Source organism: Nioella aestuarii, assembly GCF_050896395.1.
Classification (GTDB): Bacteria; Pseudomonadota; Alphaproteobacteria; order Rhodobacterales; family Rhodobacteraceae; genus Nioella; species Nioella aestuarii.
Genome location: NZ_JBPBBA010000027.1, coordinates 1 through 56183, shown reverse-complemented (window position 1 = coordinate 56183; position 56183 = coordinate 1). Strand labels below are relative to the sequence as shown.

At 61.2% G+C, this 56183-nt stretch carries 54 protein-coding genes and 2 tRNA genes; 26 read left to right on the top strand and 30 right to left on the bottom strand.

Going from position 1 to position 56183, the window contains the following annotated elements:
- Positions 1-358 precede the first annotated feature (358 nt).
- Positions 359-811: an Lrp/AsnC family transcriptional regulator gene (locus tag ACROHD_RS14840; RefSeq protein ID WP_432678951.1), complete on the bottom strand. Its 453-nt coding sequence runs from the start codon at positions 809-811 to the stop codon at positions 359-361.
- A gap of 73 nt (positions 812-884) precedes the next feature.
- Here ACROHD_RS14840 and ACROHD_RS14835 point away from each other — a divergent pair, with 73 nt between their 5' ends.
- Positions 885-1481, top strand: a complete 597-nt coding sequence (locus ACROHD_RS14835) for a LysE family translocator (protein WP_432678950.1) — start codon at positions 885-887, stop codon at positions 1479-1481.
- Positions 1482-1484: 3 nt separating this feature from the next.
- Here ACROHD_RS14835 and ACROHD_RS14830 read toward each other — a convergent pair whose 3' ends face one another.
- Together ACROHD_RS14830 and ACROHD_RS14825 are read right to left on the bottom strand one after the other, a co-directional pair.
- Positions 1485-2936, bottom strand: a complete 1452-nt coding sequence (locus ACROHD_RS14830; RefSeq protein ID WP_432678948.1) for a tetratricopeptide repeat protein — start codon at positions 2934-2936, stop codon at positions 1485-1487.
- 63 nt (positions 2937-2999) lie between these two features.
- Entirely contained in the window at positions 3000-5426 is a 2427-nt protein-coding gene (locus ACROHD_RS14825) for an ATP-dependent helicase (RefSeq protein WP_432678947.1), read from the bottom strand.
- 241 nt (positions 5427-5667) lie between these two features.
- Here ACROHD_RS14825 and ACROHD_RS14820 point away from each other — a divergent pair, with 241 nt between their 5' ends.
- The 9 genes from ACROHD_RS14820 to ACROHD_RS14780 all read left to right on the top strand — a co-directional run bounded on the left by ACROHD_RS14820 (position 5668) and on the right by ACROHD_RS14780 (position 15340).
- Positions 5668-6813, top strand: a complete 1146-nt coding sequence (locus ACROHD_RS14820) for an alpha-hydroxy acid oxidase (protein WP_432678945.1) — start codon at positions 5668-5670, stop codon at positions 6811-6813.
- Positions 6814-7062: 249 nt separating this feature from the next.
- The gene (locus ACROHD_RS14815; protein ID WP_432678943.1) at positions 7063-10500 is read left to right on the top strand and encodes a pyruvate carboxylase; all 3438 of its coding nucleotides are present in this window, start codon (positions 7063-7065) and stop codon (positions 10498-10500) included.
- Between the two features lie 158 nt (positions 10501-10658).
- Positions 10659-11321, top strand: coding sequence for a hypothetical protein (locus ACROHD_RS14810; protein ID WP_432678942.1), 663 nt, complete (start codon positions 10659-10661; stop codon positions 11319-11321).
- A 152-nt stretch (positions 11322-11473) separates the two neighbouring features.
- Complete coding sequence (locus ACROHD_RS14805) at positions 11474-12109, top strand: DUF924 family protein (RefSeq protein WP_432678941.1); 636 nt, start codon at positions 11474-11476, stop codon at positions 12107-12109.
- Between the two features lie 78 nt (positions 12110-12187).
- Entirely contained in the window at positions 12188-12982 is a 795-nt protein-coding gene (locus ACROHD_RS14800) for a phosphodiesterase (protein WP_432678940.1), read from the top strand.
- 15 nt (positions 12983-12997) lie between these two features.
- Positions 12998-13384 (top strand): MAPEG family protein, encoded by a 387-nt coding sequence (locus ACROHD_RS14795; RefSeq protein ID WP_432678938.1) that lies wholly within the window; start codon positions 12998-13000, stop codon positions 13382-13384.
- A gap of 85 nt (positions 13385-13469) precedes the next feature.
- Positions 13470-14414 carry an AEC family transporter gene (locus tag ACROHD_RS14790; RefSeq protein WP_432678936.1) on the top strand — a complete coding sequence of 315 codons (945 nt, stop codon included), beginning with the start codon at positions 13470-13472 and terminating at the stop codon, positions 14412-14414.
- A gap of 60 nt (positions 14415-14474) precedes the next feature.
- On the top strand, positions 14475-15206 hold the full coding sequence (locus ACROHD_RS14785; protein ID WP_432678935.1) for a TerC family protein: 732 nt from the start codon (positions 14475-14477) through the stop codon (positions 15204-15206).
- A gap of 59 nt (positions 15207-15265) precedes the next feature.
- A tRNA-Gly gene (locus tag ACROHD_RS14780) sits at positions 15266-15340 on the top strand.
- A gap of 48 nt (positions 15341-15388) precedes the next feature.
- Here the strand turns inward: ACROHD_RS14780 and ACROHD_RS14775 are convergent.
- A complete protein-coding gene (locus tag ACROHD_RS14775; protein WP_432678933.1) occupies positions 15389-16231 on the bottom strand; it encodes a tetratricopeptide repeat protein in 843 nt (280 codons plus the stop codon).
- Between the two features lie 197 nt (positions 16232-16428).
- On the opposite strand from ACROHD_RS14775, the gene ACROHD_RS14770 reads away from it, so the two are divergent.
- The 4 genes from ACROHD_RS14770 to ACROHD_RS14755 all read left to right on the top strand — a co-directional run bounded on the left by ACROHD_RS14770 (position 16429) and on the right by ACROHD_RS14755 (position 19660).
- A complete protein-coding gene (locus tag ACROHD_RS14770; protein ID WP_432678932.1) occupies positions 16429-17379 on the top strand; it encodes a hypothetical protein in 951 nt (316 codons plus the stop codon).
- 108 nt (positions 17380-17487) lie between these two features.
- Complete coding sequence (hisB, locus tag ACROHD_RS14765; protein ID WP_432678930.1) at positions 17488-18075, top strand: imidazoleglycerol-phosphate dehydratase HisB; 588 nt, start codon at positions 17488-17490, stop codon at positions 18073-18075.
- Between the two features lie 3 nt (positions 18076-18078).
- The gene (gene hisH / locus ACROHD_RS14760) at positions 18079-18717 is read left to right on the top strand and encodes an imidazole glycerol phosphate synthase subunit HisH (RefSeq protein ID WP_432678929.1); all 639 of its coding nucleotides are present in this window, start codon (positions 18079-18081) and stop codon (positions 18715-18717) included.
- 4 nt (positions 18718-18721) lie between these two features.
- Complete coding sequence (locus ACROHD_RS14755) at positions 18722-19660, top strand: glutaminase (RefSeq protein WP_432678927.1); 939 nt, start codon at positions 18722-18724, stop codon at positions 19658-19660.
- A 3-nt stretch (positions 19661-19663) separates the two neighbouring features.
- Here the strand turns inward: ACROHD_RS14755 and ACROHD_RS14750 are convergent, their stop codons facing one another.
- Positions 19664-20053, bottom strand: a complete 390-nt coding sequence (locus ACROHD_RS14750; RefSeq protein ID WP_432678925.1) for a DUF2147 domain-containing protein — start codon at positions 20051-20053, stop codon at positions 19664-19666.
- 142 nt (positions 20054-20195) lie between these two features.
- On the opposite strand from ACROHD_RS14750, the gene hisA reads away from it, so the two are divergent.
- The 3 genes from hisA to ACROHD_RS14735 all read left to right on the top strand — a co-directional run bounded on the left by hisA (position 20196) and on the right by ACROHD_RS14735 (position 22060).
- The gene (hisA, locus tag ACROHD_RS14745; RefSeq protein WP_432678923.1) at positions 20196-20918 is read left to right on the top strand and encodes a 1-(5-phosphoribosyl)-5-[(5-phosphoribosylamino)methylideneamino]imidazole-4-carboxamide isomerase; all 723 of its coding nucleotides are present in this window, start codon (positions 20196-20198) and stop codon (positions 20916-20918) included.
- A gap of 72 nt (positions 20919-20990) precedes the next feature.
- Positions 20991-21752 (top strand): imidazole glycerol phosphate synthase subunit HisF, encoded by a 762-nt coding sequence (gene hisF, locus ACROHD_RS14740; RefSeq protein WP_432678922.1) that lies wholly within the window; start codon positions 20991-20993, stop codon positions 21750-21752.
- Positions 21749-22060, top strand: a complete 312-nt coding sequence (locus ACROHD_RS14735; RefSeq protein ID WP_432678920.1) for a phosphoribosyl-ATP diphosphatase — start codon at positions 21749-21751, stop codon at positions 22058-22060. The genes hisF and ACROHD_RS14735 overlap by 4 nt, the downstream gene beginning before the upstream one ends.
- 99 nt (positions 22061-22159) lie before the next feature.
- On the opposite strand, the gene ACROHD_RS14730 is transcribed toward ACROHD_RS14735, so the two are convergent.
- The 4 genes from ACROHD_RS14730 to rlmB form a co-directional block, all read right to left on the bottom strand.
- Complete coding sequence (locus ACROHD_RS14730) at positions 22160-22633, bottom strand: CoA-binding protein (RefSeq protein ID WP_432678918.1); 474 nt, start codon at positions 22631-22633, stop codon at positions 22160-22162.
- Between the two features lie 178 nt (positions 22634-22811).
- Positions 22812-23264, bottom strand: coding sequence for a YHS domain-containing (seleno)protein (locus tag ACROHD_RS14725; protein ID WP_432678917.1), 453 nt, complete (start codon positions 23262-23264; stop codon positions 22812-22814).
- A gap of 80 nt (positions 23265-23344) precedes the next feature.
- Positions 23345-23641: a hypothetical protein gene (locus ACROHD_RS14720; protein WP_432678915.1), complete on the bottom strand. Its 297-nt coding sequence runs from the start codon at positions 23639-23641 to the stop codon at positions 23345-23347.
- Positions 23642-24427: a 23S rRNA (guanosine(2251)-2'-O)-methyltransferase RlmB gene (gene rlmB / locus ACROHD_RS14715; protein ID WP_432678914.1), complete on the bottom strand. Its 786-nt coding sequence runs from the start codon at positions 24425-24427 to the stop codon at positions 23642-23644.
- A gap of 144 nt (positions 24428-24571) precedes the next feature.
- On the opposite strand from rlmB, the gene ACROHD_RS14710 reads away from it, so the two are divergent.
- The 4 genes from ACROHD_RS14710 (at position 24572) to ACROHD_RS14695 (ending at position 28294) form a co-directional block, all read left to right on the top strand.
- A tRNA-Tyr gene (locus ACROHD_RS14710) sits at positions 24572-24655 on the top strand.
- A 200-nt stretch (positions 24656-24855) separates the two neighbouring features.
- Positions 24856-25953: a Hint domain-containing protein gene (locus tag ACROHD_RS14705; protein WP_432678912.1), complete on the top strand. Its 1098-nt coding sequence runs from the start codon at positions 24856-24858 to the stop codon at positions 25951-25953.
- A gap of 92 nt (positions 25954-26045) precedes the next feature.
- A complete protein-coding gene (locus tag ACROHD_RS14700) occupies positions 26046-27038 on the top strand; it encodes a GT-B fold glycosyltransferase domain-containing protein (RefSeq protein ID WP_432678911.1) in 993 nt (330 codons plus the stop codon).
- Positions 27039-27121: 83 nt separating this feature from the next.
- Positions 27122-28294, top strand: coding sequence for a beta/gamma crystallin-related protein (locus tag ACROHD_RS14695; RefSeq protein WP_432678910.1), 1173 nt, complete (start codon positions 27122-27124; stop codon positions 28292-28294).
- 52 nt (positions 28295-28346) lie between these two features.
- Here the strand turns inward: ACROHD_RS14695 and ACROHD_RS14690 are convergent, their stop codons facing one another.
- The 6 genes from ACROHD_RS14690 to ACROHD_RS14665 form a co-directional block, all read right to left on the bottom strand.
- The gene (locus ACROHD_RS14690) at positions 28347-28496 is read right to left on the bottom strand and encodes a hypothetical protein (protein ID WP_432678909.1); all 150 of its coding nucleotides are present in this window, start codon (positions 28494-28496) and stop codon (positions 28347-28349) included.
- 47 nt (positions 28497-28543) lie between these two features.
- A complete protein-coding gene (locus ACROHD_RS14685; protein WP_432678908.1) occupies positions 28544-29632 on the bottom strand; it encodes a helix-turn-helix domain-containing protein in 1089 nt (362 codons plus the stop codon).
- Positions 29633-29751: 119 nt separating this feature from the next.
- Entirely contained in the window at positions 29752-30582 is an 831-nt protein-coding gene (locus tag ACROHD_RS14680; RefSeq protein WP_432678907.1) for an SAM-dependent methyltransferase, read from the bottom strand.
- Between the two features lie 6 nt (positions 30583-30588).
- The gene (gene clpX, locus ACROHD_RS14675; RefSeq protein WP_432678906.1) at positions 30589-31854 is read right to left on the bottom strand and encodes an ATP-dependent Clp protease ATP-binding subunit ClpX; all 1266 of its coding nucleotides are present in this window, start codon (positions 31852-31854) and stop codon (positions 30589-30591) included.
- A 177-nt stretch (positions 31855-32031) separates the two neighbouring features.
- Positions 32032-32655 carry an ATP-dependent Clp protease proteolytic subunit gene (locus tag ACROHD_RS14670; protein ID WP_432678905.1) on the bottom strand — a complete coding sequence of 208 codons (624 nt, stop codon included), beginning with the start codon at positions 32653-32655 and terminating at the stop codon, positions 32032-32034.
- Positions 32656-32781: 126 nt separating this feature from the next.
- Positions 32782-35097: a toll/interleukin-1 receptor domain-containing protein gene (locus tag ACROHD_RS14665; protein WP_432678903.1), complete on the bottom strand. Its 2316-nt coding sequence runs from the start codon at positions 35095-35097 to the stop codon at positions 32782-32784.
- 528 nt (positions 35098-35625) lie between these two features.
- On the opposite strand from ACROHD_RS14665, the gene ACROHD_RS14660 reads away from it, so the two are divergent.
- On the top strand, positions 35626-36285 hold the full coding sequence (locus ACROHD_RS14660; protein WP_432678901.1) for an NUDIX hydrolase: 660 nt from the start codon (positions 35626-35628) through the stop codon (positions 36283-36285).
- Positions 36286-36479: 194 nt separating this feature from the next.
- Entirely contained in the window at positions 36480-36923 is a 444-nt protein-coding gene (locus ACROHD_RS14655; protein ID WP_432678900.1) for an Rrf2 family transcriptional regulator, read from the top strand.
- Here the strand turns inward: ACROHD_RS14655 and ACROHD_RS14650 are convergent, their stop codons facing one another.
- The 10 genes from ACROHD_RS14650 to ACROHD_RS14605 form a co-directional block, all read right to left on the bottom strand.
- Complete coding sequence (locus tag ACROHD_RS14650) at positions 36924-38663, bottom strand: SulP family inorganic anion transporter (RefSeq protein ID WP_432678899.1); 1740 nt, start codon at positions 38661-38663, stop codon at positions 36924-36926.
- A gap of 107 nt (positions 38664-38770) precedes the next feature.
- Positions 38771-40444: a bifunctional protein tyrosine phosphatase family protein/NAD(P)/FAD-dependent oxidoreductase gene (locus tag ACROHD_RS14645; RefSeq protein ID WP_432678898.1), complete on the bottom strand. Its 1674-nt coding sequence runs from the start codon at positions 40442-40444 to the stop codon at positions 38771-38773.
- Between the two features lie 26 nt (positions 40445-40470).
- Positions 40471-41355, bottom strand: a complete 885-nt coding sequence (locus ACROHD_RS14640) for an MBL fold metallo-hydrolase (RefSeq protein WP_432678897.1) — start codon at positions 41353-41355, stop codon at positions 40471-40473.
- A gap of 34 nt (positions 41356-41389) precedes the next feature.
- Positions 41390-41827 (bottom strand): DUF6691 family protein, encoded by a 438-nt coding sequence (locus tag ACROHD_RS14635; RefSeq protein ID WP_432678896.1) that lies wholly within the window; start codon positions 41825-41827, stop codon positions 41390-41392.
- A 4-nt stretch (positions 41828-41831) separates the two neighbouring features.
- Entirely contained in the window at positions 41832-42263 is a 432-nt protein-coding gene (locus tag ACROHD_RS14630; protein ID WP_432678894.1) for a YeeE/YedE family protein, read from the bottom strand.
- A 191-nt stretch (positions 42264-42454) separates the two neighbouring features.
- A complete protein-coding gene (locus ACROHD_RS14625) occupies positions 42455-43366 on the bottom strand; it encodes a Hint domain-containing protein (RefSeq protein ID WP_432678893.1) in 912 nt (303 codons plus the stop codon).
- Positions 43367-43582: 216 nt separating this feature from the next.
- Positions 43583-45169 (bottom strand): Hint domain-containing protein, encoded by a 1587-nt coding sequence (locus ACROHD_RS14620; protein ID WP_432678891.1) that lies wholly within the window; start codon positions 45167-45169, stop codon positions 43583-43585.
- Positions 45170-45344: 175 nt separating this feature from the next.
- Positions 45345-46292 carry a Hint domain-containing protein gene (locus tag ACROHD_RS14615; protein ID WP_432678890.1) on the bottom strand — a complete coding sequence of 316 codons (948 nt, stop codon included), beginning with the start codon at positions 46290-46292 and terminating at the stop codon, positions 45345-45347.
- Between the two features lie 237 nt (positions 46293-46529).
- Complete coding sequence (locus ACROHD_RS14610) at positions 46530-46904, bottom strand: Hint domain-containing protein (RefSeq protein WP_432678889.1); 375 nt, start codon at positions 46902-46904, stop codon at positions 46530-46532.
- A 30-nt stretch (positions 46905-46934) separates the two neighbouring features.
- Positions 46935-47600 carry a Crp/Fnr family transcriptional regulator gene (locus tag ACROHD_RS14605; protein WP_432678887.1) on the bottom strand — a complete coding sequence of 222 codons (666 nt, stop codon included), beginning with the start codon at positions 47598-47600 and terminating at the stop codon, positions 46935-46937.
- 142 nt (positions 47601-47742) lie between these two features.
- Between ACROHD_RS14605 and ACROHD_RS14600 the strand changes: the two genes are divergently transcribed.
- Genes ACROHD_RS14600 through ACROHD_RS14590 form a run of 3 tightly spaced genes read left to right on the top strand, consistent with a single transcriptional unit; the run spans position 47743 to position 52070 of the window.
- The gene (locus ACROHD_RS14600; RefSeq protein WP_432678886.1) at positions 47743-48477 is read left to right on the top strand and encodes an ABC transporter ATP-binding protein; all 735 of its coding nucleotides are present in this window, start codon (positions 47743-47745) and stop codon (positions 48475-48477) included.
- On the top strand, positions 48471-50837 hold the full coding sequence (locus ACROHD_RS14595) for an ABC transporter permease (RefSeq protein WP_432678885.1): 2367 nt from the start codon (positions 48471-48473) through the stop codon (positions 50835-50837). The genes ACROHD_RS14600 and ACROHD_RS14595 overlap by 7 nt, the downstream gene beginning before the upstream one ends.
- A gap of 6 nt (positions 50838-50843) precedes the next feature.
- On the top strand, positions 50844-52070 hold the full coding sequence (locus ACROHD_RS14590) for an efflux RND transporter periplasmic adaptor subunit (RefSeq protein ID WP_432678883.1): 1227 nt from the start codon (positions 50844-50846) through the stop codon (positions 52068-52070).
- Here the strand turns inward: ACROHD_RS14590 and ACROHD_RS14585 are convergent.
- From ACROHD_RS14585 to ACROHD_RS14565, 5 genes are all read right to left on the bottom strand, one after another.
- Positions 52020-52448: a DUF4345 domain-containing protein gene (locus tag ACROHD_RS14585; protein ID WP_432678882.1), complete on the bottom strand. Its 429-nt coding sequence runs from the start codon at positions 52446-52448 to the stop codon at positions 52020-52022. The genes ACROHD_RS14590 and ACROHD_RS14585 overlap by 51 nt on opposite strands.
- A 99-nt stretch (positions 52449-52547) precedes the next feature.
- Complete coding sequence (locus ACROHD_RS14580) at positions 52548-53552, bottom strand: AraC family transcriptional regulator (RefSeq protein ID WP_432678881.1); 1005 nt, start codon at positions 53550-53552, stop codon at positions 52548-52550.
- A 61-nt stretch (positions 53553-53613) separates the two neighbouring features.
- Complete coding sequence (locus tag ACROHD_RS14575; RefSeq protein WP_432678880.1) at positions 53614-54354, bottom strand: enoyl-CoA hydratase/isomerase family protein; 741 nt, start codon at positions 54352-54354, stop codon at positions 53614-53616.
- Positions 54355-54370: 16 nt separating this feature from the next.
- The gene (locus ACROHD_RS14570) at positions 54371-55462 is read right to left on the bottom strand and encodes a CaiB/BaiF CoA transferase family protein (RefSeq protein ID WP_432678879.1); all 1092 of its coding nucleotides are present in this window, start codon (positions 55460-55462) and stop codon (positions 54371-54373) included.
- A 12-nt stretch (positions 55463-55474) separates the two neighbouring features.
- Entirely contained in the window at positions 55475-56053 is a 579-nt protein-coding gene (locus ACROHD_RS14565) for a helix-turn-helix domain-containing protein (RefSeq protein ID WP_432678878.1), read from the bottom strand.
- Between the last annotated feature and the right edge of the window lie 130 nt (positions 56054-56183).

Here is a 56183-nt window from a genome sequence, read left to right as displayed (position 1 = left end):
CGAAATACCGCTCCTGACGGGGCAACAGTTACGGACCGTCCTCCTCCCTTAGGTCCGTAGATTGGCGGCGGCACCTCTCCTCCTCCCTGGTGTCGTCGCCCGATATTCCGCCCCGACAGGGGCAACAGTTACGGACCGCCCTCCTCCCTTAGGTCCGTAGATTTGCGGTGGCACCTCTCCTCCTCCCTGGTGCCGCCGCATCACACAACACCGGGCCGGGCGGATTTCTCCTCCCTTTCCAATCGGCCCCACATATCGGCGCTCCTCCTCCTCCCTTTAAGGACGCTGAGATCTGGCGGTGACACCCTTCCTCCTCCCTGGGTGTCACCGCTTTTTCATTTTCAGAGCTTTCAGGAAATCAGGCGCGGTCGTCCTTTGGTGAGGACATGACCACATGGGTCGTAATCGTCGCCACTTGCGGAATGTCGCCCAACACATCGGTGTGGAACCGTTTGTAGGCCACCAGATCAGCAGCCTCGACGCGCAGCAGATATTCCACGTTGCCGGTGATGTTGTGACATTCACGGACTTCAGGACTGCGGGAAATGGCGCGTTCGAACGCCTCCTGCGCACGCTTGGAATGTTCACCAAGACCGACCGTCAGATAGGCGGTGAACCCCACCCCCATCTTCACCGGGTCGAGCACAGCGCGATAGCCGGTGATCACCCCCGCCGCTTCCAACGCCTGCACCCGCCGCAGACAAGCCGAGGGCGACAGGGCCACGCGGGCGGCGAGTTCCAGATTGCTGATCCGCCCGTCGCGGGACAGTTCGCGCAATATTTGCCGGTCTTTTTCATCAATCTTCGTCATTCCTTGCGCATTTTGTCGTGAAGCATGTCACTTTGCAATTACATTGCGCCACATTCAGCCTAGCGTCAGCGCCATGACACAAGATTTGATCCTTGCCCTCATGGGCTATGCGCTCGCCACCTCGATCACGCCGGGACCGAACAACCTGATGCTGATGGCCTCGGGTGCGAATTTCGGCCTGTCCCGCACCCTGCCTCATATGGCAGGCGTCAGCCTAGGCCACGGGTTCATGACGTTCATTCTGGGCCTTGGGCTGGTGCAGGTCTTCGAGAGCTTTCCCACGGTTCGGATCGTGCTGACGGTGCTGTGTTCGGCTTACCTTCTTTGGCTGGCTTGGAAGATTGCCAATGCCGCGCCCCCGAAAGAGGGCGGAGAGGTGGGGACACCCCTGACCTTCCTGCAAGCCGCCGCGTTCCAATGGGTGAATCCAAAGGCCATTTTCATGTCGATCACCGCGCAAACCAACTACGCCCCCGAAGGCGCAGGCTGGACCGGGGCGCTGATGGTCGCTGTCATCTTTGCCTGCATCAACCTGCCCTCGGTCGGGGTCTGGGCCTGGATGGGCGTGCAGGTAAAGCGCTTTCTTGGCACGGGCGCGCGGCTGCGGGCGTTCAATATTGTGATGGCCTTGCTGCTGGTCGCGTCGCTGGTGCCGATCTTGATGCACTGACCCTCAATCCGGTTCAATCACATCCATGGCGAGGTTGTAGACATATTCGTCACCCACGGTCAGGCGGCGGGCAATCCAAGTGTTAAGGCCCGGATCGATCCAGAAAATTGCCTGATAGGGCAGCTCGTTCGTGACGCCGAGAATCGTGGCACGGGCCTCCATATCAATATCGACCCGATATGTCTGGAACAGGCCAAGCGGCACATGGATCAGTTCTGATGACACGTCGATGTTGAACGCGAACTCTCCGAGCTCGGCCAGGTCGACCCCTGGAACGCAGCCGAGCACTGAATATTGAAATCCTCGCCCGAGACTGCAATCCACCACAAAGCGTCCGCTGCCCTCGGCATGATTTCCGGCGACAAGCGGCCAGGCATCTGAAGGCGCGCCCGTGTCGAATCGGGGTTCAACCAGCGGCCCGTCCGGTCCAAATGGCAGGGCGGCGAAGGGAAACAAGCCCCGATAGCGTGGTGCGGGTCGGCCGTTGTCCTCCATCTGGACAAGTTCATCCTCGATGACGGCATCGGGAAACAGGTTTTGATCGTCGACGACGGTCTGGGACACGCGAACCAGAGCGGCCGCAAACGGACGCGGGCGGGATGTGCCCGTGAACCATCCGATCAGGTCGCCAATTGCCGCCTCCATCTCATCGCGATCATCCACATGGGCGCGAATGGCGAAATAGCGGATCTCTCGATTCTCCGGGGGCGGGGACCAGTGCAATGGCGGCAGATCGTGCTGCTCGAAGCTGGCCGCATATTCGTGCAACCAGCTTTCAAGAATGGTCTCGTTCGGATCCAGCGTGTAAATGATCCTCGCGTGATAGGCCGCTTCTTCCAAAAGACCCGCATCCCGGAATGTCCGAAAGGCCCGTAAGTGACCGTAGGCGTAAAACGGATCGTCACGCGCCGCTTCCCGATACGCCCATCCGGCGGCTTCGGGATTGCCGAGTTCCTCCTGCACTCGCCCCAGCAATTCCCACGCAAAGAAGTAGTTCGGGCCGAGGCTGACGGAGCGTTCCAACGCCTCGACAGCCTCTTCGTTCCGCCCGGATTGCGACAGCACAAAGCCCAGCCGATAATGGCCCCAGGTGCTGTCCGGCCTGACCCCGATGAGCCGCCTTAGATCGGCTTCAGCGGCGTCCCACCGTTCGAGGTGGCCGTATGTGACGCTCCGGCGACCGAGCGCCGTTTCGCTTTCCGGGGCAAGCGCAAGCGCCTGATCGTACCAACCGAGGGCCTGCTCATAGGCTTGATTGGCCTCATAAGCGCGCCCAACACTCACAAGGGCCGAGACGCGGTCCTCTGCGGTGTCCAGCAGACGTTCACAGGCTGCGACCCGCTCGTCCAAGGGCGTTGCACCAAGGCGGCACAGCTCTGCGTCATCGGCCTGCGCTGCGGTGGCTGCGGCGATCAAAAGGGCGCGAAAGCTGGACGTATCGTCATGGCAGATCATCCCATGTCCCCACCCCGATTGCACTGGTGGGACCGGTCCATTCTGCCTCACATCAACGGAATCTCAAAACGGCACGTCATCCGCCTGATCGGCGGCCACAAGGAACCGGCCCACAACGCGCTTGATACCCGCCTTGTCAAAGGCAATCTCCAGCTTGTCACCTTCCACGCCTTCCACCCGGCCGTAGCCGAATTTCTGATGGAATACGCGCTCGCCTATGGTGAAGGCGGAATCCGCAGATGCATCGATGGTGAAGGTCCGGGCCTCGCGCGGCTGGCTCATCCCTCGTGCGCCGGAATTTGCATGGAGCCGCTTCCAGCCGGGGCTATTGTAGACATCGGCCCTGACAGCCCGTTCCTCCAGCCCCGATCGGCCATAGTCCTGCGCGCCGCCCATGCCGCCCATGCCGCCCTGATGGCCATAAAGCCCCGGCGGGGTCAGCACTTCAACATGCTCTTCAGGCAGTTCGTCAATGAAACGGCTTGGCAGTTGCGATTGCCACTGACCATAGACGCGGCGGTTGCCCGCGAAGGAAATCGTGCAGATCTCCTCGGCCCTCGTGATGCCCACATAGGCCAGCCGCCGCTCCTCTTCGAGGCCCTTCAGCCCCTCTTCATCCATCGCCCGCTGCGAAGGGAACAGCCCGTCCTCCCATCCTGGCAGGAAGACGGCGGGAAATTCCAACCCTTTCGCAGCATGGAGTGTCATCAGCGTGACCTTCTCCTCGGTCTCGTCGCTTTCGTTGTCCATGATGAGCGAGACATGTTCGAGGAAACCTTGCAGGTTCTCGAAGCTTTCCAGAGCCTTCACCAGTTCCTTGAGGTTCTCAAGCCGCCCCGGCGCCTCGGGGGTTTTGTCCATCTGCCACATCTCGATATAGCCGGACTCCTCTAGGATCATCTCGGCCAGCTCGACATGGTTCAGGGTGCCCTGAGGAACGTCATCTTCTACAAGATCATCCACCGGCCCGACGGCACGCATCGGCCCCAACATCAACCCGCGCCACCGCTCGATCCCCTCAACAAAGCGTTGCAGTTCCTTGGCGCCCTTGCCGGTCAACCCCTTGGCTGCAAGCAGCACTTTGGCCCCTTCCAGAAGGGACACGCCATTGGTGCGCGCAGTCATTTGAATCTTTTGCTGCGCCTTATCGCCCAGGCCCCGCTTGGGGGTGTTGACGACCCGTTCAAAGGCCAGGTCATCCTCGGGGCTGACGACCAGCCGGAAATAGGCCATGGCATCCCGGATCTCCATCCGCTCGTAGAAGCGCGGGCCGCCGATCACGCGGTAAGGCAGGCCGATGGTCAGGAACCGGTCTTCGAAGGCGCGCATCTGGTGGCTGGCGCGGACAAGGATCGCCATACCGTTGGGGCTGATGGGGCTCATGCCGCGGGTGCCGCGTTGCATCGCCTCGATTTCCTCACCGACCCAACGGGCCTCCTCATCGCCATCCCAATGGCCAATGAGACGGACCTTCTCGCCCTCTGCAGCCTCGGTCCACAACTCCTTGCCAAGCCGCCCTTTGTTCCCAGCAATCACGCCGGAAGCCGCCGCGAGAATATGTGGGGTCGACCGGTAATTCTGTTCCAGCCGGATCACCTTGGCACCGGGAAAATCCTTGTCAAAACGCAGGATGTTGCCCACCTCGGCCCCGCGCCAGCCATAGATCGACTGGTCGTCATCACCCACACAGCAGATGTTCTTGTGCGCCTGCGCCAAAAGCCGCAGCCAGAGATACTGGGCGACGTTGGTGTCCTGATATTCGTCCACAAGGATGTAGCGGAACCAGCGTTGGTATTGCTGGAGGATGTCATCATGCGTCTGGAAGATCGTGACCATATGCAGCAGCAGATCACCGAAATCACAGGCGTTGAGGGATTTCAGCCGTTGCTGGTAGGCGGCGTAAAGCTCCACACCCCGGTTGTTGAAAGCCCCCGCCTCAGCCACTGGAACCTTTTCAGGCGTCCAGGCACGGTTCTTCCACTTGTCGATGACGGCCGCAAGCGCGCGGGCGGGCCAGCGTTTCTCATCAATATTCTCTGCGATGATCAGCTGTTTCATCAGCCGGACCTGATCGTCGGTATCGAGTATCGTGAAGTTAGATTTCAGCCCCACCAGTTCCGCATGGCGGCGCAGAAGTTTCACGCAGATCGCGTGGAATGTGCCGAGCCAGGGCATCCCTTCTGCCGGTTGGCCAAGCAGATGGCCCAAACGGTTCTTCATCTCGCGCGCAGCCTTGTTGGTAAAGGTGACGGCGAGGATCTCGTTCGGGCGCGCCTTGCCGGTGGATAGAAGATGCGCAATCCGGGCCGTGAGCGCACGGGTTTTTCCGGTGCCTGCCCCTGCCAGCATCAGAACTGGCCCATCTAGCGTTTCCACGGCCTCTCGCTGCGGCGGGTTCAACCCGTCGAGATAGGGCGCAGGCCGCGCGGCCATGGCGCGTTGCGAAAGGGAGGCGGCCGAGAAGGCCTCTTCATCGTCGAAAATATCCATGCGCGCGAGCCTAGACCAAGCCTTGGCCGAGTTAAAGTATTGTTCACGGTCCGTTCGCAAGCGTTTTCTGACTGGTCTTGCGCCGACTTGCGTCGTCGCGGCGAACGCGCGCTCTTCGCCCGCCCCTTGCGAGGCAGCCTCATCGCACGCTTGGGGGCCAGCTCCCAAACCCCCGGGGTATTTTTCCAAGAAGAAGGGGAACGGGCTGGACAGGAGGCCCGTGCACGGGTTTGGTCGGGGCATGGATCTGGACCAGCGATATCCGGCAATCTCCGACCTCAGGGCGCGGGCGCGGCGGCGCGTGCCGCATTTCGTGTGGGAGTTTTTTGATTCCGCCACCGGAACGGAATCGGTTCTGGGCAGGAACCGCAGGGCACTGGATCAGGTGCTGTTCCACCCTGCGATCCTTGAGGGCGAGTTCACGCCCGATCTGTCCTGTTCGCTTATGGGACTGGACTACGCCGTGCCCTTCGGGATCGCCCCTGTGGGCATGTCCGGGGTGATCTGGCCCGATGCGGAGCGGCGGCTGGCGCGGTTCGCTTCTGCCTCCGGGATACCGTACGGGTTGTCGACCGTTGCCAGTCAGCCGCCGGAAGCCGTTGGACCGGAAGCCGGCGCAATGGGGTGGTTCCAGCTATATCCCCCCCGATCGCCAGAGGTGCTGAAGGATATGCTGGCGCGCGCCTGGGGCGCCGGATTTCACACGCTGGTGTTGACCGCCGACGTGCCTGTTGCCTCGCGGCGGGAACGACAGACGCGCGGTGGACTGACCAATCCCCCCCGACTGACGCCACGGCTTTTGGCGCAAGTGATGCGACGACCGGCCTGGGCAATGGGAATGCTAAAAACGGGAATGCCGCGTATGCGGACCCTGGACCGATATGCGGAACAGAAGACCAGCCTGCCCCAGACCGCGCATGTGGGCTATCTCATCCGGATCATGCCCGACTGGGACTATCTGGGGAGGCTGCGGGAGCTGTGGCAAGGCAAGCTGGTGGTCAAGGGCGTGATGGATGCCGGACCTGTCGCGCAGCTGGAGGCGGCGGGCGTAGACGCAATCTGGGTCTCGAACCACGCGGGCCGACAGTTCGACGGGGTGCGTGCCAGCATCGACGCGCTGCCCGAAATTCGCGCAGCAACCCGACTGCCCCTGATCTTCGACAGCGGCATCGAGGGCGGGCTCGACATCATACGGGCGCTGGCGTTAGGGGCTGATTTCGTGATGCTGGGGCGGGCCTGGCACTATGCGCTGGCCGCCTTGGGGGACGCCGGGCCACCGCATTTGCATGATCTGCTGATCAAAGACATGACGTCTTGCATGGGGCAAATCGGAGCGCGGAGTTTGGCGGACCTGAGCGGACGGTTGGCGTGCCAACAAGGCGCGTGAATCTGTTCAGCGCTAACAGCTCTGCCACATCCCGCAACAAGTGGTTTCCCGTACCGGATTCGCAATTTTCATTGCTGCGCATCCCGGTTAAGGCCAGATTGCAGCAGTATGACACACACCCTCAACCCTCTGATATTACAAAAACTGTTAGCGCTACCGCCGCTCATGCAACATTTGCGCAACATTTATGTTGGCACCGCAGCAATTTCTGCCTAACGTCCGCGCAATCCAGAACAGAGGGGAATGTTCATGGCCGAATTCAAGAAGATCCTGATTGCCAATCGGGGTGAAATCGCGATCCGTGTCATGCGTGCCGCCAATGAACTTGGCAAGCGTACCGTCGCGGTCTACGCCGAGGAAGACAAGCTCAGCCTGCACCGGTTCAAGGCGGATGAAGCCTATAAGATCGGCGAGGGCCTGGGGCCTGTCGCGGCCTATCTCAGCATCGACGAGATCATTCGCGTCGCCAAGGAATGCGGTGCTGACGCGATCCATCCGGGCTATGGGCTTCTGTCGGAGAACCCTCAATTCGTGGATGCCTGCGCTGCAAATGGCATCACGTTCATCGGCCCCAAAGCAGAGACCATGCGCGCGCTCGGTGACAAGGCCAGCGCCCGCCGCGTGGCGATCGCGGCAGGTGTGCCGGTCATCCCCGCGACCGAAGTCCTCGGCGACGACATGGACGCGATCCGCGCCGAGGCGGCGGAGATCGGCTATCCCCTGATGCTGAAAGCCTCCTGGGGCGGGGGTGGGCGCGGGATGCGCCCGATCCACGGGCCCGATGAACTGGAGGAAAAGGTCCGCGAGGGCCGGCGCGAAGCCGAGGCGGCCTTTGGCAATGGTGAAGGGTATCTTGAGAAGATGATCACCCGGGCGCGCCACGTGGAGGTACAGATCCTCGGCGACAAGCACGGGTCGATCTATCACCTCTATGAGCGCGATTGCTCGGTCCAGCGGCGTAACCAGAAAGTGGTGGAGCGCGCCCCTGCCCCCTATCTGAGCCAGACGCAACGTGAAGAGATCTGCCTTCTTGGCAAGAAGATCTGTGAGCACGTGAATTACGAATGCGCGGGCACCGTCGAATTCCTGATGGATATGGATTCCGGCAAGTTCTACTTCATCGAAGTGAACCCCCGCGTGCAGGTGGAGCATACCGTCACCGAAGAAGTGACCGGCATCGACATCGTGCGCGCACAGATCCTGATTGCCGAGGGCAAGTCGCTGGTCGAAGCCACCGGCACAGCCAGCCAGTATGATGTGAAGCTCGACGGTCATGCGATCCAGTGCCGGGTGACGACCGAGGACCCGACCAACAACTTCATCCCCGACTATGGCCGCATCACCGCCTATCGCGGTGCCACTGGCATGGGCATTCGTCTGGATGGCGGCACCGCCTATTCGGGCGCCGTGATCACGCGCTACTACGACTCTCTGTTGGAGAAAGTGACCGCATGGGCCCCGACACCCGAGGCCGCGATTGCACGGATGGACCGGGCGCTGCGAGAGTTCCGCATCAGGGGCGTCAGCACGAACATTGCGTTTGTGGAAAACTTGCTCAAGCACCCAACTTTCCTGAATTACCAGTACACGACCAAGTTCATCGACGAGACGCCGGAGCTCTTTGACTTCACACCAAAGCGCGACCGTGCAACCCGTATCCTGACCTATATCGCGGATATCACCGTGAACGGGCACCCGGAGACCGAAGGCCGCGCCAAGCCCAAGGCCGATCTGAAGCCCGCCAAGGCCCCTGCCCCGCGTGGCGAGGCCCTGCCCGGCACCAAAACGCTGCTCGATGAAAAGGGTCCGCAGGCGGTGGCCGACTGGATGGCGGCGCAGAAGCAGCTTCTGATCACGGACACCACCATGCGCGACGGACACCAGTCGCTGCTGGCCACGCGGATGCGGTCCATTGACATGATCAAGGCGGCTCCGGCCTATGCGTCGAATCTGCCGGGTCTTTTCAGCATAGAATGCTGGGGCGGCGCGACCTTCGACGTGGCCTATCGCTTCCTGCAGGAATGCCCGTGGCAGCGCCTGCGCGACCTGCGCAAGGCCATGCCCAACATCATGACGCAGATGCTGCTGCGCGCCTCGAACGGGGTGGGTTATACCAACTATCCAGACAACGTGGTGCAGTCGTTTGTTGCTCAGGCCGCCGAAACCGGCGTTGATGTCTTCCGCGTGTTCGACAGCCTCAACTGGGTCGAGAACATGCGCGTGGCGATGGACGCAGTGGTCGAAAGCGGCAAGGTCTGCGAAGGCACGATCTGCTACACCGGCGACATCCTGAACCCGGATCGGGCGAAGTACGATCTGGAATACTACGTCAACATGGGCAAGGACCTGCGTGATGCGGGCGCGCATATCCTGGGGCTCAAGGACATGGCCGGGCTGCTGAAACCGGCCTCTGCCAAGATCCTGATCAAGGCGCTGAAGGAAGAGGTTGGCCTGCCGATCCACTTCCACACCCATGACACGGCGGGTATTGCTTCTGCCACCATCCTTGCTGCATCGGATGCGGGCGTCGATGCGGTCGACTGCGCGATGGACAGCTTCAGCGGCAACACCTCTCAGGCGACGCTTGGCACCGTGGTCGAGGCGCTGAAACATACCGAGCGGGACACCGGGCTGGACATCAAGGCAATCCGCGAGATCAGCGATTACTTCGAAGCGGTCCGTGGTCAGTACGCGGCGTTCGAAAGCGGCCTTCAGGCACCAGCCTCCGAGGTTTATCTGCACGAGATGCCGGGTGGCCAGTTCACCAACCTCAAGGCGCAGGCGCGGTCGCTCGGCCTTGAAGAACGCTGGCACGAAGTGGCGCAGATGTATGCCGACGTGAACCAGATGTTCGGCGATATCGTCAAGGTCACGCCCTCGTCCAAAGTCGTGGGTGACATGGCGCTGATGATGGTCAGCCAGGGCCTGACCCGAGAGCAGGTCGAGGATCCCAAGACCGATGTGGCCTTCCCCGACAGCGTCATCGACATGATGCGCGGCAATCTTGGCCAACCGCCGGGTGGGTTCCCCGCGACGATCCTGAAGAAGGCGCTGAAGGCCGAAAAGCCCAACACAGAACGCCCGGGCAAACACCTGCCCCCGGTCGATCTGGAAGCCGCACGCGCCGAGGTCATCGCCAAGGTGGGTGAGCCCGTGGATAACGAGGACCTCAACGGATACCTCATGTATCCCAAGGTTTTCACCGACTACCGCGAACGCCACGCGACTTACGGCCCGGTGCGGACCCTGCCCACCAGGACCTTCTTCTATGGCATGGAGCCCGGCGAGCAGATCGAGGCCGAGATCGACCCGGGCAAGACGCTGGTTGTTCAGTTGCAGGCCGTGGGCGAGACGAATGAGGATGGCGAGGTCAAGGTCTTCTTCGAACTAAACGGCCAGCCCCGTACTGTTCGTGTGCCCAATCGCAAGGCACAAGCCACGACTGCCAAACGTCCGAAGGCGGAACTTGGCAACCCGAACCACGTTGGGGCCCCGATGCCCGGCGTGGTGGCAACGGTGGCCGTGCAGGCGGGCCAGGCGGTCAAGCAAGGCGATCTGCTGCTGACCATCGAGGCGATGAAGATGGAAACCGGCATCCATGCCGATCGGGACGCAGTGGTCGCGGCGGTGCATGTGACCCCCGGCGGACAGATCGACGCCAAGGATCTGCTGGTTGAGCTGACGTAACAGCATGGGGCACCCTATCATCAGGGTGCCCCAACTCTGTCCAATTTTATCCATTTTCTATTGGCATTAATCCCGTCATTCGAGTGGTGACGAGGAAAAAAATAGTGACTTGTAAAAGTGATTTTTGGGTGTGTGAAAGCGGCGCCGTGACCGTTGATATGACCGTCCTGGCCGCGGGTGTTGTCGGTCTTGGGATTGCGACGGCCAGCGTTGTCAGCAGTGGCGTCGAAAGCCTGTCTGGCGATATCAACGCAGAACTGACCTCTAACAACTGGAACATGTTCAGCAACGGCCGAGTGTCGCTTGGTTCTTTCGATTTCACCGGCGGTAACGCTGCGGGGTGGTTCGGCGGATCGGTCAGAGACATGGGGGGTGAACTGGGCGAACTGATGGTTCTTGGCCCCGGCGAAGCCGCTAGCTATCTGGTCGAGATTTCTGACGGCGCATTGAATGCGGTCATGTCGTTTGACCTTGTGGCGGGCGACAGCCTCGACGATTCCGCGCAATGGGGCACGGACACTGCAACGATCTCGTTGAACGGCGTTCCGGTTGCTATTGCTCTGGCCAGCGGCAATTCCATGACCTTCGATATTCCGCAGCTCGACGGCACAACGGTAGAAGCGACAGTGGAAGTCGCAGAGGTCGCTCTTGGCGGCAGTGGCAGATGGACTGACTCGGTCGCCTCGGTCGTCGTGACAGTCGCCGAGCCGACATCGGATATTCAGTTCGAATTGCAGTCGAATGCCAACCAGGGAATTCGCGACGAGTTCTGGGGCCTCGACAATTTCGATGCGTCCTCGACCGGTGGCCCTGGTTTCTGAGCGGCTGAAAAGACTAGCGCGCCACCGCCGCAACAGCCTGCCCTCAAATGGGGCACCCGACGCAGTGTGAACGAGGTGTTTCCGAATTTTGTTTGGGCACATCCCTCAGTCATGCAAAGCTCCCCCCGTCACACCCCCGAAGGAGCGCGCGCATGTTTTCACCCGACCAAGTCCTTGACCTGTGGTTTCCAGATACGGGCCACCAGAACGATCCGGAAACCCACAGCGCTTTCTGGAACGAACGGATGCAGGGTGGCATGGACGAGGTCATTATCCGCGACTTCGCTGATCTAACGCTGGCCACAGCACGCGGCGAGCTGGATCACTGGGCCGAGACCCCGCGCGGGCGACTTGCCCTTCTGATCGCGCTTGATCAGTTTCCAAGGTCACTTTGGCGCGACACCCCTGCGGCCTTCGCACAGGACATCAAGGCAGCGCGTCTGGCCCTCGACGGCATAGCCAACGGCGACTTCGATGCGCTTGCCCCTTGGGAACAGGCGTTTTTTGTTATCTCCATTTCCCACTGTGAAGGCCCTGATCACCTGCAACGCATAGACCTGCTGGATGAGCTGGTCGAAAAGATCATCCAGAAGATGCCAGATGCGATTGCCGGAATGGGCGATGGATTCCGCGCCCAGAACAAGAGGGTGCGCGGCGTGCTGGAACGCTTTGGCCGACACCCTCACCGCAATCCGATCCTTGGTCGCCCGTCAACCCCTGAGGAAGAAGCCTATATCGCCACGGGCGATTTTCCCCATATGCGAAAGGCCGGAAACGACATGGAGTGACGCCACGAAAGGCGCATTTGCGCTTGCACGTCGCGGAACGGTTCGGTGCTATCGCTGTATCTGATAGCGGAGCCTGCCATGGCCAAGATCCTCGTTATGACTGACCTGCACATCACGCCAGAGGGGCAGACCATCATCGGCCTGGACCCCGGCGCGCGGCTGGAGGCGGGTCTGGCCCATGCAGGAAAGGCCCACCCCGATGCTGACCGGCTGGTATTGATGGGCGATCTGACCCACCACGGCACGGCAGAGGAATATGCACGCCTGAAATCGGCGCTGAGCGACTTGCCCTGGCCCGTTACGCTGATGATCGGCAACCACGACACCCGCGCCGGGTTTCTTGCGTGTTTTCCAGAGGCGCCGACGGACACGAATTGCTTTGTGCAAAGCTGCGTCGAGTTGGACGATGTCAGGCTTATCTGCCTCGACACCCACCAAACCGACCCTGACGTCGAGCATTCGGGTACGCTGTGCCCGGCACGGCTGACCTGGCTGGAAGAGGCCCTGAGCAACTCCGAAAAGCCGTGCCTTGTGTTTCTGCATCATCCGCCCTTTGACACAGGCTTTACCGGTATGGATCGGATCGGCCTGACCAATGCCCCCGACCTGCGGCGCGTGCTGACCCGACACGCGCAAGTGGCGCATGTTTTTGCCGGGCATATCCACCGCACGATCACCGCCAGCATCGGCGGCCTGCCCATCACCGTGTTCAAAAGCCCCTGCCATCAAATGCCCATGATTTTGGGCGAAGAAGGTAGCGGCCATTCGGTGGACGAGCCGGGAGCCTATGGCATCATCCTGACGCAGGGGGACAGCGTTGTGGTGCATTTCGAGGACTTCACCCTGCCCGAGCAGGACGTGGACCATTACTGACGGAAGGGACGAAACATGGACATGATTGCACCTCTCTACGCGGGGCTTTTGGGCCTTTTGTTCCTGTACCTGAGTTTCCGGGTCATCGCCCTTAGGCGCCATCACAGGGTCTCGGTCGGAGACGGTGGTCAGAAAGCGCTGACAAAGGCCATGCGAACCCAGGCCAATTGTGTGGAATACAGCTCGATCGGATTGATCCTGTTGGTTGCGGCAGAGCTTCAGGGCACGCCCACTTGGGCCGTCCACGTGCTTGGGGTGACACTGCTGTTGGGGCGGGTGCTGCATGCGTTCGGCTTTGGATCAACCCCGCAGATCGTGCCCGCACGGATCTGGGGCATGGCGCTGACGCTTGGCATGATCCTGGTCGCAAGCCTGTCCAACATCATCCGCGCCATTATCTGACCGCGCGCGAAAGCGCACTGGAAGGCCCGGTGCCGATCTGCGATGCTGCACAAGGCAACTATCTGCAGAGGGCACCCCCGTGGCGATGATCCTGACCATTACAGCGCCGATCTACCTGTTGATCGGGCTTGGATTCCTGTCGGTTCGCACCGGTTATTTCGCAGGGTCCGACGTGCGGGCGATCGGCACGTTCGTTGTGCGCTTCGCCCTGCCTGCCCTGATCTTTCTGGCCGTCGGCACCGCCGCCCCGTCAGAGACATTGCACTGGGGCCTCTTTACCGCCTATCTGTCGGCCTCTTTGGCGCTGTTCACGGCCTGCATCCTAGTAGGTCGGCTGGTGTTCAAGGCGCGCTGGTCGATGCTTGGAATGATGGGGCTAGGCATGGTCGGCTCGAACTCTGCCTTCGTGGGATTTCCGCTGCTGTCGATCCTCTATCCCGATGTGGCAGTGACGCTCTTTGCCACCGTGATGCTGCTGGAAAACGTGATCCTCATTCCGCTTGCGCTCGCCGTGGCGGATGCGGGTGAAAGCACTGACAGCACGCCTTTGCAGGGTTTCTTGGAGGGGCTCAAAGGGCTGATCAAAAACCCATTGGTTCTGTCGATCCTTGTTGCGCTGGCCTATTCCCTGTCGGGCCTGACCCTGCCCGAACCGATCCTGCGCCCGATCGAGATGCTGCGCCCGATCGCATCACCCATTGCGCTTTTTGCCGTGGGGGGCACCGTTGCCGCCGCGACGCTGGCCAGTGCCCGCGACATGGCTGTGCCAATCTCTGCGATCCTGATTGGCAAGCTTGTGCTGCATCCGCTGTTCTTCTTTGCAGCCACGCTGCTGCTGCCCTCTCTTCCTGACGATATTCGCCAGGCGGGGCTGATTAATGCGGCCTGTCCTATGCTGTCGATATTCCCGCTGATTGCCATGACCTACGGGCGCGAGCTGTTGGCCTCGACCGCGCTGATGATCACGACAGGGGCGTCTTTCGTCACCATCTCTGCCCTACTGTGGATTATTTCTTTGGCCGCCGCCTGACCGCTTGCGCCGGGCCTGATACACCCTATCTGACTGCGATCCGATCCCGGGAGATGCCAAATGATCGAGCTATTGTCCGACCCCGCCGTGTGGGCGTCTTTCCTGACACTGACCGTTCTGGAAATCGTGCTCGGCGTTGATAACGTCATCTTCATTTCCATCGCCGCTACCCGCCTGCCCAAGGACCAACGCCGCCGCGCACGGGTGATCGGCCTGACAGGCGCGCTTGTGCTTCGCATCCTGCTGCTGCTGTCGATTGCCTGGATCATCGGACTGTCTGAACCTATTGCCACGATATTCGGGCTGGAGATCAGCTGGCGCGATGTCATCCTGATCGCAGGCGGGTTGTTCCTGATCTACAAGGCCTCGACCGAGATCTTCGACGAAGTCGAAGGCGGCATCCACACGACGGAGGAGACCGTTGTGAAGGCGGTCTTCGCCTCGGTCATCTTCCAGATCATGCTGCTTGATCTCGTGTTCTCGCTCGATTCTGTCATCACCGCCGTGGGCATTGCCGACCATATCGAAGTGATGATCGCTGCCGTGGTCGTGGCCATTGTCGTCATGATGATTGCCGCAGCCCCGATTGCGAAATTCGTAGAGGACCACCCGTCCACCAAGATGCTGGCGCTGGCCTTCCTTGTCATGGTCGGCATGGCCCTGGTCGCGGATGGCTTTCACTTCCACGTTGAACGCGGTTTCATCTATGCCGCGATGGTTTTCGCCGGGGCCGTGGAGATGCTGAACCTATGGCGCGCCGCGCGACGCAAGCGGGTGGCGGAAAATGCGTGACCTGCGTGATTTTCCACTTGCAGCCCTGCCCCTGTCGGCCTAAACACCGCCCTCACAGAGCGGGCGTAGCTCAGGGGTAGAGCATAACCTTGCCAAGGTTAGGGTCGTGAGTTCGAATCTCATCGCCCGCTCCAAATCAAAAAGGCCCTCGGTTCAGCCGAGGGCCTTTTGGTTTTTCGGGTCTACTGGCCCCGCATCTCAGCAAGTCGTTCCGCCGCATCCGGATGGCCCAGTTCCAGCGCCCGTTCGAACCAAAGGATGGCCAGCGCATCGTCCTGCTGCACGCCATCGCCATCGCGCACCACGATCCCCATGTTATAGGCGGAATAATCATCGCCCAGGTTGGCCGCCTCGGCCCAGATACGGGCCGCTTCCGCCCGGTCCTGCGGAAAGCCCCGGCCGCGATAATACCCGAAAGCAACAAGCCGCATGGCAACCTCGTCGCCTTGGGCTGCTGACAGGCCCGCCCAGTACATTGCGGCATTGTCGTCATTCTCGACGCCTTCGGCATTGTAATAGGCATAGGCCAGGTTCGACTGCGCAATCGCATTGCCCTGCTCGGCTGCCTGGCGGAACAGCTGCACCGCGCGAACATAATCCTGCTCAACACCGTCGCCGTCCCAGTAGATCATGCCAAGATCCAGTTGAGCACTGGCCTCGCCGGCTTCTGCGCGCGCCCTCAGGCCGGCGATCTGGGCAATCATCATCACGTCGACCCCGTCGACCGTCACGGCGAAACCGTCATTGCCATCAACCACGACCTGCGCTTGTGGCGTGATGTTGTAGACCTGACCATCAACAACAACGCTGCTATCCGTGATCAGAACCATGTGCTCGTTCAGGATCGCTTCGATACCGCGCGATGTTTCCCGCGAACTGATGGAACCGGAGCCCGTGATGGTCACCGCGATATTCCCATATGTAGAGGTCATGTGCGATTGCGCCGCTGCTGCCATCGGCAGGGCAAGCGCCAAACCGGCGGCAAGGACAAGGGCGCGAGGGAAGGCGGAACGGAACTGGATCATAAAAACTCTCCTGAATGTGGCGGGGTTGCCCTGAATAGAATGACTGGACGCAAACCGGGAATCGCGGCTTGATCCCTATATAGTGTATTTAAGACATTAAATCAAGTTTGACCCGAGTCCGGGTTTTCCCTTGCAAATAAGCGCGGGGTTTCGAACACTCTGCCCCAATTAGACCAAGAATTATAGGGAGGACTGACATGTCCCGAATTTTGACTGTCATGGCGTCAATTGGGTTGGCCGCGTTCACGGCGCTGCCTGCCATTGCCCAGTCACCGCTTAGCCTGTCCGGGATGAGCGTCTACCGATACGAAACCCTTGTCGATCATTCCGGCAATTCCGGGTCATTCTGCTGCGCGCCCTATGTCCTTGGCGGACCAGACGGGAATTTCGTCTATATCCGCGCCATTTTCGACATCGCCTGGAGCGATGACCTGGATCGGATTTCCTATAGCTCTTCCGATATCACCCTGATGCTGCCTGGCGATGACGAAGGTCGTCGCGCTGCCGGCCGGTATGACTGGTTCGGGGTGTTTACGCCCTCTGCAGGATCCATATCTGAACGTCGCCCGCGTGACTTCCCCGAAGAAACCGCGCAGGCGTTCCTGAACGGTGTCTGGTATCTGCCGCGGGACGCAACCTCGGCCACACTGATCATCGGCGAGGATGACGATATCCTGGAGGTTCCCGTGAACCTCGCGGTTGAGGTTGGCCCGGTCATCAGCCCCGGCCAGACCTTTACCTTCACCCCAACCGGCCTGACCCGCACCACGGAACTGACGGCGGAAACCACCCTGAACCGCACCGATGTGCCGGGGCTTCTGGCGCCAGTGACGGGCACGATGCTGCGCATCGATTTTGACGCGACGCCCGCCTTCTCGACCGACACCGATGCGCAGGCCGGTGAAAATCAGGCGTTCCTGCGCAACACCTGGTTTTCGTTGGTTGGCCCCGATGGCGCACCGCTCGTCCCGCTCGGCTCGCAAAGCGGATCAAACGCAACACCACGAATCGAATGGACCAATTCGATCAGTTGGGATGACAGCCCCCGCAGCGTGGATATGAGCCTCTATTTCCTCGGCTCCGGCGCACCGGGCACCTACCAGCTCTATTTCCTGGAGGATATGGTGGGCGAAGTCACCCTAGAGTGACGAAATAGGCTGGGGCGCAACACCCGCGCCCCGGCCCTGCCCTTGCGCCCTTTCCCGCGACTGGTCATCGCCCTATAAGGCGGCAAAGACCAATGGCGGAGCCACCCCATGCGCACAGCACAGATTTCCCGGAAGACGGCCGAAACCGAGATCAGCGTCGAGATCAACCTCGACGGGACCGGTGCCTATGACAACCAGACCGGCGTCGGGTTTTTCGATCATATGCTGGACCAGCTGAGCCGCCATTCGCTGATCGACATGACGATCCGCGCCAAGGGCGACTATCATATCGACGACCACCACACAGTTGAGGATACCGGGATCGCGCTTGGACAGGCGTTGGTGCAGGCGCTCGGCGACAAGCGGGGCATCCGGCGCTATGGCGAATGCCACCTGCCGATGGATGACGCGCAGGTGCGCGCCGCGCTGGACCTGTCGGCGCGGCCTTTCCTGATCTGGAATGTGGACCTGCCAACGCCCAAGATCGGCTCGTTCGACACAGAACTGGTGCGCGAATTCTTTCAGGCACTGGCCACACATGGCGGCATCACCCTGCATGTGGATCAGATCCATGGCTTCAACAGCCACCACATTGCCGAGGCCGCCTTCAAGGCCGTGGCCCGCGCCCTGCGCACCGCAGTCGAACCCGACCCGCGCAAGGCCGATGCCATCCCCTCGACCAAGGGGACGCTCTGACCCATGACCACCGTCCTTGTGGATTACGAAAGCGGCAACCTGCATTCGGCCGAGAAGGCCTTTCAGCGCATGGCATCCGAGGGCGGCCATGGGGCCGTCCAGATCACCGCCGATCCCGACGCGGTGGCGAAGGCGAGCCGCATCGTGCTGCCCGGTGACGGCGCCTTTCCAGCCTGCCGGCGCGGTTTGCAGGCTATCGACGGTCTGGAAGAGGCCCTGGTGGAGGCAGTTGAAACCCGCGGCGTGCCCTTCCTGGGCATCTGCGTTGGTATGCAGATGCTGACCGGCTGGGGCCGCGAATATGAGGATGTGGAGGGGTTCGGCTGGATCCCCGGCGAGGTTGTGAAGATCGACCCCGCCGATCCGGCGCTCAAGGTTCCGCATATGGGCTGGAATGATCTGGTCATAGACCAGCCTCACCCGGTGCTGGAGGGGTTGGCGACCGGCGACCACGCCTATTTCGTCCACAGCTATCAGATGAAGGTCGCGGACCCCGTGCATCTGCTGGCCCATGTGGAGTATGGCGGGCCGATTACGGCCATCGTGGGCCGTGACAATGTGGTGGGCACCCAATTCCATCCGGAAAAGAGCCAGCACTCTGGGTTAAGGCTGATTGCCAATTTCCTGGGCTGGCAGCCCTGACGCGATGCCTGATCTTCAGGACATCCTTGATCGGATCGCGGAAGAAATGGCGGGCCGCGAGGACCGGGGTGAGGTTGCCCACTACATCCCGGAACTGGCCCGCGTGGACCCCGTCCGCTTCGGAATCGCCGTGGCACTTCCGGACGGACAGCTGCTTGGCGCTGGCGACAGCTCGCTATCCTTCTCGATCCAGTCCATCTCCAAGGTCTTTACCCTGTCCATCGCACTTGGCCGGTTGGGCGATCAGCTCTGGTCGCGCGTCGGGCGGGAACCCTCTGGACAGGCGTTCAATTCCATCCTGCAACTGGAACATGAACGCGGACGCCCCAGAAACCCGTTCATAAACGCGGGCGCCATTGCCGTGACAGACGCGATCCTTGCAGGCCATCAACCGAAAGAGCTGTTGGGGGAAATCCTGCGCTTCGTGCGGGCCGCTGCGGGCGACGACGACATTCATATCAACGAGGCCGTAGCTCGTTCGGAAACGGCGACCGGACACCGCAATCTGGCGCTGGCCAGTTTCATGAAATCCTATGGCAATCTCATCAGCCCGCCAGAGTTGACGCTTGGGGCGTACTTTCACCAATGCGCCATCGAGATGAGCTGTCGCCAACTGGCCCGCGCCGGGCTTTATCTGACCAGCGCCCCGGGATCGCCCAGAATGCTGGGACCGGACCGGGTGCGGCGGATCAATGCGATCATGATGACCTGCGGCCACTATGACGCTTCCGGCGATTTCGCTTTCCGCGTGGGCCTGCCGGGCAAAAGCGGCGTGGGCGGCGGTATCTTATGTATCGTGCCGGGCAAGGCGTCGGTCGCGGTCTGGTCGCCGGGCCTGAACGCACAGGGCAATTCGCAGCTTGGGACCGAAGCCATTGAGCGGTTGGCGCAGGAAATGGGGTGGTCGGTGTTTGGGGCCAGCTCGTCCGCCGACCCCGAGTGAGTGTCAGTTGACGCGTGTCCAGTCGCCGCCGCAGCGTTGAATGCCGAGCAGCCGGCCACAGACGGACATGGTGTCACCGTTCAGATAAAGCCGCGAGTTATAGGTCGAGTCCCGGTCCGGTGAATAAAGCCGTCCGCGATATTCCCCCCCCCCGCGTGGGGCGGTGTCCCAGATGATCTGACGCCCGACATTCTCGCTGGCCATGGTCGCGCCATTGCCGTCGAATGCCTCGACCAAAGTGCCGCAGAAATTGCTTCCGCAGGGCACAACGTTGATGATGCCGGTGTTGCCATTGTCATCAGGTGCGGTGCGCCAACGGCCCTCGATCGGGTCGGCGGCGGCCATGCCGGCAAGTCCGATGATGGCGGCGAGGGCCAGAAGTGTGGTTTTCATGATAATCTCCTCCCAGAAACTGGACGCAGTTTGACCGGGCCTGCGGCATTCTGGCAAGGCTGACGTTGGGTTGCCTTGGCAAGCGGCGCGGGTTCCGGCAAAAGGGCGGCGACATACGCCCCCTTCGCGAAAGGCCATTCAAATGATCCTCTATCCCGCCATTGACCTGAAAGACGGCCAGGCCGTGCGGCTTTACAAAGGCGAGATGGAAAAAGCGACGGTGTTTCATGACCGCCCGGCAGAACAGGCCAAGGCGTTTCAGGACGCAGGGTGCGAATGGCTGCACCTCGTAGATCTCAACGGTGCTTTCGCAGGAGAGCCTGTAAACGGCGCCGCTGTCGAGGCGATTCTGGCGGAAACCTCTGTCCCGGCGCAGCTTGGCGGCGGCATTCGTGACATGGACACCATCGCCATGTGGATCGAGAAGGGCATCGCACGGGTGATCCTTGGAACGGTCGCGGTGGAAAACCCCGATCTGGTGCGCGAGGCGGCTCGCGCCTTTCCCGGCAAGGTGGCCGTGGGGATCGATGCCCGCAAGGGCATGGTGGCCACCAAGGGGTGGGCCGAGGAAACCAATGTGAACGCCACCGACCTTGCCCGTAGCTTCGAGGACGCAGGCGTTGCGGCCATCATCTACACCGACATCAACCGTGACGGGGCCATGCAGGGCCCGAATATCGAGGAAACGGCGGCGCTTGCCAATGCCGTGTCGATCCCGGTCATCGCTTCTGGCGGAGTGTCGTCGCTCGACGATCTGCGCGCGCTCAAATCCTGCGGCGCCCCGCTGAACGGCGCGATCTCGGGCCGGGCGCTTTATGACGGGGCCCTGGATCTGGGCGAAGCACTTGCGGTGTTGAAGGGCTGAGCATCTGGCAGGTTTGCATTCCGCCCCGCCTCTGCCTAAAGACGGTAGCGCAGTTTCCAAGGGACAATACCCATGCTGAAAACCCGGATCATCCCTTGCCTCGACGTGGCCGACGGGCGCGTGGTCAAGGGCGTTAACTTCGTCGACCTCATTGACGCGGGAGACCCGGTGGAATCGGCCCGCGCCTATGATGCAGCAGGGGCCGATGAGCTTTGCTTCCTCGACATCCACGCGACTCATGAAAACCGGGGAACGATGTATGATCTGGCGACACGCACGGCCGAGCAGTGCTTCATGCCGCTGACCATAGGCGGGGGCGTTCGCACGGTCGAGGATGTAAGAAACCTGCTGCTCGCAGGTGCGGACAAGGTCAGCTTCAACTCCGCCGCCGTGGCCGACCCCGACGTGGTGGCGCGGGCCGCTGACAAGTTCGGAAGCCAGTGCATCGTGGTGGCCATCGACGCCAAGACCGTGGCCCCCGGCAAATGGGAGATCTTCACCCATGGCGGGCGGAAAGCCACGGGGATAGACGCAGTGGAGTTTGCCAAGACGGTCGTGGCCAAGGGCGCGGGCGAGATCCTGCTGACCTCGATGGATCGTGACGGAACGCGGGCCGGGTTCAACCTGCCGCTCACTCGGGCTATTTCAGATGCGGTGCCGGTGCCGGTGATTGCGTCGGGCGGCGTCGGCAATCTCGATCACCTTGTCGAAGGCGTGACCGAAGGTGGGGCGTCGGCCGTGCTGGCCGCCTCGATCTTCCATTTCGGCGACTACACGATTGCCGAGGCCAAGGCCCATATGGCCGCCGCCGGTATCCCTGTGAGGCTCTCATGACCACGCTTTCTCGTCTTGCTTCCACCATCGACGCCCGCAAAGATGCCGATCCCGACAGTTCCTGGACTGCGAAGCTGCTGGCAAAAGGGCCGGAGAAATGCGCCGAGAAGTTCGGAGAGGAAGCCGTTGAGGCGATCATCGAAGCGGTCAAAGGCGACCGGGAGCGGCTGACATCGGAGGCAGCGGATGTGCTCTATCACCTGCTGGTCATGCTGGCGGCACGCGACGTGACCCTGGAGGACGTTCTGGCAGAGTTGGAGCGGCGCGAGGGCACCTCTGGCGTGGCAGAGAAAGCCAGCCGCGGCTAAGCCGTTTCGAAACGGCTTTCCCACGCGGTTTCGAAACCGCGTCCAAAGGGCCTTGCAAGGCCCTTCAAAAAAGGCGTTTCGAAACGCCTTCCCAGACCCTCAGAGCTTGGAACTAATGATCCCGGTGTTAAACCCGCCCATCCGCAGCTCACCGAACAGGCGCTGATACTCAATCTTCGGACAGCGGTTCTGAATCACCTGCACGCCGCGCGCCTCGGCCTTGGCGGCCGCTTCCGGGTGCTCGATGCCGATCTGCATCCAAACCGTCTTCAGCCCTGGAAAATGCTCCAATGCCTCATCAACGATCGGCGGCACCGCCTCGGACCGGCGGAAGATATCGACCATATCGACCGGCCCCTCGATATCCGACAGCGACGCCACCACGGTTTCACCAAACAACTGTGTACCCGCATGCCCCGGATTGACCGGGATCACGCGAAACCCTTTCAGGCGCAGATACCGCCCTACGTAATGCGAGGGACGCACCGGGTTTGGCGACACGCCAACACAGGCAATGGTTTTGGTTGCACGCAGGATCTTGCGCAGAAGATCGTCAGAGGGATTCGTTGTCATACTGCTGCCCTACCACAAGAAAAAGGCGCCTGCAGCGGATTTTGCTACAGGCGCCAAGTGCGGAACGAGGGACAGTGATGGGCGCTGCGGTGTTCCGAACCGTGCGCCATACGTTGTAATTTAGCAACTTTTGAGCGCGTTTAAAGGGGTGGAACGAAAAAGTGATTGAAGCCCGGATTTACCCAAGGATTTCAGGCCAATTCGCATCCGCTCGCGCAACATTTCCGGGAATATCCCGTTCCCACCGACGACGGATGCGCAGCGAAGCGTTCAAAAACAGCCGCCCCTCGTGGATCGTCCAGGCCTCGAGCACGGCGTCCGCGACATAGCCACGCGAGGCCGCCCAGGCACAATAGCCGCCATACGCGGGGGCGAAGCCGCTTGGGTCGGCGGCAAACCGGTCCCGGTTGTCAGCCGATGAAAACAGCCACCGCGCGCCGTTCCAGTCGACTGCGTATTCCTGCCGCCCGGCAACCGGTTGGCTCTGGTCAAAATAGGCGACGGGATCGGTGCCATTGATGGCGATCCCGCCAGAGGCAAATACGGGCGCTGCTGACGCCATAGCCGGGGTTAAACGCAGCGCCAGTGGGGTGGCGGCCAACAGCAAAAGGGCGGAACGGCGGGGGATCATCGGCATCTCCTTCGGTTAGCCCCTAAGATTGCCCTTCCCGTCCCGCGACGAAAGCCCCCTGACGCAACCGTGAACTGATGTCAGTCAAAAATGTCCTCGACGAAATCGAACGCTTCTTCCAAGGCCCGAGACCACAGAGGCTTGCGGCGCTTTGGTTTCTTTTTCTTTCGGCTCCGATAATCATCATCACTGTCGCGATAGGCCGCAGGCGCAGGCTGCACCCGTTTGGGCTTGCGCACCTTCTCCTGAGGTATCGCCTTCATCTCGTGCAGCGGCGCGCCGCAATTGCCACAGGCCAGTTCATGCCCGCCGCGGGCCGTCAGCCGCAGCATCGTTCTGGTGCCACAATAACAACAGGTGGCGATCTTGGTGGTCATTCAGCTCTCCGCGTTGCGTGTCATGGCATATAGGGACACTGCCGCCGCATTCGAGACGTTGAGAGACCCAAATTCGCCCGCGAAGGGAATTCGCACCAGATGATCGCACAGCTCGCGCGTGCGCGCGCGCAAACCTGGCCCCTCGGCCCCAAGGACCAAAGCAACCGGACGACCCGCCAGATCAGGTGCCAGATCATCAATGACTTCTTCCCCCTCGCCCGCAAGACCGACCAGGGTATAGCCCATCTTCTGCAACTCCTGCATCGCGTCTCCCAGGTTCTTCACCCGAAGATAGGGCTGACGTTCCAGGGCGCCCGAGGCGGTCTTGGCCAGCGCCCCGGTTTCGGGCGCGGAATGGCGATGCGGGGCGATGACGGCGCGCGCTCCGAAAACCTCGGCTGATCTCAGGATCGCGCCGACGTTATGCGGGTCGGTCACCCGGTCGAGCAACATGAGGCGTGGCGATGCAGGCCCCGGCTCGCACAAGTCAGAGAGACGCCCCCAATCAAGCGGCTTCACCTCCATCGCGGCCCCCTGATGCACCGATCCCGGATCGAGCGGGACTGGAAACTTTCGCGGATCGGCCAGCTCCGGCTCCACCCCGCCCACGGCAATCGCCTCTGCCAGCTTGTCGGCGGCATTCTTGGTCACCACGAGCCGCAGCTTTTCCCGCGCGGGGTTCATAAGCGCGTCACGTACAGCGTGCAGACCAAAAAGCCAGACGGTTTCCGCTGCAGAAGCGCGCTTGGCGCGTTCCTTCTCGATCACCCAGGTTGGTTTTTTCACGGGGCTGGCTCCTTCTTGGCTTGCCGGTCAGCTACGCCCCCGGGCGATGCAAAGGCAAGTCCGGATTTTGGCGGTTTTTCGTCTTGACGCCCCCCACCGGGCAGATTATCCCCACCCGGCGTTCGGTTGAAGAACCGAAAGCAAGGGCGACGTGCTGCAAGGTGCGGCAGCGGACTGTAACTCCGCCGGGGAGACCCACGCCTGGTTCGATTCCAGGGTCGCCCACCATTCCCCCCCATACAACAGCGATGAAGACACCGCGTTCGGGGGCAAGGTGGTGCCCTCCCGTCTGACAAATCCCGGCATGATGTGGCCCGTGATCTGTCACAGACATTTACCTTCCATTGTGAACTCGTCTATCATCCCGCTCACAGGCAGCGTCGCAGCAAGACGACGCGCGGATCGTAGCGAGTAGCGGGCAGAATTTCATGGCCGATTATTCCATCTGGATGTTAGAGGAATCAAATATCACCGTCAGCGGCGGGCTGTCGCTTGATGGGATCACGCAAGGCGATGGCAGCCACCTGCTCGGGGAAACGATCACCCTCAACAACAATAGCTGGATCGAAGTCGACATACGTGACAACGGATCGGACAGCCGGTTCGACGACAACGACAACAATCAGCGGCTCGACGGTGCGCAAAGCATCGATGGCGCCACCTATTCTGACGGAACCCGGATTGAGGGCGAGTATCGGATCGTGGTCATGGATTCCGATGGCAACACCTACGACATCGTTGCCGTCAACATCGTGAACTCATCCCCCGCCTATGCCACCATCGAAGGTCTGGCCTTTGTCGGCCCCCCGCAAGGTTGGCCTCCGGTCGGAGAGCCGCTGACGGTCGTGCAGACGGCCGAGGGGCCTGGCAGTTCCGGGCAGCCTGTCATCGACGTTTCTGACCTGGTGGTGCCCTGTTTCACCCCCGGCACACGGATCGACACGCCGGACGGCCCTGTCGCGGTCGAAGCGCTTGAAGTGGGTGATATGGTTCTGACGATGGATCGCGGCGAGCAGCCCATTCGCTGGATCGGGTCGGTCAATCTGACGCCCAACCAGTTGGCGCTGTCCCCCTCCCTTCGGCCCATTCTACTGCGCGCGAAGGCCTTTGGCCCGAACCAGCCTGACCGCGACATGCTGCTGTCGCCGCAACATCGCGTATTGCTGTCCGGCGCCCAGGTCACGCTTTTGTTCGGTGAGCCCGAAATGCTGATCGCTGCCCGCGACCTGGTCAATGACAGCACCATCACAAGCGCCCCGCCTCAGGACGGCGTGACCTATATCCATTTCATGTTCGACCAGCACGAGATCGTCCGCGCCGACGGGATCTGGGCAGAAAGCTTTCGCCCTGGCCCAATGACGATGCCTGCCCTGTGCGAAGACAGCCGGCAGGAATTGCTGCAGCTGTTTCCATGCCTCGCGCTTGACGGGTCCGGGCCGTTGCAACCGGTCCGCCCTCTGCTGAAACAGTGGGAGGCATGTATGTTATCCCAATCCGCGCCGAGGTTCACCGCGGCGCACCCGTAACCCGGCCTCGCAATCGCCGGCTTCGGGATGGCCCTGCCCGACCGGCCTCGTTAGACTACGCTTAACAGGGGCCGCAAAGGGCAGAAGGCGGTATGGAAACCAAACAGGCGTTCAATGTCGTGATCGTGGGCCAGAACGGCCGGTTGCAATATGAGGCGGCGCTCTTTGCCGCCAGTTTCCGGACCGCCAACCCCCGGTTTCCCGGCAAACTGTTCGTCGCTGAACCGCAGCCCGGCCCGCTTTGGCAAGGCGACCCCCGCATTGGAGATGCCGCTGTCAGAGAGCTGCTGGAGCGGCTGGAGGCCCAGATCCTGCCGTTCGAGAATCGCCAGTTCGGCAAGGACTACCCATACGGCAACAAGATCGAGATGTTGTCGGCCCTGCCCAAGGGTGAACCCTTCGTTTTCTTCGACACCGACACGTTAATCCTGGACGATCTGACCAAGGTGCCCTTTGAATTCGACCGCCCCTCTGCCAGCCTGAAAGTCGAAGGCACATGGCCTCAGATTGAGCTGTATGGCCCCGGCTACACCGCCATATGGAAATCGCTTTACGACAAGTTCGGGCTGGATTTCGAAAGCTCGCTCGACCTTGGCAAACCCGATGAATACTGGCGGCGTTACCTCTATTTCAACGCCGGCTTCTTCTACTATCGGTGCCCACATGAATTCGGCGCACGATTCTTCGATTATGCGACCGCGATCCGCAATGATCCACCCGACGAGATCATCTGCCAAAACATGGACCCGTGGCTAGACCAAGTGGCGCTGCCATTGGTGATTCATTCCTTTGGCGGCGGGCGCGATGCGTTGGAGCCGGGTTGGCTGGATGGACGCACAAGCTGTCATTATCGTTTCCTGCCGCTGCTGTATGCGCGCGAAGAACAGCGTGTCGTGGATGTTCTGGAAGAGGTCAGCGCGCCCAACTGGGTCAAGAAGGTGCTCAAAGGCTACGAGCCGATGAAGCGCATGATCTATCAGGGCAAGGGCGCCAAGGCCCGCGCGCTTTTTGACCGGGACAACCTGCCCCGGCGCGAGCAGGCCATCCGCAATCAGCTAAAACGAGAGAAGCTCTGGCTGCGCTAGAACCTGTGGCCTTTGCCGCGAGAGTCGCTTTTTTCTGTCACTTCAGGCATTATTCCGCGCACCCACTCTGACAGGAGGGTTTCATGGGCGGACGACGTTTCGGATCAGTCATGACCGTGACAGCAGCGATTGCGCTGCTCCTCATGGCCCTGCATGCCGGGCCGCGTTCGGCTGCCGCCCAGGAGGTCATCCTCTACGATTTCGAGAATTTTGGCGGGCGCGAATTGCGGCTGTCCCAGAGCGCTCCAAGCCTGACACAGTTCTCATTCGACAACGATGTTGAATCGATCAGGGTGATTTCAGGTCAGTGGAGTTTTCACCGCGACGACGGATTTCAGAATTTCAACGGACCATCGATCACTTTGGGCCCGGGCGACTACCCAAGTGTCGCGGCGCTTGGCTTTGCACCTGACCGGATGTCATCCGTAAGGCTTCTAAGCTTCGATGATGGAAATGGCGATGCAGGCCCCGATTTGCAGCCGGTTCCGAGTTGCTCGCCCCCATACCAGACGCTTGGCGCGAATAACCAATGTGTGTTCACCTGCGCCGAGGGAACGGAACCCGATATCGTCTCTGGCGACTGTCAATGCAGCGCGGGGCTGCGCGAGATCGGCACCGACGCACAGGGCCGCCGCATTTGCCGGGCCTCACCAACAGGACCAGTGCAAGGCGGATCCCCGACGTTAGAGGGCAATACCGGGGCACTTCCCACCTTCCCGGTCACACCTGGTATCACCGTTCTTCCGCCGGGGCAGATTCGCGAGTACATAATCCCCGCTGGCCAGGCGATGCGCATCGCGCGTCAGCAGGGGTTCACCTTCCTGACCGATGCCAATGGCACCAATGCTGTCAGTTGCGATCTTGTGAGCGTCGGCGGCGAGATGGAGATCATACTTAATTACAACGCAGGGCTGTTCGGCTGGGAGGCCGGTGCCATGCATTTGGCGCAAGGATGCACGTTCAGGCTGTTCGGGGGGCGGCAGTTGAACACCGGGTGGGCGTTCAGCCCTGCAGCCGAGGTTGTGGTCAGAGACGGATGCGCCCGGCAGCATGGCCGCATCCTGATCGGTCAGCAAAGCGGTCAGGGGATTGCCAGCCCGGTTCCCAATGGAAATCCGTATCGTGAAAGTCCCAACCTTCTGATTCACGCTGTGGCAGATGTGAATGGCAACACTTGCACCGAATTCCGCTGGCGCGTTGATGACGTCCGTCTTCGGGGCCCGGCAGGCGCCGATTGGCGCGACGCCTTCAGGTAGACGGTTTCGCCGCGCATGACGGCCCACACGCGGCCACCGGACCTTGTAGAGATTAGTTTTCGTCGGCGTCCTGGGTGACGACAGGCGGGCCATCGAAGCTGCCCGGCTGCGGCCAGTGGGTCGGGAAGAACGGAATGGTCTGAGCCGAGGCCATGGCAACCGTGGCGATCGTGATCAAGGCAGCGAGGGTCAGGCGGGTCATCGTTTGATCTCCTTCTTGGATGAAGCGCGATGACCCTCAATTGGGTGTTAATGCGGTCTCAGGCGCTCTGATTCCAAAACCGAGGGGGTTTTTTCAAATCCAGAGAGCGATCGACCGGAATCAAGTGCCCGCCGGCGAAACTCGGACGGACTTTCCCCAGCTTGATCACGGAAAGCCTTGTTGAACGGGCCGAGCGAGGCGAAGCCCACATCATAGGCGATCTCCAGAATGGTCCGCCGCGCCTCTCGCGGATCGGCTAGCACCTCCTTGGCGGCGGCAATCCGGTAGCTGTTGATGAAGGTCGGGAAGTTGCGGAAGCCAAGCCGTTGGTTGATGACCCCGCGCAGGCGGTGTTCCGGCACCCCTATTTCAGCCCCGAGGGCGGCAATGGTCAGCCCCTCACGCCGCCAGATCCCGGCCTCCAGCGCTGCGTTCAAGGCCTCCACCATGGCCGCGTCCACCGCGTCCGCCCGTCGGTCAATAACTGGCGGCGGCGCAAGGCGCACCTCGCAGGCGATGCAGGCTTTTGGTTCGGCCTTCAGCACCCAAAGCGCGTAGGAAAAAGCCAGCGCCAGAAACGCCGCCCCCTGCATCACGATCACTGGATCGGGCACGCTACGATACCCATAGAACAGCTCAGTCCCGGAGATCGACACGCCCAGAACCGCCATCGCGGACAGGAACGCAGGGCGAAAGCGCATCCGCGCAACCACAAGATCCTCTTTCGCTGTCAGCACGGCCATCCCCAGAAGCGCCGCAAAGAACCCAAACATGACCGCCCCGCGCACCGGTTCCAGGCTCGGCACCCAGATGCTGGCAATGCACAGAAAAACCCCCAACCCCGCGGCGGCCAGCCACGGTCTGCGGTCGCGCGCCTCGTCGATGAACACGGTCACCACCAGCCAGCAGACAGCAAGAGGCACGAAAATTGCCCCCGAAATCAACGCAGGAAAAAGCGCAGGGGGCAACATCTCGGCGGACAGGCCCGATAGCAGGATATAGCAGGTCAGCGTCACGGCCACCGCCATAACCGGGCGGCCAATCGGCCGTGTGTCACGGTTCATCAGCAGCGCAACGCCAGACAGGATCGCGACGGCAATGGCCGCGCCACGGATGGACAGGTCGAGTAGGATCATAGCGGAACTCGGATCAGTTACAGTGAGAGCAAGATAGGCACCCGGCCCCGCCATTGCCCGCCGATTTCGAAAATAACACCGGAATCAAGAAATCGAGTGGCCCGCCCGGTGCCTGACTGTCATCCGAGTTTGCGAAAGATCAGTACGTCTTGATAATCGGGGCGCGCGGCGCCCGTCCAACTGCCTTCGTTCACCTGCTCCAGACGGGCCCCGTTCGCTGCGGCCAACGCCTCCCAGAAGGCGCGCGAATAGGAGACCGCAAGTTCCGGCTCTTCGCGCCGTTCGACCGCTGCCGCGCCGATCTTGTGGCGAAATTCGAAATGGGCCGCTTCAGGGACGGTATCCGGGGTCAGGAAAGTGGTGAAATAGGCGCGACCACCCGGGGCAAGACACCGAATGCCCTCGGCGAAATAGCGTCTGGTGTCGTCTTCCAGCAAATGCGTGAACACCGAAATCGCAACAGCCAGATCAAAGCCGCCCTCAGTGTAAGGAAATGCGAAATCATCGGGGGACAGGCGCCCGCGCGGGTTATAAAACGGGTTGAACACATCGACATGGTCAAAGCGATAGTCGCCCGCCTGTTCCGGCACAGCCTTGCGGCACCAGAGAATCCCGTATTCCACCACATCGAAGCCAGCATAGATCAGCCCCGAACGATTGCGCGCCAAAGCAGTGGCCAGCCGCCCAATCCCGCATCCGATATCCAAGACCCGAGTGCCGGGCTCCAAATCGATATCGCGTTCAATATGGCGAACCAGTGCATCGCCTTGCGCAAGGAAATCGCCGTCAGCGGCATAGTTCAGCACCCGCGGTGGCGCTTCGCCCCCGTCCAGCCATCCGGTATGCCGAACAACGCCGGACAGAACCGGTGCAAGAATCCCGTATTTGCCATAGCGGGCAAGCTTGTCAGCTGCCCGCCGCCAGCCCGGTTTTCCACGCGTGAAATGCATACTCCGTCACCCTGCGGTGGCGGGTTCTTCCTTCTTGCGCTCGGTATAGATCAGCAGGGGCTGCGCGTCCGAGGTCACGGCCTCTTCGTTCACCACGACCTCTTCCACGCCATCGGTGCCAGGCAGCTCAAACATGGTATCCAGCAGGATATCTTCCATGATCGAGCGCAGACCCCGCGCGCCGGTCTTGCGTTCGATGGCGCGCTTGGCGATGGCACTCAGCGCATCGTCGGTGAACTTGAGCTTGGCATCTTCCAGCTCGAACAGGCGCTGGTACTGTTTGACCAGAGCGTTCTTGGGCTGAGTCAGGATGGTGACAAGCGCGTCCTCGTCCAGATCTTCCAGGGTCGCGATCACAGGCAGGCGGCCAACGAATTCCGGGATCAGACCGAACTTCAGCAGATCCTCCGGTTCGAGATCCTTGAAATACTCACCAATGGTTTTCTTGCTCTCGTCGCGCACATCGGCACCAAAACCCATTGCACTGCCCTTGCCGCGCTGCGCGATGATCCGGTCGAGACCGGCAAATGCGCCGCCACAGATGAACAGGATATTGGTGGTGTCCACTTGCAGGAATTCCTGCTGAGGATGCTTGCGCCCGCCCTGCGGCGGCACCGAGGCAACAGTACCTTCCATGATCTTCAGAAGCGCTTGCTGCACGCCCTCGCCCGACACGTCGCGGGTGATAGAGGGGTTGTCGGACTTGCGGGTGATCTTGTCGACCTCGTCGATATAGACGATGCCGCGCTGCGCCCGGTCGACATTATATTCGCTGGCCTGCAAGAGCTTGAGGATGATGTTTTCCACATCCTCGCCCACGTAACCGGCTTCGGTCAGCGTGGTGGCATCGGCCATGGTGAAGGGCACATCCAGAATCCGTGCCAGCGTCTGAGCCAGCAGGGTTTTGCCGCAGCCGGTGGGGCCGATCAGCAGAATGTTGGACTTCGCCAGTTCGATATCGGATTTGCCGGAGTTGTTGAGGCGCTTGTAGTGGTTGTGAACCGCCACCGACAAAACCCGCTTGGCGTGCATCTGGCCGATCACGTAATCGTCCAGCACCTCGCAAATCTCACGCGGGGACGGCACCCCTTCAGAGGATTTGAGACCGGCCGATTTGGTTTCCTCGCGGATAATGTCCATGCACAGTTCGACACATTCATCACAGATGAACACGGTCGGCCCGGCAATCAGCTTGCGCACCTCGTGCTGGCTCTTGCCGCAAAAGCTGCAATAGAGCGTGTTCTTGGTGTCGTTGCCGGATGAATTCGCCATATCGTCCTACCTCAACGGGTTTTCGCGCTGTGCCGAAGGGCGTTCGCCCCGAAACTCGGCTCCGTTCGCGCAAGCCTAAAGCAGCCCAAACCGGTCCACAATGTCAAAATGGCCTCGGATCATCCCCAAAACCAATGCGTCCGCGCCAGGCCCCTGCCCCGCGCGGACACCTTATTTTCAAGCCTCGGCTGCGCCGCGGTTTTCGACGATCTCGTCGATCAGGCCCCAAGCTTTTGCCTGCTCGGCATCCATGAAATTGTCACGCTCCAGGGCTTCAACGACCGATTCCATCTTTTGCCCGGTATGTTTGACGTAAATCTGGTTAAGGCGATCTTTCAGTTTCTGGGTTTCCTGGGCGTGGATCATGATATCCGTCGCCTGACCCTGATAGCCGCCAGAGGGCTGGTGAACCATGATCCGGGAATTGGGCAAAGAGAAGCGCATTCCCGGTTCGCCCGCCGTCAGAAGCAGCGAGCCCATGGAGGCTGCCTGCCCCACCACAAGGGTAGACACCTTCGGCTTGATGTACTGCATCGTGTCATAAATCGACAGGCCAGAGGTCACGACACCGCCGGGGCTGTTGATATACATGGAAATTTCCTTGGACGGGTTTTCCGCCTCAAGGTGCAGAAGCTGCGCCACGATCAGGCTGGACATGCCGTCATGCACCGGACCGGACAGGAAGATGATCCGCTCCTTCAGAAGGCGCGAGAAGATATCATAGGCGCGCTCGCCCCGGCTGGTCTGTTCGACCACCATCGGAACCAGTGTGTTCATGTAAACGTCAAATGGGTCTTTCATCGGGCCTGCCTCAGGTAAGGATACATGCTTTGGGCGGAAGGTTATGGCCGCCCCTTGGGGACTGCAAGGGGGGCTGGGACAGGAAATAACCCCTCGGGTCCGCAATTCAATCCCGGCCCGGGCGCGCTAGCGGCTGGCCAGCCACATGGTTGCCCCCCACCGAGGCAGCAGCACCACGTCTTCGCAGGGGTCACGCGCGGCCATGTCACCGGTCTGCCCCGCCACATCCCGCACCCCGTTTTCAAAGGGCAGCAGGCGGCAGGCGGTCTGGAAGAGGTCGCCCGTGAGAGGCTGAATCGCCCAGACCCGCTGTTCGCCGTTGCTATCCCACGAAACAACGTGATCCCCCGAAGGCGTAAAATCGGCAGCAACATAGGTGACCAGACCGTCACGGGCATGGGCAAAGGTATATAGCGGCAACCCGGTCTGCGCATCCCAGACATAGACCTGCCCGTCATCAGCCCCCGTGACAAGTAACCGTTCATCGGGGCTGAGCGCCATGGAGGTCACGAAGCCGTCATGCGCCAACCGTTCATTATAGAAAGGCGGCGCATCTTCGGCCACATGGGCCAGCCGCAGAACATCGGGCTGATTGGGAAGGATGCTGATCCGCAATCCCGTCGCCAACAGCTCCATCGCGGCGGCGTTGCGCCCGGCATTGGATGTCGACACCACCGCTTCGGTCATCGCATCCGAGATCGAGGGCACAGAATGACCCGTCGACACGTCAAACAACCGCATCACCCCGGCCTCATCATGGGTCATCACTGCGTTCCCCTGTGGCGAGAAATGCACCGTGTGAACCGGGCTTCGGTGCCCCAGAAGGGTGATCAGGCTTTTGCCGGTCGGCACGTCGTGAATGCGCGCCCGGTTGTCAGACGCCCCAACAGCCATCCGCAACCCGTCGGGTGACAGGCCAAGCCCGAGGATATCTACGCCATCAAGATAAAGCGCGCTTGGCGGCAGAATTGCATCAAAGGTCGTCAGATCCCACACCCCGGCAATATTGCCGGTGGCGGCGGCCACGGTGCTGCCATCAGCGGACACATCCATTGCCACGACCGGCCCGGGCATCCGCAGCCTGTGGATCAGCCCCATGGCCCGACCGTTCAAAGCCGGCACAAGGTCGATCACCCTGACTTCATCCCCGATCGAGGCAATCAGCCGGGCACTGCCGGGCACAAACGCCAGCGATGTAACATCGTCCCCGAGATTAAGGGTCGGTCGCAGGGCACGTCCCGAGATCAGCGAATGGAAATGAAGCTCATTTGCAGCAGTCGCCACCACCAGCGTATCACCACCCGGAGACAAAGCCGCCGACAGCACCCGGTCTCCTGCCTGATAGGGCAGTCCCTGAACCGCCCCTTCGCGCGGGTTCCAGACGGTCACGCGACTGTCGCGAATGAGAAGGAATCTGCCCCGGTCATACAGGATGTTCGGCGCAACATCCAAAGCCGGCATCGCCAGTTCACCCTCGATCACTGCACCGGTCTCAGGATCGAACACCGCCCCCGTGCCATCGGTGGCCACGGTGACAACATGCCCGGAACCTGGCAGGAACTCCACGAAATGCGCCGGGGCATCCGGTAAGGTCACCGTCGCGCGCAAGCGCTGGCCCTGGATCGTTTGACCGAGCGTTTCCAGCACTTCCAGCCAGGCGTCAGAGGCCCGGCAGAAACTGAAATCAACCAGCGGCAGGATATTTTGGATTGCCAGCACCGGATCGAGCGTCTGCGCCTCACGAGAGCGGGCCCGAAGTTCTTCGCACTGCCGGTTGCTGACCCAGAAATAGCTGCCCACAAGGGCTGCACAAATTGCCAGCGTGGTGACTACGGCACCGCCGATCTGGAACCACTTGCGCCGTGACATCCCGGCCTTGAAATAACGCCAATGATCGCGCGTGGGGCCCGGGGCACCGCGCGGATGCCGCTCGATCCAGCGGCGCATGGCCCGCAGCTCCGCCCCCCGTGGAGGTGCACCCACACCGCCAAGGAACCGCGCCGCTTGTTCGCCAAAGCGTGTGTGGTCGCGGATCCACTCGATATCCCGGTCGAGCGCCGTATCAAGCCGTTCAATTGCCTGCGACCACTCTCCGTCCTCGCCATAGAAGCGGACATAGTTGATCTCTCGGATTTCAGGCGGCAGATCGGGGCCCACATCTTCGAAGGCCGCCGGGACGATGCGCTTGTTCAGTTCCAACGCAAACTGCATTTCCATCCGGCAGGCGGGCGATGTGATCCAGTTCGGCCCGAGAACCAGCACCACAACGTCAGAGCCTTGCATCATATCGCGGATGCGTGCGGTGATCAGCTCTGTCTCCAGAATGCCTTCGCGATCGATGAATACCTCATGACCACGCGAACGCAGGTTTTCCCACAGGAAATCTGCCCGATCCCTGTCCTTGTGAGAATAGGAGATAAAGATTCGCGAACGTTGGGTCATCTGGCGCTATCAAGCCCTGCCATGGGCAAAAAATCCACCCCTGCTGGTGGGCAAAGGGGCTCTGATTCCGGGCATACGGGATGAACGACTGCCATCCAACTGGCTACGCATGGTGGAATCCCCCTATAAGGGAAAAGAAATATATCGTTCATTTTCAACACGTTAAACAGTGATTGGTAGAAAATTGCGCTAAAAATCAAATAAGTGTATTTACAACACATAATGTAAGTGTCATAAAGACAATACGAACTGACACAAGGACTTCACACCAAATACTTACCATACGAAAGACCAGATTAAGACCTTCTACCAAGACCTTTTTCTCTCTCTTCCTTTTCTCATCCCCTAGACGATCCGTCCTATCCCTGTCCCCATGAACTGGATCGTCCGGCCGGCCCCTTTTGTCCCAGGGGGCCGGCCAATTTGCTTGACGGGACGCAGACAGTGTGTGAGCTTTACACCATCCATTCAGCCCCCGGACGGGACGTCATTTGAAAGGGCCGGCTACGTACCGGCGTTGTGGCAGGCATGAGTTATACCTACGAATATCCGCATCCCGCAGTCACCGCGGACATTTGCATTTTCTCTATCCGCGAAGGGACGCTGAAGGTGCTGCTAATCCAGCGTCTGATTGAGCCCTTCAAAGACAGTTGGGCCATCCCCGGCGGCTTCATCAAGATGGATGAAGACCTTGTCGTCGGCGCCGCTCGCGAGCTGGAGGAAGAAACCGGCGTCGCAGGCGTGCCGCTGGAACAGCTCGGTGCCTATGGCGCGCCCGACCGTGACCCGCGCGAGCGGGTTATCACCGTGGCCTTCATGGCGCTTGTTCCGTCTGATCAAATGGTGCTGGCTGCCGCCACCGATGCTGCCGATGCCCAGTGGTTCGACATGGATGACCTTCCGTCGCTGGCCTTTGACCACGACAAAATCCTTGCCGATGCCCGCGCGCGTCTGGCGGACAAGGTTACCAACCGCGTGACTGAAACCGCAAAATCCGCCTTCCAGTTTCTGCCGCAGAAATTTACCCTGGCGCAAGCGCAGGCCGTGTTCGAGACGCTCAAAGGCGAACCTTTGGACAAGCGCAATTTCCGCAAGTGGATTGCGGCGAACTGGGATCTCGTCGACCTGAAGGAAAAGACATCTGGCGGTCGCCACCGTCCCGCGGCGCTTTATTCGGTCGATTTCTGAAAAAATGGCCCCCGCGCGCTGCGCCGGGGCCGAAAGAGGCGTCAGGGCCGGGAGAGAGATGCCCGACGCCGATCCGTATCAAATACGACTCTTAGCCATATGTTTATCAGCTCAGGGATTCGCGCACTCTGATCTGGATCAAGGTGCGTTTCGCCGTTCTGCCTATGGTCCGTGCAGCAAAAGGACTATTGCAGATGCGCCTGACCGTCAGAACCAATATTGCCATGCGCGCGCTGATGACCTGCGCGGTGAACCCAGGCAAGATCGTCCGCAAGGCCGAGATCGCGACGGCCACCGGCGCATCCGAGGCGCATTTGGGTGTGGTTATCAACCAACTGGCACAGACCGGGTTCATCGAGACGATCCGCGGTCGCAGCGGCGGCATCCGCCTGCGCCTGCCGCCAGAGGACATCAGTGTCGGGCGTGTCTTTCGCACCTTTGAGGCAAACACGCCCTTCGCCGAATGTTTTTCCGCCCGCGACAACCACTGCCCGATCGCGCCAGTCTGCAAATTGCGCAACTCGCTCGATGCGGCGCTGGAGGCATTCTATGCCACGCTTGACGAGGTCTCTCTGAACGACCTGACCTGTAACAATGCGGGGCTCGAACGGCTTCTGTCACTCGACCCCGTGTGTTGATCAGTCGGCCTTCAAAAGGGTATCTTTTCCCACCACCGGTCCCAGTTCCATCATCGCCGCGTATTGAGACAGGAAAACCTTGCCGGTCAGCTCTTGCAGGAAATGCGCGCGTTTCAGGCGGTCCATAACCGGACCTTTCACCTCTGACAGATGCAGCGCGATGCCCATGGATGCCAGCCGGTGATTGATGGCTTCGAGCGATTCCAGCGCTGACATGTCCACCTCGTTCACGGCAGAGAACATCAGCACGACATGCTTGACCCCCTGCGCACCGACGACCCGATCAAGAATGTAATCCTCCAGATACCGCGCATTGGCGAAGTAGAGGCTTTCATCCACGCGCAAAGTTACCATGGCCGGATTGGTCAGCACCTCGTATCGCTTGATATTGCGGAAATGTTCGGACCCGTCCTGCATCAGCCCGACCTCGGCGATATGCGGCCGCGAGGTTTTATAGAGATACAGCGCGATGGACAGCAGCACCCCTGCCGACACACCGACTTCAACGCCAGCGGCCAGGGTCAGCAGGATCGTTGCGGCAACGGCGAAGAAATCGGCCTTCGAATAGGCCCATGTCTTTTTCAGGATCGAGAAATCGACAAGCGACAGCACTGCCACGATGATCGTGGCCGCAAGCGTCGCCTTGGGCAGGAAGAAGATAAGCGGCGTCAGGGCAAGGGCGGCAATGGCAAGACCCACGGCAGTATAGGCCCCCGCGGCGGGCGTTTCGGCCCCGGCATCATAGTTCACGACCGAACGCGAAAAGCCGCCAGTGACCGGGAAACCACCGGTGAAGGCCGCGCCGATATTGGCGGCACCTAGCCCGATCAGTTCCTGGTCCGGGTCGATGCGCTGGCGTTTCTTGGCGGCCAGCGTCTGCGCGACCGAGATCGACTCCACGAAACCGATGACAGAGATCAGCAGCGCTGGCACGGCAAGGGCGCGGATCAGGTCCAGATCGAACGATGGCATGGTCAGCGGCGGCAGGCTTTGCGGCACCTCTCCCACGATCGACACCCCCTGCCCGTTCAGATCAAAGATCCAGACAACAGCCGTCGTCACCACGACAGCGGCCACCGGACCAGCCTTCGCGGCCACATCGGCAAGCGTCGGGGACATGCCCAGTTTACGCAACGCAGGCTTCAACCCCTTGCGCACCCAGAACAGAAACGCCGTGGCCGTCACGCCGATGACCAGCGTGTAAAGGTTCCTCTCCGGCAGGTGATGCCATAGCGATTCCACCAGCTCCAACAGGTTATGCCCCCCCGCCTGCACACCCAGAATGTGCTTTAGCTGGCTGGCTGCAATGATCACGCCCGAGGCGGTGATGAAGCCGGCAATCACCGGGTGCGACAGGAAATTCGCCAGAAAGCCAAGCCGGAAAACCCCCATGGCCAGCAGAATTGCGCCAGAGAGCCCCGCCAGTGTCAGCGCGGCGATGACATAGCCCGCCGTCCCTGCCTCGGCGATCTGGCCGATGGCCGCCGCCGACATCAGCGACACCACCGCAACCGGGCCGACAGCCAACGCCCGAGAGGTGCCAAAGATGGCGTATAGGATGATTGGCGCAATCGAGGCATAGAGCCCCATCTCAGGCGGTAAGCCCGCAAGCAAAGCATAGGCCAGCGATTGCGGAATCAGCATGATCGTGACGATCACGGCGGCGATCACGTCATTCGACAGGGCCTGTTTGTTATAGCGTCGGCCCCAGTCGAGAATGGGCAGATAACGGGCGAACATTGCGCACCTTTCGGAAATAGTCAGCAGATCCGCCTGGAACGCAGCCCAGCGGGTCCTAAAGGCCCCCGCGCCCGTTTTTGGGCGTGAGGGTCAAGATATCGGGAGGATCAGCTGGCGCTGACCTTCTCGGGTTTCACCATCCATTCACGGCCACGCAACATGGCCTTCCAGTAAACGGGTGGCAGCAGTTTTTCCTTCAGGAACCAAGACAGGCTCGAGGGCTTGGTGCCGTCGATCAGCCATTTCGGGAAGGAGGGCAGCAAAGTGCCGCCATAGCCGAATTCCGCCAGCACGATCTTGCCCCGTTCCACGGTCAGCGGGCAGGACCCGTAGCCATTGTATAGCGAGGTGGGCGATCGCCCGTCGATGTCATCAGCAAGGTTCTGAGCCACGATGGGGGCCTGCATCCTCGCCGCCGCTGCCGTCTTGGCATTGGGGGCGTTCATCACGTCACCGAGCGACCAGATATTGTCATAGGTCTTGTGGCGCAGGGTGGCCTGATCCACGTCGACCCACCCCGCCGCATCGGCCAGGGGCGAGACGCGGATGAAATCTGGCGCGGTCTGCGGCGGGCAGACATGCATCATGTCAAACTCCACCGTCACCTCGGTCGGATCGGTATCAGGCTTGGCAACCTTGAACGTGGCTTTCTTGGCCGCACCATCCACCGACACGAGATTGTGGAAGAAGTTCAGGTCGGCATTGTATTTCTCAATGTATTTCTCCAGCGCCGGAACGTAGTCCTTGACGCCAAAGAGCACCCCGCCGGCATTCATGAACTGAATGTCGATATCCTTGAGGGTGCCATTGCGGAACCAGTGATCCCCGGACAGATACAGCGCCTTTTGCGGGGCACCTGCGCATTTGATCGGCATTGGCGGCTGCGTGAACATCGCACGGCCCTCTTTCAGACCCTTCACAAGCTCCCATGTATAGGGTGCAAGGTCATAGCGGTAGTTCGAGGTCACACCGTTCTTGCCGAGCGTATCCACCAATCCCTCGACCTTGTGCCAGTCGAGCTTGATGCCGGGACAGACCACAAGCCGCTTGTAGCCAACCACGCGGCAGCCATCGAGGATGACAACATTGTCCTTGGGCTCGAACGCCGCGACGGCGGACTTGATCCAGTGGACGCCCTTTGGGATCAGGCTGCCCATGGTCTTGGCAGTGTCGGCCGCGTCAAAGATACCGCCACCCACCATGGTCCAACCGGGCTGGTAATAGTGGATGTCAGCGGGATCGATGATCGCGATTTCCAGATCCGGCTTGCGGCTCTTCAGCGAGGACGCGGTCGAGATTCCGGCTGCGCCGCCACCCACGATCACCACGTCATAGCTTGCATCAGCCCGATCCGTTGGGGTCTTGCCGCCATTGACGATGCGCCGCACGACGCCCGCCATGTCGTAGCCCGCCGCCTTGGTCGAGGCCATGATATCGGCCATCGGAAGTGTATCAGCCTGGCTGAGCGACCAGAGTGTCGCGCAGCGCGTGCCGGTCCGGCAGTAGGCAAAGACGGGCCTCGGCAGTTCCTCCATCGCCTTGCCGAACGCCTCGGCGTCCTCGTCCGTTACCTGGCCCGACACCACGGGCAGGTAGCGGAATTCGAGACCCGCGGCCTTGGCCGCCGCTTCGATCTCGTCATGGTTGGGCTGGTCGGCGCCCTCGCCATCCGGTCGGTTGCAGATCACCGAGCGGAAGCCCTGATCCGCAACGCGGCGCATTTCTTCCGCCGTGACCTGCGGGCTGACCGAGATCGAGGCATTGATGGTTTTGATTTCCATAGGTCTGTCCTTCCTGACCGCGCGGCTTACAGCGCGTTGACCGGCACCTTGAGCATCGGATTGCCGTCCTTGTCGGTCGGCACCTCACCCGCACGCATATTCACCTGCAGAGAGGGGATAATCAGCTTGGGCATGTCAAGCTGCGCATCGCGCTCGGTGCGGAATTTGACGAATTCTTCCTTCGTCTTGCCGCCGCCCACATGGATGTTGTGCGCCTTTTCTTCAGCCACGGTGGTTTCCCACTGGATGTCGCGGCCATTGGGGCCGTAATCGTGGCACATGAACAGGCGCATATCGTCGGGCAGCGCCAGCACCATCTGGATCGAGTCATAGAGGGTGCCAGCATCACCGCCGGGGAAATCAGCCCGCGCAGACCCGCCATCGGGCATGAACAGCGTATCGCCCACAAAGGCCGCGTTGCCCATGACATGCACCATACAGGCCGGGGTGTGGCCGGGGGTGTACATGGCGAAAGCCTGCATATTGCCGATCATATAGGTGTCACCCTCGACGAACAGCTTGTCGAACTGGCTGCCATCGCGCTGGAACTCGGTGCCTTCGTTGAAGATCTTGCCGAACGTATCCTGCACGACCATGATCTTGTCGCCCACACCGATCTTGCCCCCCAGCTTCTGCTGAATATAGGGCGCGGCAGACAGGTGGTCGGCATGGACATGGGTCTCGATGATCCACTCCAGCTTCAGCCCGTTCTTCTCCACATAGGCGATCAGCTCGTCGGCGTGGTCGTAGGTGATGCGCCCGGCGGCGTAGTCGATATCCATGACGGAGTCGACAATCGCACAGCTGTTCGATGTCGGATCCTTCACGATGTAGCTGATCGTGTTGGTGGCGGGGTCAAAGAAGGCCTCGACCTCGGGTTTGACGTCCATTTTCACGGGGTAGTTAGACATGAGTATATCCTCCAGGTGGTCGGTTCAGCAGACCTCAGGCCTGCGTGGGCGCCGTCGGTCGGCGGAAGTGCATAAGGGCCCGCGCCGCGAATATCCCCGCGACAAGGGCAACGGTGAAGAGAACGACCTCGATCCGGCCGGTGCCGAGCGCCGGCAGCGCACCACCGGGGCAAAAGCCCGCGATGCCCCAGCCGATGCCGAAGACGGCAGACCCGCCGAGCAATTTGAGATCGATGACATTGGATCCCGGCAGCAGGAACTGCCGGTCGAAAAGCGGCATGGGCCGTTTCAGCACGAAGCGATAGCCCAGGAAGGTGACGACGACTGCGCCGCCCATCACGAACATCAGGCTCGGGTCCCAGGTGCCCGCCACATCGAAGAAGTTGATGACCTTGGCGGGGTTCGCCATGCCAGAGATCGAGATGCCGAGCCCGAAGACGATGCCGATGAGATATGCAATGACAATACGCATGGGATCAGGCTCCGATCACGTGACGGATGATGAAAACGGTGATGCCGGTAAACAGCATGAAGGTGGCGACGGCCGACAGCGAACGCGGCGACAGCCGCGCCAGACCGCATACCCCGTGGCCAGAGGTGCAGCCCGATCCGTAGGTCACGCCGATACCGACGATGAAGCCGCCAATGATCAGCATGGGTGTCGACACCGGCACCTGGACCGCGGGCATCTCGCCCATCAGCGCCAGATAAACCAGTGGCCCTGTAACCATCCCGGCCAGAATGGCCGCGCGCCAGTAGAAATCCTCTCGGGACGCGGGGCTGAAAAAGCCCGCCAGAATGCCGGTTGCGCCCATGATGCGGCCAAGGGTCAGCATCAAAAGCACCGAGGCGGTGCCGATGAGAACCCCGCCGATGGTGCTGGCCAAAGGTGTGAATTCGGTTTCCATGTCGTCCTGTCTCCTTCAGGCCTGCGAGGGGAGAATCGCGCAAACACCCCTTGTATTGCTGGCCTTTTTGGCTGTTTCCTATGCACTTCACGTTTGAAGCTTGTACTCTGTCTACAGCACAGATTGCCCTGCTTCAGTGACGAAGTCACCAAAGCAAAGCAGCAAGGAAAAAAGGAGAAATGGAGCTGGGATTAAGACGCGAGGGCGAGGTTCAGTTGGGCCACGATCCGCGCTGGCACCTGCCTTGCCGACATCGCTCGCGGATAAGGCAGCTCTTCCATCTCCGGCACGTCCCCATAGAGCGCTTCAAATTCCGCGAAGTTGTCAAAGACGCGGCGGGAGACGTTGTCGATGAAAGTCTCGGCGGGGGCACCATTGGCGAGGATGATCTCATGTTCCTCGGTTTCGATATGGTAGACCGGGTAGGTCTCGCCCATCTCGGCCAAAGGCACGCGGGTGATGCTCTCGCCATTCACGAGCGCGCCCGCATGGCAGATGACGCCATCAACCAGCATCCCGTGATCCGCCGTGACCGTCAGGTCGGCATGGGGCAATCCATCGCCCAAGGACCCGGCAGCAAAGCGCACTGGCATCAGCCGCTCGGCGGGGCCGAAACGGGTGGAGACGGTCTGTCGCCCGATCCACTTGACCGAAACGATGCCACCGTCCGCTGTTACCAGAGCATCTCCAATGCTCAGAGTTTCAACCGAGCACTGACCTTCGGGGGTTGTGATCCTGGTTCCCTCGGCAAAGCAGGTGGCAAAGGCGGTGGTCGTCAGCGTCGGGATACCCGAAACGGTCGCAGGATAACCGGGGTCATTCGCTGGTGCCGTGGGGGACCGGATCTGCATGGCACCGTTGAATGGCACCTCGAAAACGAGGAAAATATGCCCGTTTGCTTCATAGTAACCACGATACTCCGTCAGCGCTGTATCGAGAAGGAGATCACCATTGTTCCAGAACCCGTCATCCGTGTCGGAACTGCCAATTTGATCATTGATCCCGGGCAGACTTGCATTGCTGCTCGACAGCACACCAGTGGCAACATTGTAGAGCGTGATAGAGTTTACGAAGTAATCCTGTGCCATCGAAATGCCTTCCATGTGTTCGCACTGAAACGCCACCGGCGCTTTGAAACTCCGCGCATTTTGTCGAAAAAGCACGCAATTTCAAGGTCTTAAATCGGCGACTGCTAGTGGAAATTTCCGCGCCCACGCATCCTCAACGGTGTAGTTACCTGCGTTTCCGTAGACGTTTGGCTCTTGGGTGGATTCGCTGTGGGTCGCGGGGGCGGTTCTCCGTGCGGTCGCTCTTTGGCGCTATGCTACCCTTTCGATGTCCTGTGAGGGTCTGATCGAGAATGGCACTTGCCTTGCGCTCATCGCGCGCGGATAGGGCAGTTCCTCCATTTCCGGCACGTCGCCATAAAGCGCTTCAAACTCCGCAAAATTGTCGAACACCCGGCGGCTGACATTGTCAATGAAGGTCTCGGCGGGCGCGCCATTGGCGAGGATGATTTCGTGTTCCTCGGTCTCAATGTGATAGACGGTGTAAGTGTCCCCCATCTCGGCCAGAGGCACGCGGGTGATGGTCGTGCCATTCACCAAGGCACCTGCGTGGCAGATGACACCCTCGATCAGCATCCCATGGTCCGCCGTCACCGTCAGATCCGTCTGCGGCAGGCCAATGCCCAAAGACCCGGCGGCAAAGCGGACCAGCCCTAGCCGCTCGGCGGGGCGGAAGCGGGTGATGACGCGTTGCTGGCCGATCCATTTCACGGGCACCGCGTTCCCTTCCGCGGTCAGGATCGTGTCGCCGATGCGCAGTGTCTCGACCGTGCTCTGACCATCTGGGGTTGCAATCAGGGTGCCCGCAGCGAAGCAGAGCTCATAGGCACCGGCATCGGTGAAATTGCTGCCGTCATTGCCTGCGCCCGCGATGTCCGTGTAGGTCGTGCCGTTCACGCCCCCCGTCAGCCCGGTTTGCGCGCTGCCCACGTCCAGCGCGGGGTTGGTGAGGCTGTTGATCAGCGCAATCGTCTGCACCGGGCCGCCATTGTCGGCCAGCACGTAGGACCCGAAGATCAGCGCCGGGTCCGCGTCGATGACATTGCCGCCGCCATCGGTGATTGCATTGACCCCGCCCAGATTGGCGCCATCCGTGCTCGTGTTTCCGCTGACGATCGTGTTGATCAGCGTGACGGTGCCCCCGGCGCTGTTATGGCGGATGCCGCCGCCATCGCCATCATCATCAAACAATCCATCAACAGTCGTGTTGCCCGTGATCGTGCTGTTGATGATGGTCAAATCCGGATTGGGGTTTCCAGCCGCATATATTCCGCCGCCTCGCCCTCCTAAAAGGCCAGTCCCGGATGCGGTGTTGCCCGCTATCGTCGAATTGACGATTGTCATGGAGCCTTGGGTGTCGATCGCGCCTCCGTTAATAGCGGTATTCCCGGAAATGGTGCTGTTTGTGATCGTGGCGGTGCCATTGTTGTGAATGGCGCCGCCAGTAGTCCCTGCATGATTGCCCGTAAAGGTGGAGGCGGTCACATCCAAAACCCCGCCGGAGTCAACATTGATCGCGCCGCCATAGCTTCCGCCGCCATCCGTGACGGTCAGCGCGTTCAGGGACAGAGCACCGCCCGACTGCACATTGAAGATCTGCGCCGCATTGCCGTCGATGGTGATATCGGCCGCGCCATCGCTGTCGACATCCCCGGTGATGGTGATGCTATCAGAGATCGTCATCACGCCCTGGGTCAGCGATACGGTGCCGCCCGTCAGGCTCGCCTCAAACACGATGGTATCGCCGGACCCCGCCGAGGCGATCGCTTCGCGCAGCGTCAGAACCCCGTCGCTGCCATCCGTAACATCGCCAAGCGACGTGACTGTCCAAATTGCCATAACCAATCCCCCAACCAATCAGCAAAAAGCCTAATGACAAAAAAACTGCCCCGACACCGTCGCCCAAATCAAGTTAAAGTTGTGCGGATCACCACAATTCGCGGCAAGCCGTGGCGGCCTGATAGCAAGGCTGCCACAGCAAGCACCGGGTGAGCAGATTGCACCCCCCACAAGGTCAGGCCGCGGTGGTCCCCGCCAGCCGTGCCTGGATGAGGGGAGGCACCTGCCGTGCTGACATGGCACGCGGATAGGGCAATTCCTCCATCTCCGGCACATCACCATAGAGCGCTTCAAACTCGGCGCAATTGTCGAAGACCCGGCGGGAGACATTGTCGATGAAGGTCTCGGCAGGGGCACCGTTTGCGAGGATGATCTCATGTTCCTCGGTCTCAACGTGATAGACCGTGTAGCTTTCGCCCATCTCGGACAGAGGAACGCGGGTGATCGTGGTGCCGTTCACCAGCGCCCCTGCGTGGCAAATCACACCATCCACCAACATGCCATGATCGGCGGTGACGGTCAGGTCGGCATGGGGTAGGCCATCGCCAAGCGAACCAGCAGCAAAGCGCACCGGCATCAGGCGCTCGGCAGGGCCGAAACGGGTGGAGACGGTCTGTCGCCCGATCCATTTGACCTCAACCTCGCCACCATCGGCGGTTAGAACCACATCGCCGATATCCAGGCTTTCCACCGCTACCTGACCCTTCGCTGAGGCAATTCTGCTGCCCGCGAGAAAGCAGATCAGTGTGACGATTGAGCCGATATCGTCCGTAGAGTCACTGGCAGTATAGTTACCATTAAAATCCACCACGGATGGAAAATCCGCATGGGCCACACCTGCTTCCGATGACCCGAGCAAACGGCCAAAATCATCCAGGAACACAAGGAATTCACGACCGTTATAGGTGACGGTTCCCAGATAAGTCGCAGATGCGGTATAGTCGGGAACCACGACCTCACCGGGTGTCAGATTATTATCGACCGCTGCGGATTCAGTGTAGCTGGCAGGCGAGTATCCGGGATTGTTGCCGGACAGCGCTTGGCGTGACCAAAATTGAATCCCGCTTCCAATATCAGTACTTTCAGCGTAGTAGCACCATGAATTAATCGTATATGTTCCCATCTACCTGTCTCCGTATGGCATTTGGCCCAGACCGCGAAAAAGTGTTCCTGCCCAAGGTGTTGCGGCGCGCTCGCGTCATTAATTCACTCTGATGCCGCGCACGCTATTTATTGTCAGTCATGAAAACCTATCGATCACCACATGCGTCATCAAAGGTCTGCCCATTGCTTTACGACGCTATCCGACAAACCTGTTGTCCGGCCACAAATACCGACGTCTGAAGACGTTGCCGTGTAATCAGGCTGCGATCAAGTGTGAAAGCCGCTTTCGCACATGCCCCGGCACCTGCCGTGCGCTCATCGCTCTCGGATAGGGCAGTTCCTCCATCTCCGGCACGTCACCATAGAGCGCTTCAAACTCGGCGTAATTGTCGAAGACCCGGCGGGAGACGTTGTCGATGAAGGTCTCGGCGGGCGCGCCATTGGCGAGGATGATCTCGTGGTCCTCGGTCTCGATGTGATAGACGGTGTAAGTTTCCCCCATCTCAGCCAGAGGCACCCGCGTGATCGTGGTGCCGTTCACCAACGCGCCTGCGTGGCAGATCACACCATCGACCAGCATTCCATGGTCCGCCGTCACCGTCAGATCGGTCTGCGGCAGGCCAATGCCCAAAGACCCGGCGGCATCAGGTATTCAACGCTGTCACGCCGCCTCGGACTGTGCCAGCCTGGCGATGCTCGCCTCGTCCAGCAGCTCCACATTCCCCCGCGTCTGCTTGATCCAGTCGCGGCGCTGGAATTCGGACAGCTGGCGCGAGATCACCTCGCGCGCGGTGCCCAGTTCTGCCGCCAGTTGCTGATGTGTGGCCTTGACGGTGACGCCCTGCTTCAGGTCCAGCAGCTTCTGCGCCAGCCGGATATCCATGCGCTGAAAGGCGATGTCTTCGATCACGTGGAACAGGTCGGTGATCCGCTTGGAATAGGCGGAAAAGACGAATGTACGAAATTCCTTCGACTGGGAAATCAGATCGTCGAACACGGCGCGCGGGATGGCGGCGGCCTTGATGTCGGTCTCGGCCACGCCCTCAGCGCTGTAATCCTCATAGGCCAGCAAGCAGGCCGTGGTCATGACACAGCTTTCGCCCGCCTGAACGCGGTAGAGCACAATCTCGCGCCCGTTTTCCGCCAGTTGCTGAACGCGCACCGTGCCATCCAGCAGGAACAACAGGTTTTCCGGCGAATTGCCGGGGCCGAAAATGATCGTGCCCTTGGGCATCTTGATCACGGTCGAGCGGGTTTCCAGGATTCCCCGGATGCGCTCGGGCAACCGCGACAGCCCCTGAAAGCGGGAAATCCAGTCTTCGCTCATGCCTTGGGCCTTCCGTGATTGACGTTGCCAAATGTGCGCGCCCTAATCCCGAGGTCAAGCCTTTCCGGCAGGGGCTGGCCGAATGCCCCCGGCTTGATCATAGTCAAAGCGGGGCCGACGCCTTTTCAGATAACGGTGGATCATGCCCATCTCAAGACGCACGATAGAGGCCGGACATGCGGCCTTTGAAACCCGCGGCCTCACCAAGACCTATGGCGAGGGCGAGGCCGCCGTACATGCCCTCCGCGGCGTGGATCTGACGATTCCGGCGGGGGAATTCGTGGTGCTGCTTGGGCCGTCGGGGTCGGGCAAATCCACGCTTCTGAATATCCTTGGCGGATTGGACAGCGCCAGCGAGGGACAGGCGTTTTTCGGGCAGGATGAATTGTCGGCGATGACCGACAGACAACTGACCCAGTACCGCCGCAACCATGTGGGGTTCGTCTTTCAGTTCTATAACTTGATGCCGTCTCTGACCGCCGAGGAAAACGTCGAACTGGTGACTGAGATCGCCCGCGATCCGATGACCCCCGCCGAGGCGCTGTCGCTTGTGGGCCTGAAGGAACGGCTGACCCATTTCCCGGCGCAGCTTTCGGGCGGAGAACAACAACGGGTCGCAATTGCCCGGGCCGTTGCCAAGCGCCCCACGGTCCTATTGTGCGACGAACCCACGGGCGCGCTCGATTCCACCACCGGACGAGAGGTCTTGCGCGTCCTGCGCGATGTGAACGAGGAACTGGGCACCACGGTTCTGATCGTCACCCACGCGGCGGCAACCGGGGCGATGGCGGACCGGGTCATCAGCTTTGCCGATGGGGCGATCCGTGACGTGACCCTCAATGAGACCAAGCTGAGCCCAAAGGACATCCATTGGTAGGCCCGCTGACCCATAAGCTGTGGCGCGACCTGTGGCACATGAAGGGACAGGCCGCCGCGATTGCCGCCGTCATTGCGGTCGGCGTGCTGCTTCTGGTGATGCAGACGGGGCTTGTGACCTCGCTTCAGGAAACCCGCGACGCCTATTATGACCGCTACCGCATGGCGCAGGTTTTTGCTCCTGCCGCCCGCGCGCCAAACCACCTGATTGAACGACTGGCGGATATCCCCGGCGTCACCGCCGCCTATGGCCGGGTGACGGGCAGCGCGCTGATTGACGTGGAAACCCGTGCCTTGCCGGTACAGGCCCGCGCCATTTCGGTGCCGGACCGGGGCGAGCCGCCGGTCAATGGCTATCTGCTGGTCGATGGCCGTCATCTGGACACAAGGCAGGAGGATGAAATCCTGCTGCTGGAAAGCTTTGCCCGCGCCCATGACCTGCAACCAGGCGACCGGTTGTCGGCCACCATGAACGGCGCGCGGCGGCATTTCCGCATCGTGGGCCTCGCACAAGGCCCCGAATTTCTCTATGTCGCCGCACCGGGTGAGATCATCCCCGACGACGCCCGCTTCGGCGTGATCTGGATGAGCCGCTCGGCCCTGGCCGCCGCTTATGACATGGAAGGCGCGTTCAACGAGGCGCTTTTGACCCTGGGCCGCACTGCGCGTGAGGCCGAGGTTCTGGCCGCCGTGGATCGTGTCCTTGATCCTTACGGCGGGCTTGGGGCCTACGGGCTGGCCGACCACGGGTCGGATCGTTTCGTGACCGAGGAAATCGCTGGTCTGCGCGCAACATCACGCTCTGTGCCGCCCATCTTCCTGGGGGTCGCGGCCTTCCTGCTCTATATCGTGATGACCCGCATCATCCAGTCCGAGCGCGAAGAGATCGGGCTGATGAAGGCCTTTGGCTACACCGACCGAGAGGTCGCGCTGCACTACCTGCGCATGGTGCTGGTGATCTCGGGCGGCGGTGCGGTCATCGGTGCATTGCTTGGCATCCTGGCGGGCCGATTGCAGGTTCAGATCTATTTGGAGTTCTACAAGTTCCCCTTCCTCGTCTTCCGCATCGACCCTGCGGCCGTGATCTGGGGCGTCGGCCTGTCGATGCTTGTGGCCTCACTTGGCGGGCTGATGGTGTTGGCCCGCGTGTTCCGCCTCACCCCGGCCGCAGCCATGCGCCCCCCTGCCCCGGCTGACTATTCGCGGACCGGCCGCATTGGCGCGGCCTTCAACCGCTTCCTAGACCAACCTTCTCGCATGGTTCTGCGGCGGATAACCCGACAACCCATCCGTATGGCAGGCAGCATTGTGGGCATTGCCTGCGGCATGGGTTTATCGGTTGCGATGATCTCTCTGATGGCCAGTTTCGATGGCACGATCGAGCACACGTTTTCCGTGGCGGACCGGTCCGATCTTAATGTCAGCTTCACCCACGCCCTCAGCGCGGATGCAATATTTGCCCTGCAACGGATGGAAGGCGTGATCGAAGTGGAGCCCATCCGCCATGTCGCCTTGGTCTTCCGTAACGGGCTTCACGACTATCAGGGCGCGCTTTCGGGGCTGGTGGAGGATGCGCGTCTTTTCCGGGCGCTCGACAGCGACGACCGGGAAATCGCGATGCGTCAAGACGGGGTCATCCTTGGCGCTGCGCTGGCCCGCATCCTGCAGATCGAAGCGGGCGACCGGCTGAGCGTCGAGATGCGTCAGGGCCGCCAGGAGGTGCTGGACCTGCCCGTTGTCGGCATTGCAGAAACCCGCATGGGCGCGCCCGCCTATATGGAGCTGACCGCCATGAACCGCGCCATCGGAGAACCGGGTCGGGTGACGGGCGCGTATCTTCGGATTGATACCGATCACGCCCAAGACCTCTATGAACGACTGAACGACATGCCCGCTATCGCCGGGGTCAGCCTGAAATCCGAAAGCCGCGCAGCGTTCCAGCAGATCATGGATACCGGCGCCGGTGCGGTGCGCTATGTTATGGCCATGATCGCGGGCGTCATCACCTTCGGCGTGGTCTATAACGCCGCCCGCATCGCCTATGCCGAGCGCGCCCGCGATCTGGCTTCGCTTCGCGTTGTGGGGTTCACCCGCGCCGAGGTCAGCTTTGTTCTGCTTGGGGAACTGGTGGTTGTCACGCTGCTCGCGATCCCCATTGGCACCGGGTTCGGCTTCGGTCTGGCCTGGGCGGTCAGCGAGGCCTTTTCCAACGACATCTACCAGGTCTCCGCCTATCCCGACCCCCGCTCCATCGGGTCCGCAGCTGTTGCCGTACTGGCCTCGGCGGCGTTCTCGGGCTGGATGGTCAAACGCCAGATCGACAAGGCCGATCTTGTCCTGGCCCTGAAAACGAGGGAGTAATTCCAAATGGCTCGCAGACGTTCCAGACTGCCCCTCACCCTTGGCGCGATTGTGATCGTCGCCGGAGCACTGACCGCCGCCTTCTGGCCGCAGCCAACGCTGGTGGACCTTGGCACCGTGGCGCGAGGGCCGATGATGCAGACCATCGACGAGGAAGGCCGCACCCAGGTGCGCGATGCCTATGTCGTCTCGACCCCCGTGGCCGGGAGGCTGCTCCGGGTCGAGGTCGAACCGGGCGATCCGGTGATCCGCGGCGAAACCCAGGTCGCGGTGATGGAGCCACTGAATCCTGCCGCACTGGACATTTCGTCCCGCGAACAGGCCCGCGCTGCTGTCGCCGCTGCCGAAGCCGCGTTGCGCGTATCCCAAGCCGACCGCAATGCCGCCCTCGCCAATCAGGATCTTGCCCGTGCCGATTTGGATCGCGCCCGGCAATTGGCCGAAAGCGGCACCGTCAGTGCCGCGGCGCTGGAACGCGCACAACGGGCTGCCCGCGCCGCAGATGCCACCGTCGACACGGCCGAGGCCGCGATTGCCATGCGTGAGGCCGATCTCGATATCGCGCAGGCCCGGCTCATCAGCTTTGACGATCAGGGGCTGTGGGGGGCAATTGCCAATGACGATCACGCCATTCCGCTGATGGCCCCTGCAGACGGCACCATTCTGCAAGTGATCCAGCAAAGCGAGACGACGCTAGGAGCAGGCACGCCGATCATGGAAATCGGCAATATCGAAGGTGATCTCGCGGTGACAGTCGCGCTTCTGTCTACCGATGCCGTTCAGGTCAGCCCCGGCGACCGGGTGATCATCGAGAACTGGGGACAACCAGTGCCCCTGCCCGGTGTTGTGACCCGGATCGACCCGTTCGGCACCACGCAGTATTCGGCGCTCGGGGTGCAGGAACAGCGGGTCAATGTGCTGGTCGATTTCACCGGTCCGGGCGAGGACCGCGAGGGGCTTGGCCACGGTTTCCGGGTAGAACTGCGTATTGTCGTCTGGGAAGACACCGACGCCCTTATCGTGCCCTCTGCGGCGCTGTTCCGGGCGGCTGGCGGATGGGCCGTCTTCGTTGTGGAAAACGGCACAGCCACCACCCGTCCGGTTGAGATCGGCCATAACAATGGCATCGAGGCAGAGGTCGTATCGGGCCTGTCAGAGAGCGAAACCGTGATCCTCTACCCGTCAGCCGCGATCAGCGAGGGGCATTCCGTGGCGCAACGGGCGGTGAACTGAGCGAAGCAGGGCTGCAATGGCAAGCCCGCCGATGGCGGCCTCGATCCCTGCGGCCATGATCAGCCCGTCACTTGGAAGGCCGTGCAAAGCCATAGTCACCCCGCGCGACAGGGCATAGGCAGAATAAAGCCCCGCTGCCAGCCACAGGGCAGGCCGGGTCAGTGCCTTGCGGAAGATACCGGCCAGCATCACCGCCCCCGCCGCAAGCAACATCAGGGCCGGGGCGGAAAGTTCATTCAGCAGGCTCGGGTCAGAGCCAAGAACAATGCCGTAGCTTGCATAAAACGCCGCCGGGGCGACAAGAATGGCCAGCGAGATCGCAATGGCGGTAAGGCCGGCGGTCGCAAGCACAAGGTCAGTAAATCTGGACAGGGTCATATCAGGGCTCCTTTCAGGGACAATCAGTCTGTGCCCCCTCTTGCCACGCAGCCCCCCGCCCCGGCTTGACCCCGCCTGCCAAGCCTTTGACCGATCCGGTCACGCACGCTGCGCGTCGCGATAGGCTGCGGGCGTCTGATCCGACCAGCGTTTGAATGCCCTTGTGAACGCACTTTGTTCGGAAAACCCGGTCAGAAAGGCGACCTCTGCCAGTGAATAGTCGCTCTGCAACAGCAAGCCTTCGGCCAACTCGCGACGTGCACTATCCACCAGAGCCTGAAACGACAGCCCCTCATCGCTCAGCCGTCTTTGAAGTGTACGTTCGCTCATTCCCAGGCGGCGGGCGATGGCGGGCATCTTCGGAATCCCTTCGCTCAGTGCCCCTGCAACTGCGTCATGTACCATGTCGGTAAGGGTGCGCTCCGCCTGCAATCGTTTCAGTTCAGCATCCAGATGCGGCAGCAGAAAACGGGTGATCGCCTCGTCGCCCATCTTGTTGCGCCGGGTCAGGGCCTCGGCGGGCAGCAGCAGCCCGTCACGATCGGACTCGAATTCAATCGTGCATCCGAAATAGCTTTCATGCGACGTCACGTCCTGCGGTGCCGGATGCTGAAACCGGACTTCCAGCGGGGTAAACGGAACCGGGCAAACCTGTCGAATGATCGACAGGACGCTGGCCAGCGATGCCTCATTCGACATGCAAAGCCCCAGTCGCCGCAACCCCGCCCGGTGCAGCAGGAACCACGCGCCTTCAGCTTCCTGTCGTAGCTCGTACTCGGTGACGCTGGTTAGCAGCCGCCAATAGCGTTCGGCCCGCGCGAAAGAGGCGCGAAGCGTCGGCGCGGTTTTCCACGCCAGACCGAATGCGCCATAGTCGTCGCAATTCATGCTGGCCCCGGTCTGGACCGGCAAGGCCCATCCGCCGCCCATGTCGCCCGCGATCCGTTCCAACATGTCGTAATAGGCCGCGTCAGAGATCATCTGCCCAAGCTCGGCATCGCCCTGTGGGTCCAACCCGACCGAGGTCAGCACCGCATCAGCATCAATCGCCTGTCCGGCAGCCTTCACCACCTTGCGCACGAAAAGAGAGGTCACAGCACCCATGACAGCGTTTTAGCCGAAACCGGCGCCGGAACGGAACGGAAAAGCGCCCCCCGGCTGCGCGCTATTTGAACCTTGCGAAGCTCTGCCGCGCGGCCGGCCCGTCGCAATCCTGCGCAAAGAGCCCACTCGCCTCGGCATCCAGCGCCTCGGCCCGTTCCGCAAATTGCGACCCGAAGAAACGCTTCACCGCGCGCACCGCAGGTTCTGGCAGCATGGCAATGCGCGTGGCCACCCCCCTGGCGGAGTCCAGTGCCTTTTCATCCCAGGTCAAATGGTCAGCCACCCCTGCCTTCACGGCGTCCTCGCCGGACATCTCTTCGATGCCCAACACGATCAATTTCGCGCGCGCAGGCCCGACCCGCGCCAACAGGGGGGCCATGCCCCAGGGCGGGAAGAACCCCTTGGGCACTTCCGGCATCGCCCATCTGGCTGAGCGTCCCGTCACCACCACATCGCAGGCCGTGGCCAGAACGAAGCCACCGCCAAGCGCGTGGCCCTCGACCGCCGCAATCACCGGAACGGGATGGGCCGAAATCGCCCGTACTGCTGCGGCTGTCGCCGCCTCATGCGCCACGCGCCCGTCACGGTCGAGCGCTGCCAGTTCCCTGAGGTCGCTGCCCGCGCAAAAGCCTTTCCCGGCCCCGGTTAAAATCACCGAGCGGACAGTGTTATCCTCGGCCAAAGCGGCCAGATGGGTCCGCAGGTCCAAAGCGGTCTGCGTGCCCAGAACATTTCGGCGCGCAGGCTTGTTAAGTGTCAAAATGGCATAAGTATCAAATGTTTCGCAAAGAATTCTGGTCATCAAATCTCCTTTATATCTATTTCGCCAAATCGGGTTTCGTCCGCGAAAAGCGCGGCGCAGGGGCGGGTTCTATCACATTTTCCCGCCGAATGAACGCCTTTCGCGCCAGCGCATGGGGATGATCGGGCGCTTCCCAGAACGGCAGGACAGGCGCGAAACAGGCATCCGAGCCTTCCAGCAGCTCGCACCATTCTGCCTGCGTGCGGGTGGCGAAAAGCGCTGCCAGCTCTGCCTTCAGCGCGGGCCAGCTTGCACGGTCCATATGCTTGTCGAGCCAATCGGCGGGCAGCCCCGCCTTGTCGATCAGCACTTGCATGAAGGGCTTTTCGATCGCGCCGACAGATACGAACAGCCCATCCGAACAGGCATAGCAGCCATAGAAATGCGCCCCGCCATCAAGGAAATTCGCCCCCCGTTCCTCGACCCACCAGCCAGAGGCTCGCAGCGAATGAAACATGCTCATCATCAGCGAGGCCCCATCGACCATCGCCGCATCCACGACCTGCCCCTTGCCCGACCGCTGCGCCTCATAAACCGCCGCCATGACCCCGAAGGCCAGGAACATCGCCCCGCCGCCACAGTCGCCCACAAGGTTCATCGGCACTGGGGGCGGCGCGCCGGGATCACCCATTGGATGCAGCGCACCCGCCAACGCGATGTAGTTCAGATCATGCCCCGCCGCCTGCGCCAGCGGCCCCTCCTGCCCCCACCCGGTCATCCGGCCATAGACCAGGCGCGGATTGACCTGCCAGCAATCCTCTGGCCCCAGCCCAAGCCGTTCCATGACACCGGGGCGGTTGCCCTCGATCAGCACATCGGCGGTCAGGATCTCGTCCAGCACCGTGGCGCGGCCGGCGCGGGTTTTCACATCCACCTCAATGAACCGCTTACCGCGTCGGCAAATGTCATGCGGCAGGTTGATCGAAACACCGCCGGGCCGGTCGATGCCCACCACGTCGGCCCCCATATCCGCCAGCAGCATCCCTGCGAAGGGACCGGGACCAAGCCCCACCATCTCCACCACTTTCAGGCCCGCAAGCGGCCCGCCGCGTTTCGTCTCGCTCATCGCGTCCTCCGTTGTCGCGGCCAGCATGAAGGGCCGGCGCATGGCGTCAAGCGCTCAAACCGCCCCGCCTATGGCCGCGCGCCGGTCGGTCGAGGGCGTCACCCCGAACTGGCGCTGATACGTCTTGGAAAAACTGCCCGAGGTGAAACCGAAATCATGGGCGATATCCTGCATCGGGCGGCGGCCCTGCCGCACCTCGATGCGCGCCGCCTCCAGCCGCATTTCGCGATAGATCGGCGCGGGCGTGTCGCCCAATTCCTTCTCGAAGAGACGCTCCAACTGCCGCAGCGACAAGCCTAGAGACAAGGCCAATGCCGCAACGGAAACAGGCCGAAACAGGTTCGCACGCATAAGCTCCAACCCGGTGACCACCACCTTGTGCCGGGTTGCATAGCGTTCCTCCAGCGGCAGCAGTTGCGAGCGCGCGGCTTCGGCATTCCGGTCGGCGGGCGACAAAGGCTCGGCATCGGCATCGACGCTGCGGTCAATCGCCAGATCGTAGCGCATAAGCGCCGCAACATGTGCGGCCCGCGCGGTGGCCACCTCTGGCGTCCAGACAAAGGGCGCATCCGTCAGCGCCGGTTTGCGGCGCATCGTGGCCAGTGCGGCGGCGGTGTCGGGATTGACCGACACTGCACTTGATCGAGAACGCCCGCGTCTCCTGCGTCCGCGGCATATTGTATGAATTGCCAGTTGCGCCGCCAATTTGGGTTCTCGGGTTGATCCACCAAGGCCCGCCACTCGTCGACGTAGGCAGCAATGC

What these genes read in the sequence shown, in the direction of transcription:
- ACROHD_RS14840 (WP_432678951.1), bottom strand. Translation starts at nt 811, where the DNA reads ATGACGAAGATTGATGAAAAAGACCGGCAAATATTGCGCGAACTGTCC.
- ACROHD_RS14835 (WP_432678950.1), top strand. Translation starts at nt 885, where the DNA reads ATGACACAAGATTTGATCCTTGCCCTCATGGGCTATGCGCTCGCCACC.
- ACROHD_RS14830 (WP_432678948.1), bottom strand. Translation starts at nt 2,936, where the DNA reads ATGATCTGCCATGACGATACGTCCAGCTTTCGCGCCCTTTTGATCGCC.
- ACROHD_RS14825 (WP_432678947.1), bottom strand. Translation starts at nt 5,426, where the DNA reads ATGGATATTTTCGACGATGAAGAGGCCTTCTCGGCCGCCTCCCTTTCG.
- ACROHD_RS14820 (WP_432678945.1), top strand. Translation starts at nt 5,668, where the DNA reads ATGGATCTGGACCAGCGATATCCGGCAATCTCCGACCTCAGGGCGCGG.
- ACROHD_RS14815 (WP_432678943.1), top strand. Translation starts at nt 7,063, where the DNA reads ATGGCCGAATTCAAGAAGATCCTGATTGCCAATCGGGGTGAAATCGCG.
- ACROHD_RS14810 (WP_432678942.1), top strand. Translation starts at nt 10,659, where the DNA reads ATGACCGTCCTGGCCGCGGGTGTTGTCGGTCTTGGGATTGCGACGGCC.
- ACROHD_RS14805 (WP_432678941.1), top strand. Translation starts at nt 11,474, where the DNA reads ATGTTTTCACCCGACCAAGTCCTTGACCTGTGGTTTCCAGATACGGGC.
- ACROHD_RS14800 (WP_432678940.1), top strand. Translation starts at nt 12,188, where the DNA reads ATGGCCAAGATCCTCGTTATGACTGACCTGCACATCACGCCAGAGGGG.
- ACROHD_RS14795 (WP_432678938.1), top strand. Translation starts at nt 12,998, where the DNA reads ATGGACATGATTGCACCTCTCTACGCGGGGCTTTTGGGCCTTTTGTTC.
- ACROHD_RS14790 (WP_432678936.1), top strand. Translation starts at nt 13,470, where the DNA reads ATGATCCTGACCATTACAGCGCCGATCTACCTGTTGATCGGGCTTGGA.
- ACROHD_RS14785 (WP_432678935.1), top strand. Translation starts at nt 14,475, where the DNA reads ATGATCGAGCTATTGTCCGACCCCGCCGTGTGGGCGTCTTTCCTGACA.
- ACROHD_RS14775 (WP_432678933.1), bottom strand. Translation starts at nt 16,231, where the DNA reads ATGATCCAGTTCCGTTCCGCCTTCCCTCGCGCCCTTGTCCTTGCCGCC.
- ACROHD_RS14770 (WP_432678932.1), top strand. Translation starts at nt 16,429, where the DNA reads ATGTCCCGAATTTTGACTGTCATGGCGTCAATTGGGTTGGCCGCGTTC.
- hisB (WP_432678930.1), top strand. Translation starts at nt 17,488, where the DNA reads ATGCGCACAGCACAGATTTCCCGGAAGACGGCCGAAACCGAGATCAGC.
- hisH (WP_432678929.1), top strand. Translation starts at nt 18,079, where the DNA reads ATGACCACCGTCCTTGTGGATTACGAAAGCGGCAACCTGCATTCGGCC.
- ACROHD_RS14755 (WP_432678927.1), top strand. Translation starts at nt 18,722, where the DNA reads ATGCCTGATCTTCAGGACATCCTTGATCGGATCGCGGAAGAAATGGCG.
- ACROHD_RS14750 (WP_432678925.1), bottom strand. Translation starts at nt 20,053, where the DNA reads ATGAAAACCACACTTCTGGCCCTCGCCGCCATCATCGGACTTGCCGGC.
- hisA (WP_432678923.1), top strand. Translation starts at nt 20,196, where the DNA reads ATGATCCTCTATCCCGCCATTGACCTGAAAGACGGCCAGGCCGTGCGG.
- hisF (WP_432678922.1), top strand. Translation starts at nt 20,991, where the DNA reads ATGCTGAAAACCCGGATCATCCCTTGCCTCGACGTGGCCGACGGGCGC.
- ACROHD_RS14735 (WP_432678920.1), top strand. Translation starts at nt 21,749, where the DNA reads ATGACCACGCTTTCTCGTCTTGCTTCCACCATCGACGCCCGCAAAGAT.
- ACROHD_RS14730 (WP_432678918.1), bottom strand. Translation starts at nt 22,633, where the DNA reads ATGACAACGAATCCCTCTGACGATCTTCTGCGCAAGATCCTGCGTGCA.
- ACROHD_RS14725 (WP_432678917.1), bottom strand. Translation starts at nt 23,264, where the DNA reads ATGATCCCCCGCCGTTCCGCCCTTTTGCTGTTGGCCGCCACCCCACTG.
- ACROHD_RS14720 (WP_432678915.1), bottom strand. Translation starts at nt 23,641, where the DNA reads ATGACCACCAAGATCGCCACCTGTTGTTATTGTGGCACCAGAACGATG.
- ACROHD_RS14705 (WP_432678912.1), top strand. Translation starts at nt 24,856, where the DNA reads ATGGCCGATTATTCCATCTGGATGTTAGAGGAATCAAATATCACCGTC.
- ACROHD_RS14700 (WP_432678911.1), top strand. Translation starts at nt 26,046, where the DNA reads ATGGAAACCAAACAGGCGTTCAATGTCGTGATCGTGGGCCAGAACGGC.
- ACROHD_RS14695 (WP_432678910.1), top strand. Translation starts at nt 27,122, where the DNA reads ATGGGCGGACGACGTTTCGGATCAGTCATGACCGTGACAGCAGCGATT.
- ACROHD_RS14690 (WP_432678909.1), bottom strand. Translation starts at nt 28,496, where the DNA reads ATGACCCGCCTGACCCTCGCTGCCTTGATCACGATCGCCACGGTTGCC.
- ACROHD_RS14685 (WP_432678908.1), bottom strand. Translation starts at nt 29,632, where the DNA reads ATGATCCTACTCGACCTGTCCATCCGTGGCGCGGCCATTGCCGTCGCG.
- ACROHD_RS14680 (WP_432678907.1), bottom strand. Translation starts at nt 30,582, where the DNA reads ATGCATTTCACGCGTGGAAAACCGGGCTGGCGGCGGGCAGCTGACAAG.
- clpX (WP_432678906.1), bottom strand. Translation starts at nt 31,854, where the DNA reads ATGGCGAATTCATCCGGCAACGACACCAAGAACACGCTCTATTGCAGC.
- ACROHD_RS14670 (WP_432678905.1), bottom strand. Translation starts at nt 32,655, where the DNA reads ATGAAAGACCCATTTGACGTTTACATGAACACACTGGTTCCGATGGTG.
- ACROHD_RS14665 (WP_432678903.1), bottom strand. Translation starts at nt 35,097, where the DNA reads ATGACCCAACGTTCGCGAATCTTTATCTCCTATTCTCACAAGGACAGG.
- ACROHD_RS14660 (WP_432678901.1), top strand. Translation starts at nt 35,626, where the DNA reads ATGAGTTATACCTACGAATATCCGCATCCCGCAGTCACCGCGGACATT.
- ACROHD_RS14655 (WP_432678900.1), top strand. Translation starts at nt 36,480, where the DNA reads ATGCGCCTGACCGTCAGAACCAATATTGCCATGCGCGCGCTGATGACC.
- ACROHD_RS14650 (WP_432678899.1), bottom strand. Translation starts at nt 38,663, where the DNA reads ATGTTCGCCCGTTATCTGCCCATTCTCGACTGGGGCCGACGCTATAAC.
- ACROHD_RS14645 (WP_432678898.1), bottom strand. Translation starts at nt 40,444, where the DNA reads ATGGAAATCAAAACCATCAATGCCTCGATCTCGGTCAGCCCGCAGGTC.
- ACROHD_RS14640 (WP_432678897.1), bottom strand. Translation starts at nt 41,355, where the DNA reads ATGTCTAACTACCCCGTGAAAATGGACGTCAAACCCGAGGTCGAGGCC.
- ACROHD_RS14635 (WP_432678896.1), bottom strand. Translation starts at nt 41,827, where the DNA reads ATGCGTATTGTCATTGCATATCTCATCGGCATCGTCTTCGGGCTCGGC.
- ACROHD_RS14630 (WP_432678894.1), bottom strand. Translation starts at nt 42,263, where the DNA reads ATGGAAACCGAATTCACACCTTTGGCCAGCACCATCGGCGGGGTTCTC.
- ACROHD_RS14625 (WP_432678893.1), bottom strand. Translation starts at nt 43,366, where the DNA reads ATGGAAGGCATTTCGATGGCACAGGATTACTTCGTAAACTCTATCACG.
- ACROHD_RS14620 (WP_432678891.1), bottom strand. Translation starts at nt 45,169, where the DNA reads ATGGCAATTTGGACAGTCACGTCGCTTGGCGATGTTACGGATGGCAGC.
- ACROHD_RS14615 (WP_432678890.1), bottom strand. Translation starts at nt 46,292, where the DNA reads ATGGGAACATATACGATTAATTCATGGTGCTACTACGCTGAAAGTACT.
- ACROHD_RS14605 (WP_432678887.1), bottom strand. Translation starts at nt 47,600, where the DNA reads ATGAGCGAAGACTGGATTTCCCGCTTTCAGGGGCTGTCGCGGTTGCCC.
- ACROHD_RS14600 (WP_432678886.1), top strand. Translation starts at nt 47,743, where the DNA reads ATGCCCATCTCAAGACGCACGATAGAGGCCGGACATGCGGCCTTTGAA.
- ACROHD_RS14590 (WP_432678883.1), top strand. Translation starts at nt 50,844, where the DNA reads ATGGCTCGCAGACGTTCCAGACTGCCCCTCACCCTTGGCGCGATTGTG.
- ACROHD_RS14585 (WP_432678882.1), bottom strand. Translation starts at nt 52,448, where the DNA reads ATGACCCTGTCCAGATTTACTGACCTTGTGCTTGCGACCGCCGGCCTT.
- ACROHD_RS14580 (WP_432678881.1), bottom strand. Translation starts at nt 53,552, where the DNA reads ATGGGTGCTGTGACCTCTCTTTTCGTGCGCAAGGTGGTGAAGGCTGCC.
- ACROHD_RS14575 (WP_432678880.1), bottom strand. Translation starts at nt 54,354, where the DNA reads ATGACCAGAATTCTTTGCGAAACATTTGATACTTATGCCATTTTGACA.
- ACROHD_RS14570 (WP_432678879.1), bottom strand. Translation starts at nt 55,462, where the DNA reads ATGCGCCGGCCCTTCATGCTGGCCGCGACAACGGAGGACGCGATGAGC.